The organism is Ruegeria sp. CE6 (assembly GCF_056537485.1).
In genome coordinates, this window is the sequence record NZ_JBQFRR010000003.1 from 1 (window position 1) to 55,066 (window position 55,066).

59 protein-coding genes (1 of these 59 cut by a window edge) are annotated in these 55,066 nt (G+C 56.7%); 34 read left to right on the forward strand and 25 right to left on the reverse strand.

The genetic code is table 11. The features are described 5' to 3' along the window. Positions 1-328 precede the first annotated feature (328 nt). Genes ACR0DK_RS13875 through ACR0DK_RS13895 form a run of 5 tightly spaced genes read right to left on the reverse strand, consistent with a single transcriptional unit; the run spans position 329 to position 3,211 of the window. Positions 329-1,384 (reverse strand): energy transducer TonB family protein, encoded by a 1,056-nt coding sequence (locus ACR0DK_RS13875; RefSeq protein ID WP_480736647.1) that lies wholly within the window; start codon positions 1,382-1,384, stop codon positions 329-331. Continuing rightward, positions 1,381-1,758 carry an ExbD/TolR family protein gene (locus ACR0DK_RS13880; protein WP_170597127.1) on the reverse strand — a complete coding sequence of 126 codons (378 nt, stop codon included), beginning with the start codon at positions 1,756-1,758 and terminating at the stop codon, positions 1,381-1,383. Before ACR0DK_RS13880 ends, ACR0DK_RS13875 begins: the two co-directional genes overlap by 4 nt. Before the next feature lie 4 nt (positions 1,759-1,762). Continuing rightward, a complete protein-coding gene (locus tag ACR0DK_RS13885) occupies positions 1,763-2,089 on the reverse strand; it encodes a biopolymer transporter ExbD (RefSeq protein WP_170515521.1) in 327 nt (108 codons plus the stop codon). A 31-nt stretch (positions 2,090-2,120) separates the two neighbouring features. Then, complete coding sequence (locus ACR0DK_RS13890) at positions 2,121-2,783, reverse strand: MotA/TolQ/ExbB proton channel family protein (protein ID WP_170567461.1); 663 nt, start codon at positions 2,781-2,783, stop codon at positions 2,121-2,123. Next, positions 2,780-3,211: a hypothetical protein gene (locus ACR0DK_RS13895; protein ID WP_170395121.1), complete on the reverse strand. Its 432-nt coding sequence runs from the start codon at positions 3,209-3,211 to the stop codon at positions 2,780-2,782. The genes ACR0DK_RS13890 and ACR0DK_RS13895 overlap by 4 nt, the downstream gene beginning before the upstream one ends. Before the next feature lie 272 nt (positions 3,212-3,483). Here ACR0DK_RS13895 and ACR0DK_RS13900 point away from each other — a divergent pair, with 272 nt between their 5' ends. Beyond that, a complete protein-coding gene (locus ACR0DK_RS13900; protein ID WP_480736653.1) occupies positions 3,484-4,590 on the forward strand; it encodes a saccharopine dehydrogenase family protein in 1,107 nt (368 codons plus the stop codon). 3 nt (positions 4,591-4,593) lie between these two features. Further along, entirely contained in the window at positions 4,594-6,105 is a 1,512-nt protein-coding gene (amaB, locus tag ACR0DK_RS13905; protein WP_480736655.1) for an L-piperidine-6-carboxylate dehydrogenase, read from the forward strand. Between the two features lie 38 nt (positions 6,106-6,143). Here the strand turns inward: amaB and ACR0DK_RS13910 are convergent, their stop codons facing one another. Further along, a complete protein-coding gene (locus ACR0DK_RS13910) occupies positions 6,144-7,721 on the reverse strand; it encodes a DUF5928 domain-containing protein (RefSeq protein WP_480736657.1) in 1,578 nt (525 codons plus the stop codon). Between the two features lie 140 nt (positions 7,722-7,861). Here ACR0DK_RS13910 and ACR0DK_RS13915 point away from each other — a divergent pair, with 140 nt between their 5' ends. Beyond that, a complete protein-coding gene (locus ACR0DK_RS13915) occupies positions 7,862-8,680 on the forward strand; it encodes a sulfotransferase family protein (protein WP_170423261.1) in 819 nt (272 codons plus the stop codon). 170 nt (positions 8,681-8,850) lie between these two features. Here ACR0DK_RS13915 and ilvD read toward each other — a convergent pair whose 3' ends face one another. Beyond that, complete coding sequence (gene ilvD, locus ACR0DK_RS13920; RefSeq protein WP_480736661.1) at positions 8,851-10,683, reverse strand: dihydroxy-acid dehydratase; 1,833 nt, start codon at positions 10,681-10,683, stop codon at positions 8,851-8,853. Between the two features lie 104 nt (positions 10,684-10,787). On the opposite strand from ilvD, the gene ACR0DK_RS13925 reads away from it, so the two are divergent. From ACR0DK_RS13925 to ACR0DK_RS13940, 4 genes are all read left to right on the forward strand, one after another. Further along, entirely contained in the window at positions 10,788-11,345 is a 558-nt protein-coding gene (locus tag ACR0DK_RS13925; RefSeq protein ID WP_480736663.1) for a helix-turn-helix domain-containing protein, read from the forward strand. A 14-nt stretch (positions 11,346-11,359) separates the two neighbouring features. Further along, positions 11,360-11,629 (forward strand): CBU_0592 family membrane protein, encoded by a 270-nt coding sequence (locus ACR0DK_RS13930; protein ID WP_170395139.1) that lies wholly within the window; start codon positions 11,360-11,362, stop codon positions 11,627-11,629. A 93-nt stretch (positions 11,630-11,722) separates the two neighbouring features. Next, entirely contained in the window at positions 11,723-12,577 is an 855-nt protein-coding gene (gene sseA / locus ACR0DK_RS13935) for a 3-mercaptopyruvate sulfurtransferase (RefSeq protein ID WP_170515509.1), read from the forward strand. Further along, on the forward strand, positions 12,577-13,761 hold the full coding sequence (locus ACR0DK_RS13940; protein WP_480736666.1) for an amino acid aminotransferase: 1,185 nt from the start codon (positions 12,577-12,579) through the stop codon (positions 13,759-13,761). Before sseA ends, ACR0DK_RS13940 begins: the two co-directional genes overlap by 1 nt. A 70-nt stretch (positions 13,762-13,831) precedes the next feature. Here the strand turns inward: ACR0DK_RS13940 and ACR0DK_RS13945 are convergent, their stop codons facing one another. Both ACR0DK_RS13945 and ACR0DK_RS13950 read right to left on the reverse strand, forming a co-directional pair. Beyond that, positions 13,832-15,154 carry an ammonium transporter gene (locus ACR0DK_RS13945; protein WP_170395150.1) on the reverse strand — a complete coding sequence of 441 codons (1,323 nt, stop codon included), beginning with the start codon at positions 15,152-15,154 and terminating at the stop codon, positions 13,832-13,834. A 33-nt stretch (positions 15,155-15,187) separates the two neighbouring features. Then, positions 15,188-15,526 carry a P-II family nitrogen regulator gene (locus tag ACR0DK_RS13950; RefSeq protein ID WP_039541190.1) on the reverse strand — a complete coding sequence of 113 codons (339 nt, stop codon included), beginning with the start codon at positions 15,524-15,526 and terminating at the stop codon, positions 15,188-15,190. A 257-nt stretch (positions 15,527-15,783) separates the two neighbouring features. Between ACR0DK_RS13950 and ACR0DK_RS13955 the strand changes: the two genes are divergently transcribed. Continuing rightward, entirely contained in the window at positions 15,784-17,970 is a 2,187-nt protein-coding gene (locus tag ACR0DK_RS13955) for a PBP1A family penicillin-binding protein (RefSeq protein ID WP_170515807.1), read from the forward strand. Between the two features lie 57 nt (positions 17,971-18,027). Here ACR0DK_RS13955 and leuB read toward each other — a convergent pair whose 3' ends face one another. Next, the gene (gene leuB / locus ACR0DK_RS13960; protein ID WP_170515495.1) at positions 18,028-19,131 is read right to left on the reverse strand and encodes a 3-isopropylmalate dehydrogenase; all 1,104 of its coding nucleotides are present in this window, start codon (positions 19,129-19,131) and stop codon (positions 18,028-18,030) included. 91 nt (positions 19,132-19,222) lie between these two features. Between leuB and ACR0DK_RS13965 the strand changes: the two genes are divergently transcribed. Continuing rightward, entirely contained in the window at positions 19,223-19,750 is a 528-nt protein-coding gene (locus ACR0DK_RS13965) for a redoxin domain-containing protein (protein WP_223117428.1), read from the forward strand. 6 nt (positions 19,751-19,756) lie between these two features. Here ACR0DK_RS13965 and ACR0DK_RS13970 read toward each other — a convergent pair whose 3' ends face one another. Next, positions 19,757-20,650 (reverse strand): LysR family transcriptional regulator, encoded by an 894-nt coding sequence (locus tag ACR0DK_RS13970; protein WP_170395159.1) that lies wholly within the window; start codon positions 20,648-20,650, stop codon positions 19,757-19,759. Between the two features lie 83 nt (positions 20,651-20,733). On the opposite strand from ACR0DK_RS13970, the gene ACR0DK_RS13975 reads away from it, so the two are divergent. Further along, positions 20,734-21,639, forward strand: a complete 906-nt coding sequence (locus ACR0DK_RS13975) for a sugar nucleotide-binding protein (protein WP_480736671.1) — start codon at positions 20,734-20,736, stop codon at positions 21,637-21,639. Between the two features lie 7 nt (positions 21,640-21,646). On the opposite strand, the gene ACR0DK_RS13980 is transcribed toward ACR0DK_RS13975, so the two are convergent. The 6 genes from ACR0DK_RS13980 to ACR0DK_RS14005 all read right to left on the reverse strand — a co-directional run bounded on the left by ACR0DK_RS13980 (position 21,647) and on the right by ACR0DK_RS14005 (position 26,611). Further along, positions 21,647-22,669 carry an endonuclease/exonuclease/phosphatase family protein gene (locus ACR0DK_RS13980; RefSeq protein WP_480736673.1) on the reverse strand — a complete coding sequence of 341 codons (1,023 nt, stop codon included), beginning with the start codon at positions 22,667-22,669 and terminating at the stop codon, positions 21,647-21,649. Further along, complete coding sequence (locus ACR0DK_RS13985; RefSeq protein WP_170395166.1) at positions 22,666-23,496, reverse strand: hypothetical protein; 831 nt, start codon at positions 23,494-23,496, stop codon at positions 22,666-22,668. The genes ACR0DK_RS13980 and ACR0DK_RS13985 overlap by 4 nt, the downstream gene beginning before the upstream one ends. 331 nt (positions 23,497-23,827) lie before the next feature. Continuing rightward, positions 23,828-24,433: a 3-isopropylmalate dehydratase small subunit gene (leuD, locus tag ACR0DK_RS13990; protein WP_170395169.1), complete on the reverse strand. Its 606-nt coding sequence runs from the start codon at positions 24,431-24,433 to the stop codon at positions 23,828-23,830. Between the two features lie 42 nt (positions 24,434-24,475). Further along, positions 24,476-25,030, reverse strand: coding sequence for an HdeD family acid-resistance protein (locus tag ACR0DK_RS13995; protein ID WP_170395171.1), 555 nt, complete (start codon positions 25,028-25,030; stop codon positions 24,476-24,478). Between the two features lie 38 nt (positions 25,031-25,068). Then, a complete protein-coding gene (gene leuC / locus ACR0DK_RS14000) occupies positions 25,069-26,472 on the reverse strand; it encodes a 3-isopropylmalate dehydratase large subunit (RefSeq protein WP_170395174.1) in 1,404 nt (467 codons plus the stop codon). Between the two features lie 43 nt (positions 26,473-26,515). Further along, positions 26,516-26,611 (reverse strand): isopropylmalate isomerase, encoded by a 96-nt coding sequence (locus tag ACR0DK_RS14005; protein ID WP_260023663.1) that lies wholly within the window; start codon positions 26,609-26,611, stop codon positions 26,516-26,518. Between the two features lie 123 nt (positions 26,612-26,734). On the opposite strand from ACR0DK_RS14005, the gene ACR0DK_RS14010 reads away from it, so the two are divergent. From ACR0DK_RS14010 to ACR0DK_RS14025, 4 genes are all read left to right on the forward strand, one after another. Then, positions 26,735-28,096, forward strand: a complete 1,362-nt coding sequence (locus ACR0DK_RS14010) for a mechanosensitive ion channel family protein (RefSeq protein ID WP_170395177.1) — start codon at positions 26,735-26,737, stop codon at positions 28,094-28,096. A gap of 164 nt (positions 28,097-28,260) precedes the next feature. Next, complete coding sequence (rsfS, locus tag ACR0DK_RS14015) at positions 28,261-28,620, forward strand: ribosome silencing factor (RefSeq protein WP_039541351.1); 360 nt, start codon at positions 28,261-28,263, stop codon at positions 28,618-28,620. Between the two features lie 44 nt (positions 28,621-28,664). Beyond that, positions 28,665-29,135, forward strand: coding sequence for a 23S rRNA (pseudouridine(1915)-N(3))-methyltransferase RlmH (gene rlmH, locus ACR0DK_RS14020; protein WP_170515789.1), 471 nt, complete (start codon positions 28,665-28,667; stop codon positions 29,133-29,135). A 1-nt stretch (position 29,136) separates the two neighbouring features. After that, positions 29,137-29,622, forward strand: a complete 486-nt coding sequence (locus ACR0DK_RS14025; RefSeq protein ID WP_223117431.1) for a flavodoxin family protein — start codon at positions 29,137-29,139, stop codon at positions 29,620-29,622. Positions 29,623-29,625: 3 nt separating this feature from the next. Here ACR0DK_RS14025 and ACR0DK_RS14030 read toward each other — a convergent pair whose 3' ends face one another. Together ACR0DK_RS14030 and ACR0DK_RS14035 are read right to left on the reverse strand one after the other, a co-directional pair. After that, on the reverse strand, positions 29,626-29,973 hold the full coding sequence (locus ACR0DK_RS14030) for a hypothetical protein (protein ID WP_223117432.1): 348 nt from the start codon (positions 29,971-29,973) through the stop codon (positions 29,626-29,628). A gap of 35 nt (positions 29,974-30,008) precedes the next feature. Continuing rightward, positions 30,009-30,719, reverse strand: a complete 711-nt coding sequence (locus ACR0DK_RS14035; RefSeq protein WP_480437407.1) for a DUF599 domain-containing protein — start codon at positions 30,717-30,719, stop codon at positions 30,009-30,011. Positions 30,720-30,799: 80 nt separating this feature from the next. Between ACR0DK_RS14035 and ACR0DK_RS14040 the strand changes: the two genes are divergently transcribed. The 14 genes from ACR0DK_RS14040 to ACR0DK_RS14105 all read left to right on the forward strand — a co-directional run bounded on the left by ACR0DK_RS14040 (position 30,800) and on the right by ACR0DK_RS14105 (position 45,400). Next, complete coding sequence (locus ACR0DK_RS14040; protein WP_170423285.1) at positions 30,800-32,239, forward strand: FAD-linked oxidase C-terminal domain-containing protein; 1,440 nt, start codon at positions 30,800-30,802, stop codon at positions 32,237-32,239. 50 nt (positions 32,240-32,289) lie between these two features. Beyond that, complete coding sequence (locus ACR0DK_RS14045) at positions 32,290-33,384, forward strand: FAD-binding protein (RefSeq protein WP_480736680.1); 1,095 nt, start codon at positions 32,290-32,292, stop codon at positions 33,382-33,384. Positions 33,385-33,387: 3 nt separating this feature from the next. Next, a complete protein-coding gene (gene glcF, locus ACR0DK_RS14050) occupies positions 33,388-34,701 on the forward strand; it encodes a glycolate oxidase subunit GlcF (protein WP_480736682.1) in 1,314 nt (437 codons plus the stop codon). A gap of 117 nt (positions 34,702-34,818) precedes the next feature. Continuing rightward, positions 34,819-35,604 (forward strand): trypsin-like serine peptidase, encoded by a 786-nt coding sequence (locus ACR0DK_RS14055; protein WP_170423291.1) that lies wholly within the window; start codon positions 34,819-34,821, stop codon positions 35,602-35,604. Continuing rightward, positions 35,604-36,419, forward strand: coding sequence for a trypsin-like serine protease (locus ACR0DK_RS14060; RefSeq protein ID WP_170396061.1), 816 nt, complete (start codon positions 35,604-35,606; stop codon positions 36,417-36,419). Before ACR0DK_RS14055 ends, ACR0DK_RS14060 begins: the two co-directional genes overlap by 1 nt. Positions 36,420-36,541: 122 nt before the next feature. Next, on the forward strand, positions 36,542-37,009 hold the full coding sequence (locus ACR0DK_RS14065; RefSeq protein WP_170395206.1) for an Hsp20 family protein: 468 nt from the start codon (positions 36,542-36,544) through the stop codon (positions 37,007-37,009). A 223-nt stretch (positions 37,010-37,232) separates the two neighbouring features. Next, a complete protein-coding gene (locus ACR0DK_RS14070; RefSeq protein WP_170515464.1) occupies positions 37,233-37,664 on the forward strand; it encodes a hypothetical protein in 432 nt (143 codons plus the stop codon). 209 nt (positions 37,665-37,873) lie between these two features. Then, positions 37,874-38,953 carry a hypothetical protein gene (locus ACR0DK_RS14075; RefSeq protein ID WP_480707558.1) on the forward strand — a complete coding sequence of 360 codons (1,080 nt, stop codon included), beginning with the start codon at positions 37,874-37,876 and terminating at the stop codon, positions 38,951-38,953. Between the two features lie 317 nt (positions 38,954-39,270). Next, positions 39,271-40,395 (forward strand): hypothetical protein, encoded by a 1,125-nt coding sequence (locus ACR0DK_RS14080; RefSeq protein WP_480736686.1) that lies wholly within the window; start codon positions 39,271-39,273, stop codon positions 40,393-40,395. Between the two features lie 55 nt (positions 40,396-40,450). Next, positions 40,451-42,382, forward strand: a complete 1,932-nt coding sequence (locus ACR0DK_RS14085) for an AAA family ATPase (protein ID WP_480736688.1) — start codon at positions 40,451-40,453, stop codon at positions 42,380-42,382. Positions 42,383-42,438: 56 nt separating this feature from the next. After that, the gene (locus ACR0DK_RS14090; protein WP_480736691.1) at positions 42,439-43,143 is read left to right on the forward strand and encodes a hypothetical protein; all 705 of its coding nucleotides are present in this window, start codon (positions 42,439-42,441) and stop codon (positions 43,141-43,143) included. Further along, the gene (locus ACR0DK_RS14095; RefSeq protein ID WP_480736693.1) at positions 43,140-44,477 is read left to right on the forward strand and encodes a DUF6638 family protein; all 1,338 of its coding nucleotides are present in this window, start codon (positions 43,140-43,142) and stop codon (positions 44,475-44,477) included. The genes ACR0DK_RS14090 and ACR0DK_RS14095 overlap by 4 nt, the downstream gene beginning before the upstream one ends. 1 nt (position 44,478) lies before the next feature. After that, on the forward strand, positions 44,479-44,745 hold the full coding sequence (locus tag ACR0DK_RS14100) for a hypothetical protein (protein ID WP_480736695.1): 267 nt from the start codon (positions 44,479-44,481) through the stop codon (positions 44,743-44,745). Positions 44,746-44,755: 10 nt separating this feature from the next. After that, the gene (locus tag ACR0DK_RS14105; protein ID WP_170395244.1) at positions 44,756-45,400 is read left to right on the forward strand and encodes a DUF1523 family protein; all 645 of its coding nucleotides are present in this window, start codon (positions 44,756-44,758) and stop codon (positions 45,398-45,400) included. Between the two features lie 38 nt (positions 45,401-45,438). Here the strand turns inward: ACR0DK_RS14105 and ACR0DK_RS14110 are convergent, their stop codons facing one another. The 6 genes from ACR0DK_RS14110 to ACR0DK_RS14135 form a co-directional block, all read right to left on the reverse strand. Further along, entirely contained in the window at positions 45,439-46,533 is a 1,095-nt protein-coding gene (locus ACR0DK_RS14110; protein ID WP_480736697.1) for a flagellar basal body P-ring protein FlgI, read from the reverse strand. After that, positions 46,530-47,537: a flagellin gene (locus ACR0DK_RS14115; RefSeq protein WP_480736699.1), complete on the reverse strand. Its 1,008-nt coding sequence runs from the start codon at positions 47,535-47,537 to the stop codon at positions 46,530-46,532. Before ACR0DK_RS14115 ends, ACR0DK_RS14110 begins: the two co-directional genes overlap by 4 nt. Before the next feature lie 2 nt (positions 47,538-47,539). Then, positions 47,540-48,991 (reverse strand): flagellar hook-associated protein FlgK, encoded by a 1,452-nt coding sequence (gene flgK / locus ACR0DK_RS14120; protein ID WP_480736702.1) that lies wholly within the window; start codon positions 48,989-48,991, stop codon positions 47,540-47,542. A 33-nt stretch (positions 48,992-49,024) separates the two neighbouring features. Then, complete coding sequence (locus ACR0DK_RS14125; protein ID WP_255611994.1) at positions 49,025-50,320, reverse strand: flagellar hook protein FlgE; 1,296 nt, start codon at positions 50,318-50,320, stop codon at positions 49,025-49,027. Positions 50,321-50,418: 98 nt separating this feature from the next. Beyond that, positions 50,419-51,258, reverse strand: a complete 840-nt coding sequence (locus tag ACR0DK_RS14130) for a flagellar motor protein MotB (RefSeq protein ID WP_480736704.1) — start codon at positions 51,256-51,258, stop codon at positions 50,419-50,421. Positions 51,259-51,341: 83 nt separating this feature from the next. Next, positions 51,342-52,667 (reverse strand): FliI/YscN family ATPase, encoded by a 1,326-nt coding sequence (locus ACR0DK_RS14135; RefSeq protein WP_480737092.1) that lies wholly within the window; start codon positions 52,665-52,667, stop codon positions 51,342-51,344. Between the two features lie 107 nt (positions 52,668-52,774). Here ACR0DK_RS14135 and ACR0DK_RS14140 point away from each other — a divergent pair, with 107 nt between their 5' ends. The 6 genes in view from ACR0DK_RS14140 to flgG are tightly spaced (at most 21 nt apart) and all read left to right on the forward strand, a layout consistent with a single transcriptional unit that may run on beyond the window. Further along, positions 52,775-53,161, forward strand: coding sequence for a FlgB family protein (locus ACR0DK_RS14140; protein WP_170567490.1), 387 nt, complete (start codon positions 52,775-52,777; stop codon positions 53,159-53,161). Between the two features lie 11 nt (positions 53,162-53,172). Continuing rightward, positions 53,173-53,559, forward strand: a complete 387-nt coding sequence (gene flgC / locus ACR0DK_RS14145; RefSeq protein ID WP_170395265.1) for a flagellar basal body rod protein FlgC — start codon at positions 53,173-53,175, stop codon at positions 53,557-53,559. 12 nt (positions 53,560-53,571) lie between these two features. Further along, complete coding sequence (gene fliE / locus ACR0DK_RS14150; protein ID WP_170408685.1) at positions 53,572-53,862, forward strand: flagellar hook-basal body complex protein FliE; 291 nt, start codon at positions 53,572-53,574, stop codon at positions 53,860-53,862. Positions 53,863-53,865: 3 nt separating this feature from the next. Continuing rightward, the gene (locus ACR0DK_RS14155) at positions 53,866-54,138 is read left to right on the forward strand and encodes a flagellar biosynthetic protein FliQ (RefSeq protein WP_170395271.1); all 273 of its coding nucleotides are present in this window, start codon (positions 53,866-53,868) and stop codon (positions 54,136-54,138) included. Continuing rightward, complete coding sequence (locus tag ACR0DK_RS14160; RefSeq protein ID WP_480736707.1) at positions 54,138-54,848, forward strand: flagellar hook-basal body complex protein; 711 nt, start codon at positions 54,138-54,140, stop codon at positions 54,846-54,848. The genes ACR0DK_RS14155 and ACR0DK_RS14160 overlap by 1 nt, the downstream gene beginning before the upstream one ends. 21 nt (positions 54,849-54,869) lie before the next feature. Beyond that, positions 54,870-55,066, forward strand: partial view of a flagellar basal-body rod protein FlgG gene (flgG, locus tag ACR0DK_RS14165; protein WP_170395277.1) — the beginning only. The gene runs 589 nt beyond the window's last position; 197 of the gene's 786 nt are visible here — the first part of the coding sequence; the start codon lies at positions 54,870-54,872; its stop codon lies beyond the right edge, outside the window.

Here is a 55,066-nt window from a genome sequence, read left to right on the forward strand (position 1 = left end):
TAACGATCAAACCTCGTCAGGCTCATAACATGAAGGCCGTAGGTTCAATTCCTAATGCTGAAAACAAAACACCGTGCAACATCAGATGTTTACGCACCGCCCTAGGGCGGTGTTCCTATTTGCGCCAACACTTCTAGAAGCACTGTGGAAGCAACGATAGGAAACTTCTTTTCGTAACTAGCCACTTACCCCCTCAGCTCTTTTTTGCCAATTTCTGCGCTTCGCCCATGGTGATCTTGCCGTTACGACCGATCGAAATCCTCTCGCTGGAGCGTGTTGAAGCATTCAGGGAACGATCAACTGGTTCGGCGAACTGCCGTCTTTGGTATCAACTATTCTGGTAATAAAACGATAGCCTGCGGCTTGACCCGCTTGGTGGGCGGGGAAATGGAGCGGCGCGGATGACTTGATCTCTGGCGGCGCGTTCGATTTCGGGTGAGCCAGAGCTATCGACGATATCAACCCACGCCAGTGATCCATCCGGACTGATTTCAAAGAATACCTGCGCAAACCCGCGGACCGGGACATAGACGACGGGCGTTTGATTGAGGTGGACCAGGACTTGTCCGGCATAGTTCGTGGTATCGGAGTTTCCAACGCCGCGACCCGAGGATTGATTTCGGCCACTGCTGGCTCGGAACGGGTCAGCCCCTTCCTTTTGATAAAGGCTAAGCGGCGACTCCAATGTTTGCGTAGGGTTGCGCAAGTTATCGAAGTTACTGAACCCATCAAGTGATTTTGGCGTATCCGTTGCGGGCCTTCTGTCCGGGAGGCGGGGGCGTTTGGAAACAGATACGGCCTGATCGGAAGGTGCGGCTTGTTCTTCTGGTGGCTCGTTTGTTGGCTCATCGACCGAACTTGGGATTTCTGGTTCGACTGCCGTACTCTCGAGTGGAGGGACCGGCTCTGTTGAGCCGTCTGTGGGCGGTAAAGCTGCCAAGCGCTCGGGTTCCGGGTCGACCGCTGGCGTTACGGCGGTATCTGCGTCTGTGGCTGGTTCCGGATTGGACGGGGCGACCGGTTCGGTCGGCACCTCTTCCTGTAGCTCTGATCGTGGGGCGACGGGCGCTCCGACATCGGGTGAAGATACCTGCTGAGGATTGGGGGAAGCGACGAGTGTATCGCTGATCGGGATGTCGGCAGTATCGGGCTTAACAGTGTCTTCAACCGGAGGCTCGGGGGCTTCAGCAGAGTCCGGCTGCACCGGGTCCGTCGTGTCTTCGGTGAATTCCTCGAATGTGTTGCCAAGCTCGATCAAACTGACCGATTCCTCATTGGCCCGCAGTTCTGGCAGACTGAAACCGTAGAAACTAATCCCAAAGATGTGCAGGACAAGCGAAAGCACACCCGCCAACGCAGCGATGGCTGCTGACTTCCGGATCATTTTAAAGCCTGCTGGGTCACGAGGTACACAGATGGCGCCCCATGCCGTCGAAGGGCACCGGTTACCTCCATCAATCGTTGGCCTGAAACATTGCGGTCTGGGACAATCCTGACGGGTCCGTCATCATGGCTGGCCATAAAAGCCTCAGGGTCGGTTTGCACCCCACGAAAACTGAGGATGCCATCAGCGTTCAAGACAAGCGCATCGGGAGGGTCGCGGCCTTCGAGTTCCGATGTGTCGACAAGCTGAAGCTCGGGATCAAGCGGTGGTGCCAGGGTGCCTGCAATCAGAAAGAAGATCAGCATCAGAAAGACGACGTTGATCAGAGGGATGGTCGAGTCTCGTTTGCGGCTTGGGCGACCAAAGCGGATCATCGGTCTACTCCAACACCGTGACGGTCAGGCCATCGCGGCCACGCAGCCTGGTCAGCAAATCCACAAGCCGTTGGGCGGACGTATCGGCATCAAGGCTCACCAGAGCCTGACCAGCCCCTATCTGCGCCGGCAGTTCATCCAGCGTCAGCGTTTCGCCATTCAAAGTCACGCGCTCCGCACCGATCTGAATGAAAATTCTCTCCACCGGCTCAGCCGAAGCTGATGCTCCTGAGGTTGCGCTGCTGATTTCGATTTCCGCGAACTTTGAGAAAGTTGAAGACAACATGAAAAACAGCAACAGCAAGAAGATGACATCGATGAGCGGGGTCATCGACATCGGGCGTCTTACAAAGGGCGCCGTGTTACGCATGTTCAGCGTTCAGAATCTCGGTCCTGCCTGAGGCGGCCTGGTTCGAGTTGTTCGGGACCAGAACCGTGCGCAGTGCTTTGTCCGCAAACACCCGTTCCCGGGCAGTTCGGCTTTCAAACCAAGACAAGACCATTGAAGTCGGCATTGCCACCGCAAGGCCAACGGCTGTTGTTACCAGAGCAACCCAGATGCCACCTGCCAACAATGACGGATCAACAGAAGACCCGGCAGACTGAAGGCTTTGGAATGCATTGATCATTCCCAAAACTGTTCCGAACAATCCAAGCAGGGGTGCAAGCTGGGCGACCGTATCCAAAAGCCGAAATCCGCGCTCCAGCCCGGCCAGGGCCAATCCAGCTTCGGCATCCAGTCGAGCGTCCAGATCAGGAGTGTCCGGCGCGTCCATGGCGGCTTCGACAAGCGGTGCAAGATAGCTGCTGCTCTGAGCGAGGCGCGCGCGTGCAGTGGCTCGATCTCCAGCATCCCAGGCCTGCAGCGCTTGTGACAGAACCTTGTGCCGCCCTACGCCACAGGCTGCGAACTGCCAAAGCTTGTAAAGAGTAACTGCTACGGTCAGGACCGACATGACAATAAGGATAGCCACAACGGGCCCGCCAAGGGTCAGGATCTCTCGAAGAGAAGAGAGAATATTCATCCAAGCAACTCCACTTCAATCCGGCTGCTGAGCGTTAGGGTCGATTGACAGATGTCGCTCTGGGAGCCTTTTACCACGCATGAACTCGCGCCATTGATCAATGCGCGCCCAACAGTCGTGCAAGACATCTCTGGCAGATCGAACTGACGGACACGTGGGCGATCCAAAGGTAAGTCGCGAAAATCAAAAAGCGAGAGGGTAACGACACTGCCTTCGGTGTCAAATATCACCGTCTCGAATACGGCTTCATCGATAGTGGTTCCGGATTGGTTGGTCACCAGAAAGGTCAATCTGCAGGCACTACCAACGTCTTCCAAGGCATTGAGCTCTAACGAAATCTCAGCGGCAGGTGCCTCAGCGGATTGGGCCAGAGCTGCAAAAGGAAGCAGGCATGCGAAACAGGTAAGCAGGACACGGAGAGATCTCATTGAAGGCACCTATATGCTTGGGCGAACCGCGATTGCCCGCGTTGTATAGCCGACAATGGTCCTCTCATACCTGATAGTACAATCAGTTCAAAGGAGCGCTGAAACGATTGTGAATTCGACCATGTTCGAAGTCATATTCGAGTAAACCATTTAGCAAAGTGACGTATAGTATGGCAAAATGACGGAAAATTACCTCATTTCGTCAAGATACGATCTGCAATCCGAACAAGTCGCCCTTCATAATCAAAAGAAACACAGAATGGAGGCGCGTTTTGAGCTGGAATATTTGCGTAGTCGGGGCGGGGAAGATCGGTCAGATGATCGCGACTTTGCTGAAAACCTCGGCACATTACACGGTGACTGTTGCCGATCACGATCTTGCGGCCCTGTCAGCATTCAAGAAGCGGGGCATTTCTACGCGGCAGATTGATGCCAGCGATAGCGCGGGCTTGGAGAAAGGCCTTAAAGGGTTTGATGCGGTGATCTCTGCCGCGCCGTTCTTTCTGACACCGGCGATTGCGAGCGCGGCCAAAACTGTTGGGGCGCATTACTTTGACCTGACCGAAGATGTCGCCGCCACCAACGCGGTGCGCGAGCTGGCGCAAAAAAGCGAGACAGCATTCATGCCGCAATGCGGGTTGGCCCCCGGGTTTGTCGGGACTGCGGGCGCTGCGCTGGCGGCGGAGTTCGATGAAATCGACAGCCTGCATATGCGGGTCGGGGCGTTACCGCTCTATCCGACCAACGCGTTGAAATATAACCTGACTTGGTCAACCGATGGGCTAATCAACGAATACTGCAACCCCTGCGATGCTATTGTGAATGGCGAGAGGGTCAAGACCGCCCCCCTCGAAGATTATGAGCTGATCGGCCATGACGGTGTCGAGTACGAATGCTTTAATACATCCGGCGGACTGGGCACCTTGCCCGAGACGCTAGACGGTAAGGCGAAGGCGGTATCCTATCGCTCGATCCGCTATCCGGGTCATCGGGACATTCTGCGCTTGTTGCTCAGTGACCTGGGACTGGAGCGTCGCCGCGATCTGCTGAAAGAGATTTTTGAAACGGCCTTGCCGCGTACGGATCAAGACGTCGTGTTGGTCTACTGCACGGCAAAGGGTATCGTTGACGGCACGTTGCGTGAGAAATCCCTGATCAACAAATCCTTTGCGCGCACCATCGATGGACAAGTCTGGAGTGCGATCCAAGTAACCACTGCGGCAGGCGTATTGGGTGTCGTCGATCTGATGCGGACAGGGGTTCTGCCCTCGAAAGGCTTTGTTCGGCAAGAGCAGGTAAAGCTTGCCGATTTCCTGAACACCGAATTTGGCCGGCTTTATCGCGCCGGTGACGTTACCGAACAAAACAAGGCGGCCTGAGATATGAAAGACATTGTAATGACTGCTGAAACCACGCTTGCGAATTTGGACCTGACTGCAGCGGAGCTTAGCGGCGGGTCGCTGCGGGTGACCTCTCCGATAGATGGCAGCCTGTTGGCCGAGGTTCACGAAACTCCGGTTTCCGAGATGGGGGCCATCTTTGCCCGCTCGAAAGCGGCGTTCAAGGAATGGCGCGTTGTGCCGGCTCCGCGCCGGGGTGAGTTGATCCGCCTGCTGGGCGAAGAGCTTCGGGCCGCCAAGGACGACCTTGGCGCGCTTGTCAGTTGGGAGGCGGGCAAGATCACCTCGGAAGGTCTGGGCGAAGTGCAGGAGATGATCGACATCTGCGATTTTGCTGTTGGTCTGTCGCGGCAGCTTTATGGTCTGACCATTGCTTCGGAACGTCCGGGTCACCGGATGATGGAAACGTGGCATCCGGCGGGGCCGGTCGGAGTGATCTCGGCCTTTAATTTCCCCGTGGCGGTATGGTCGTGGAATGCTGCGCTGGCGCTGGTTTGCGGCGATCCGGTGATCTGGAAACCGTCCGAGAAAACGCCTCTGACCGCGTTGGCTTGCCAGAAAATCTTTGAGCGGGCATTGGCCCGGTTTGGTGACGCCCCCGAGGGGCTTTTGCAGACCCTGATAGGTGGTGCCGATCTGGGTGAGGCGCTGGTTGCCAGCGAGGATGTGCCGATCATTTCAGCCACCGGCTCGACCCGGATGGGCCGGGCGGTGGCGCCGATTGTGGCGCAGCGCTTTGGCAAGTGTATTCTGGAACTCGGCGGCAATAACGCGATGATCGTTGGACCGTCGGCGGATCTGGAAATGGCGGTGCGCGCGATTGTATTCTCGGCTGTGGGAACGGCAGGGCAGCGCTGTACGACACTGCGGCGGTTGATTGTACACAACTCGATCCGCGAGGAACTGGTTGGGCGTCTGAAGAAAGCCTATGCAGGTCTGCCCATCGGTAATCCGTTGACCGAGGGTACGTTGATTGGGCCGTTGGTGGATGAAGCTTCGGGCAATGCGATGACCGCAGCGCTTGAATCAGCAAAGGCCGAGGGTGGTGCCGTGTTCGGAGGTCAGCGCGTGACCGAAGGTGTGCCGGGCGGTGTTTATATGCAACCGGCCATCGTTGAGATGCCTGGCCAGACCGCGACTGTGAAGGCCGAGACCTTTGCTCCGATCCTTTACGTCATGAGCTATGACGATTTTGCCGAGGCGATCGAGATCCAGAACGACGTGCCACAGGGTTTGTCGTCCTGCGTTTTTACACTGAACATGCGCGAAGCCGAGCAATTCCTGACAGCGGCCGGGTCGGATTGCGGGATTGCCAATGTGAACATCGGCCCGTCCGGGGCCGAGATCGGTGGCGCATTTGGTGGCGAGAAGGAAACCGGAGGCGGGCGCGAAAGCGGATCAGATGCCTGGAAAGCCTACATGCGCCGTCAGACCAACACGGTAAACTATTCGGCCGAGTTGCCATTGGCGCAAGGTGTCAAATTCGACATCTGAACTCGAATGTCCGGCGGCACCTGATCGTGCCGCCGGATTCAATCAGCGAACAGGTAATCCAGTTGCATGATCGCTTTGGCCTTATCGGCACTGATCCCCAGAAATTCCGCGATAATCACCTCATTCTCCGAACGTTCCGCCGCCTCACGCAAATGGAACAGCCCATCATTCTGGGTACTGCGGATCAATTCGGATTCGTAAGCCAGCGCATTGCGAAGGGTCGGTAGCAGACGTGCAAGAGAATCCTGTGAGCTGTTCTGGCCCGCAAGACCGACGCGATAGGCATGGCCGGTCAGATATTCATCTGAATAAGTACATTCGATTTCCAGAACTCGTGTTTGGGCCTGATCTGCACAGAAATCCTGAATGACGTCCAGATTGGCCGGATCTATGCAGAGTACCAGCCTGTCGCTTTGGAAATAATCGAACAACATACGTGCAACCGCCCGCCGATGGCGCGACCGCTTAATCAGGGTCGTCTCGATTCCACCCAAATCGGGCAATGGCGTATCCTGCTCATCATAGATGTATTCGATGCAGGGAATGGGGGTTTCGGATGCGATCTGGTCAACAAGCCGTTTGGCGACATGCCACTTCTTGCAAACAATCAAAAACGCCTGACGCTCGGGGCCTAACGTATTGCCGACCTCCCAAAAGCGCTGAGCGAAACGTCGTCCTACCCGACCGCGACCGGCAAGGAAGTGATACAGATTACGCCCTTCGTCCGAGATGTGGAACGTGACCCCTTCGCTGGCATAAAGCTGACCCAACCGTTCCTTCAACTCATGGGCCTCGGGGCTGATCTTGCGAGCGAACAGGTAGTTCTGCCCCAACAGCATGTCATAGTGATCATTGTAGAAGGTGACAGGCATGCCATAGTCGGAAAACATCAAAAATGTCAGTGTACGGTTTTCGATTTCCTGCTTCGGGACGAGGTGGCGAACAAGCGTCTGAAAGAACGTCTCGTCCGGAATCCAGGTGGTCGAGAAAAACCGGACCACATCGCGGCGTTGGCGCAGGAAGTCCAGAATCATCTCGACTGTGCGACGGCGCAGGCACCACCACTGGCTACCGATCTTGACCTGCAGGTCTGCAGGTATGCCGCGGGTCAGACCGAAACGCTTTTGCATTTCGTATGCGGCATAGAACAGGCGCGGCTGATTGCGTTCGTTGAAATAGTGACGATAGATCAGCCGGTCTTCTTTCATTCCGGTCTTAATCCAATTGCTTTCGAAGAAGTCATGGCTTTCGATGAAATCCATGTCGCGTTCATCAAGGAAGCTGTGCACATACTCGGCGGTTTTAATTGCCATGCAATCGCCGGACAGCATGTAAAAATGGGTGACCCTCGGGAACTGATCCACCGCCGCCTGTAATGCATGGAGCGTGGCCTGAACCAGTGACCATTCGCCCCATCCGCATTTGATCCGCTTCGTCGCAAATGCGACGCTGCGGTTATCTTTCAGGGCGTCGCGTATCTGCGCATAATCCGTATCGTTGGCGCGAGCGTCAAAATGGATCGCCATACAATCGCCGGCAGCCGTTAGCTGACTGGCCTGCGCAATGATCGCGTCAGGATCTTTGTGGCACAGCAAGATATAGGCAATCTTTGCCATTTGCGTCTCGTAATTCCCCGTTTCTGCCCAATTGCAACCGTGATACTGAGGATGAGCGATTGAATAAACAGAATATTTTTGGTTCTTTGGGTCAAAATGCCGGAGTATCAATGCGATAACTGGCTAAGGAGGCGCAGTAGATGGGTTTTCCAGGAACATGGATGACCGAAAGTCAAAGCATGGTCTACCGTGTTGTGCCGAAATGCGCCTGCTCGACGATCGGGCAAATCATGTATTTCTCGGATCATGGCAGCTTCTTTGATGGTGACATTCACGACGCCAAGGACGGAATGCACAAGTGGGCCTTTGGTGCCAGTCAGGATCCGATTGCCAGAAATGTTCAATCGCACCAGTCCTATACGTTTACCTGCGTGCGTAATCCCTACACACGCATTCTCAGTTCCTTTTTTGACAAGATCTGTGGCATTCAGCGCAACGGCAAACGCTATCGCGGCAATCTGGTGCCAACGCTGATCTACAATTATGGGATCGAGGTTGGCGGTGACGATGGCAAAGGCGAGTTCGATCAGATCGCCAGTTTCCGCCGGTTTCTGTTATTTGCACGTGACACGATCCGTTGGCGGCGGCCGATGGACCCCGACATTCACTGGTCGGCCATGTCTGGCCATGTCTCGACGCTGATCGCTAATGGCGGGCGATATGATCGGATTTTTTGGACCGAGAAGTTCAACGATGGGATGCAGGGGGTGTTGGACAATCTTGAAACTTCGCATCCCGTGACTCTGTCCGAAATCCCGCGCTTCAACGAATCCGAAGGCCATGGGCCAAAACGCGTGCATCCGGTCGAGGATTACTTTGACGATTTGTCGATGCATCTGGTCTACGAGATCTACAAACAGGATTTTGAACTGTTCAAGTATGATTTCGAAAATCCCGCCAACAAAATGCCGACGGGTGAGATCGATCTAGATGAGATTCACGCCAAGCTGGGTGATTAAGACGCTCGAAGTGTGAGGCTCCCGCCCATCGTCAATGTCTCTTGTGAGACATCTCCTCTGGTTGGGCCCGGCGCCGCGCAAAGCGCGGCGCCGGGCCCAAATTCCGAAAGTGGAATCGGCGCAGCCGATTCCATGTATCGGGTGCGGGAGTATTCGCTCACCCGCAGTGCTTAGACCTGACGGACGGCCCCTTTTGCGGCACTGGTCGTCAATTTGGCATAGGCTTTTAGCGCGGTGGACACTTTACGCTTACGTGGTGCAACGGGCTGCCAGCCCTTCTCGTCCTGCTCTTCGCGCCGCGCTGCCAGGTCTTCGTCGGAGACCGCCAGATGGATGCTGCGGTTGGGAATGTCGATTTCGATCGTGTCGCCGGTTTTCACCAAACCGATCTCACCACCTTCCGCTGCTTCGGGCGAGACGTGGCCGATTGATAAGCCCGAGGTGCCACCCGAGAAACGACCGTCAGTCAGCAGCGCGCAGGCTTTGCCCAGCCCCTTGGATTTCAGATACGAAGTCGGATACAGCATTTCTTGCATTCCCGGCCCACCACGCGGGCCTTCGTATCGGATCACCACCACGTCACCTTCCTTGACCTTGCCGGTCAGGATGTCATTGACAGCCTGGTCCTGGCTTTCGCAGACATAAGCTGAGCCCGTGAATTTCAGGATGTTCTCATCCACACCCGCAGTTTTCACGATACAGCCGTCGCGCGCAATGTTGCCGAATAATACCGCCAGACCGCCATCCTGGCTGAATGCATGCTCTTTCGAACGGATCACGCCGCCTTCGCGGTCAGTGTCCAGCTCCTTGTAGCGGTTCGACTGGCTGAAGGCTTGTGTAGTACGCACGCCGCCGGGCGCCGCTTTGAATAGGTCCTGAGCCTTCGGGTTGTTGGCGACTTTGATGTCCCAGTTGGCAATCGCTTCGCCCATGGTTCCGGAATGCACCGTGTGACAATCCTCGTGCAGCAAGCCCGCGCGGCTGAGTTCACCAAGGATCGAGAAAATGCCACCAGCGCGATGGACGTCTTCCATGTGCACGTTTTCGATGTTGGGCGCGACTTTGCACAAACAGGGCACTTGGCGGCTCAGGCGGTCCATGTCGGACATGGTGAAATGCACTTCACCTTCGTGCGCGATGGCCAGCAAATGAAGCACCGTATTGGTCGATCCACCCATTGCGATATCCAAGCTCATGGCATTTTCGAACGCGTCGAACGTGGCGATTTCACGCGGCAGGAAGCCTTTCTCGTCCAGATCATAGTGGCGCTTGGTGATCTCGACGATGCGGCGACCAGCTTCCAAGAACAACTCTTTACGGTCGGCATGTGTGGCCAGGGTCGAGCCATTGCCCGGCAGCGCCAGACCCAGTGCCTCGGCCAGACAATTCATCGAGTTCGCGGTGAACATGCCCGAGCATGAACCACAGGTTGGACAGGCGTTTTCCTCGATGTGTTGAACCTGTTCATCGGTGAACCGGTCGTCGGCCGCAGCAACCATCGCGTCGACAAGGTCGATCTTCTTGGTGTCCAGGTCGGCGATGTCGATCTTGCCCGCTTCCATCGGTCCGCCCGAGACAAAGATCGCCGGGATGTTCAGACGCATGGCCGCCATCAACATGCCGGGCGTGATCTTGTCGCAGTTCGAGATACAGACCATAGCGTCCGCGCAGTGGGCGTTAACCATGTATTCAACAGAATCCGCAATCACCTCACGCGAGGGCAGCGAATACAGCATCCCGTCATGGCCCATGGCGATGCCATCATCGACCGCGATGGTGTTGAACTCTTTGGCGACACCGCCAGCGGCTTCAACCTCACGCGCAACCATCTGTCCCAGGTCCTTCAGGTGGACGTGACCGGGTACAAACTGGGTGAACGAGTTGACGATGGCGATGATCGGTTTGCCGAAATCATCGTCGCCCATACCGGTGGCGCGCCACAAGCCGCGGGCGCCGGCCATGTTGCGGCCATGGGTGGAGGTTCTGGATCGGTACAATGGCATGATGCGGTATCCCTATTGCCCAAACTGCGATATTGGGTGTGTACGTTATAGCGCACGTATCATATGTACGTTATAACGCACAAGACAAATCGCAGGGCGCGGCTATGGAATCGGACGAACTAACGCTGAAACTAAGGGATGTGCGGGCGGCAACCGGGCTGAGCCTGTCAAAAGTCGCGGAACTCACCGGGGTCAGCAAAGCTATGCTGGGCCAGATTGAGCGTGGCGAATCAAGCCCGACCATCGCGACCCTGTGGAAGATCGCGAAGGGTTTCCAGCTCCCGCTGAGTGCTTTGATTGGTACTGCTGCAATGCGTGACACGACAGATGCCGATGTGTTCAGTACCGTGAGATTTCCAGGAAGTATTGAAGTCAAGATTGTCTTTCCTTTTGATCCCGCATTGGGGGCCGAAACATTTCATGTCGAGTTGTCACCCAATCAAAGCCACGAATCTCCGGCCCATGCAGCAGGCGTAACCGAAGAGGTTTTTGTTCTGAGCGGAGCTTTGGACGTGCTGCGAAATGGAAACTGGGTTCCGCTACAATCCGGTCAAGGGTTGCGATTTTCTGCGGATGTGCCGCATGGATACCGCGCTGGTGAACAGGGAGCTGCTTTTCTAAATATGCACCACTATTCGCAACCAGCGGAAGTTTCAGAATAGGAAAGCCCCATACAATGACCGCACTACTGGACAGTTTGACCGTCGTCGATGCCATCGGCTCATTCGGGGCTTTGATCGTTGTTGCGGCATATTTTGCGACCCAGATGCGAGTGATGAACTCGGAGGATCTGGCCTTTCCGCTGGTGAATCTTATCGGTTCGGTGCTGATCGTGTTCTCACTGCTGCAGAACTTCAATCTGGCGTCGATGCTGATCGAAGGCTTCTGGATCATCATCAGCGTTATTGGGATCATCCAGTATTATCGCCTGCGTCGTTTGCGATAAATCCAGTGTGGTCGGGACGCTAGCGCTATCCAGCCTTGAACCTGCATCCTGCCAAGTATAGGGAAAACTCAAGCTCGCTTAGGGGAGGCATAGATGCAGGACGATCCAAAAACCCTCGTTTCTACCGAATGGCTTGCCGCACATCTCAAGGATCCGGATCTAAGGATTCTGGATGGGTCGTGGTACCTGCCGCAGCAAGCGCGAGACGCCAAGGCAGAGTATGACTCTGCCCACATCCCTGGTGCGCGGTTCTTTGATATTGATGAGATATCCGACCATCGTTCTGACCTGCCGCATATGGCACCTCCGGTCGAGAAGTTCATGTCGCGCCTGCGCGCGATGGGCGTTGGCGATGGCCATCAGGTCGTGGTCTATGACGGCGCGGGGCTGATGTCGGCGGCGCGGGTCTGGTGGTTGTTCCGTCTGATGGGACAGGACAATATTGCCGTTCTGGATGGTGGATTGCCCAAATGGCAGTCCGAAGGGCGCGAGATCGAAGACCTGCCCCCCATTATTCGCGACCGTCATATGACGGTGCGGGTTCAGAACCACCTTGTCCGCGATGTGACGCAAGTTTCATCAGCCGCGAAGCTTGCGGATCACGAGATCATCGATGCCCGTTCGGCGGCCCGTTTCTTCGGGACCGAAGCCGAACCGCGCGAGGGGTTGCGCTCGGGTCATATCCCAGGCTCGCGCAACGTGCCTTTTGGAATGCTGTTGAACAAGAATGGCACGATGAAGTCGCCCGAAGACTGCCGCGCGGTTTTTGAAGATGCCGGCGTCGACTTATCGAAACCCGCGATCACATCCTGTGGCTCTGGTGTGACTGCCGCAATTCTCAGCCTTGCATTGGAACGCATGGGCAAGAAAGACCACGCGCTTTATGACGGCTCCTGGGCTGAATGGGGTGCCTTCCCAACCCTGCCCGTCGCAACCGGAGAGAACTGATGTTCGAGAACCTTAAACCGCAGCCAGCAGACAAGATTCTGGCATTGATGCAGATGTACCGCGACGACCCACGTGATCACAAGATCGATCTGGGCGTTGGCGTCTACAAGAATGCCGAGGGGGTCACTCCGGTGATGCGCGCGGTGAAAGCAGCTGAAAAGCGTATTCTCGAAGAGCAGGAGAGCAAGGCTTATACCGGTCTGGCTGGTGATCCAGCCTTTGCGGACGCGATGATCGACTTGATCCTCGGAAATTCTGTCCCGCGTGGCAACATTGCAGCCGTAGCCACCCCCGGTGGTACCGGAGCCTGCCGTCAGGCGTTTGAGATGATCCGTATGGCCAACCCCACCGCGCGTGTTTTCGTGTCGAACCCCACATGGCCGAACCATTTGTCGATCCTGAACTATCTAGGGATCGAGACAGTCCAATACCGTTATTTCGACGGAGAATCGCGTGGCGTCGATTTCGACGGTATGATCGAGGACCTGAAAACTGCCAATGCAGGCGACGTGGTTCTTCTGCACGGCTGTTGCCACAACCCAACGGGTGCCAACTTAAATATGGTGCAATGGCAAGAGGTCGTGAGCCTGATCAACGCGCGTGGCCTCGTCGCAATGATTGACATCGCCTATCAGGGCTTTGGCGACGGTCTGGAAGAAGATGCGCAGGCAACCCGTCTGGTCGCATCGTCAGTGAAGCGCTGCCTGATCGCGGCGTCTTGTTCGAAGAACTTCGGCGTCTACCGCGAACGCACCGGCCTGCTGATGGCGATCAGTGACGATCCGGCACAGACTGCACTGAACCAGTCTACGCTGGCATTTCTGAACCGCCAGAACTACTCATTCCCGCCTGATCACGGCGCGCGGGTGGTGACGACGATCCTGAATGACGATGCTCTGCGGGCAGATTGGGCGACCGAATTGGAAGATGTCCGCCTTTCCATGCTGGGCCTGCGTCAGCAACTGGCTGATGAGTTGCAGAGCCTTAGTGGATCGGATCGATTTGGATTTATCGCCCAGCATCGCGGCATGTTCTCGCGACTGGGGGCCGCGCCAGAACTGGTTGAAAAGCTGCGTGCCGATCACGGCATTTACATGGTCGGTGACAGCCGTCTGAACGTCGCTGGTTTGAACGCCAATACTGTGCCCATTTTGGCGCAGGCGATTGTCGATGTCGGCGTCTGAGCGATATCTTTGAATGAAGGAAAACCCGGGCGCGAACGCCCGGGTTTTTTTGTTTTTACTTGGTTGGCTATTAGCCTTTGGAGAATTCCGGATACGCTTCCATACCCAGTTCAGCCATGTCGAGACCGTTGATCTCGTCCTCTTCGCTAACACGGATACCTACGGTGGCCTTCAGGATCGACCAAAGGATAAGAGCAGCACCAAAGGTGAAGACACCATAAGCAATGATCCCGGTCAGCTGAGTGATCAGGCTGGCTTCGCCATAGAAGATCACGGCGATGGTGCCCCAGATGCCAGCGAACAGGTGGACTGGGATGGCGCCGACTACGTCGTCGATCTTGAACTTGTCCAGCATCGGAACCGCGAAGACCACGATGATACCGCCCACAGCACCGATCCACAGAGCGCCGAACAGGGTTGGGGCCAGCGGCTCAGCTGTGATCGACACCAGTCCCGCCAGCGCGCCGTTCAGCACCATGGTCAGGTCGGGCTTTTTGTACAGCAGCTGTGTCATGATAAGGGCGGCAACGGCACCGGATGCAGCAGCCATGTTGGTGTTGGCAAAGATGCGCGATACGTCCGAGACATCTCCTACAGTGCCCATCGCCAGCTGCGAACCACCGTTGAAGCCGAACCAACCCAGCCACAGGATAAAGGTACCCAGAGTGGCCAGAGCCAGGTTCGAACCAGGCATCGGGTGCACTTTACCGTCCTTGTACTTACCGATGCGCGGCCCAAGGATGAGAGCACCTGCCAGAGCCGCCCAGCCACCGACCGAGTGCACGATGGTCGAACCAGCGAAGTCCGAGAAGCCTGCTTCGGACAGCCAACCACCACCCCACTGCCACGAGCCCGAGATCGGGTACATGATGCCGGTTAGGACAACAACGAAGGCAAGAAAGGGCCACAATTTGATCCGTTCAGCCACCGCACCGGACACGATCGAGGCGGTCGCTGCGACAAAGACCAGTTGGAAGAAGAAATCCGAACCGATTGAGGCGTAGTCAAGCGCCGCAGCATCTGCACCGACACCCACTGGGTCAAGCACGGTGGTCGAGAAGAACGGGCCCAGCCAGCCAGAAATTGTCCAACCATCACCGGGGTACATCAGGTTGAAGCCGATCAGCCAGTACATGATCGCGGCGATTGAAAACAGCGCGATGTTTTTGGTCATCTGCATCGCGACGTTCTTGGACCGCACCAGCCCGCCTTCGAGCATGGCAAAGCCTGCAGCCATGAAGAACACCAGGAAACCGCCCATCAGGAACAGCAGCGTGGTGAAAATATATTGGGTGTGTTGCGCGGGCTCTCCGGTAGCGGCCTCTTGCGCAAGACCCATCTGCGGCAGTGCGACGATCGCAGCGGCAGGGATGAGAGATTTCATCAGGTTCATTGTTAGTCCTCGAGTGATTGTGAGTAAGCGCGCTTAAAGCGCCTCTTCGTTGGTTTCCCCGGTCCGCACGCGCAGGGCTTGCTCGACATCGAGGACGAAAATCTTGCCGTCGCCGATCTTGCCGGTCTTGGCGGTTGTGGTGATGGTTTCGACGATCTGGTCGGCCATGGTGGCGGGCACCACGATCTCAAGCTTGATCTTGGGAACGAAATTCACGGCGTATTCGGCACCGCGATAAATCTCGGTGTGACCCGATTGCGAGCCAAACCCTTTGATCTCAGTCACCATCATGCCGCGCACGCCTGCATTGGTCAGTGCTTCGCGCACCTCCTCAAGCTTGAACGGTTTGATTGTCGCAATGATCAGTTTCACGTCTTTCCCCTCTACTACTCCGGGCGGCCCGGCATTTTGCACCTGCAGAAAAATGCGCGACAGAGGTTCAGATGGAACGTTTTCGGAGGGTAAATGAGGGTAAAAAATCAGCAATTATGCACAATTTTTGCACAAAACACGCTATTTGGTGAAAATATAGGCAAACTTGTGAGGGGAAATACGGGTATTTCACACCTCTACATGGCCGTTCCGGCGGGGTATGGTGCCCCAAAAGCATAACCGGGCAGAGTTTGAGCATGACTGAGTCCAACCGTCGCAAATCGCGCCTTGTCGCGGATAAAAGGTACCCGTCCAAAGGCCGAAAGCCTGCGGCGACCAAGCGGGCAGCAAAACCTGCTGGTAAGAAGTCGACGGCCCGAAAAGCCGCTCCGCGCAAAACGGCGCGGAAGAAAACGCGGCGCAGTTCTGGTGGGAAGGGCGGTGGCATTTTCCGCCGGCTGTTCCGCTGGCTCTGGCGCATAATTTGGGGGATCACTTGGAGGGTCGGCGCAGTGGCGGGGTTGCTGTTGGCGCTGGCGGTGGGTGTTGTTTACACCTCATTGCCGGATGTCGATGCCCTGCTTGATGGGCGGGCACGTGGTTCGGTGACCTTGCTGGATCGCGACGGCAAGGTCTTTGCCTGGCGCGGCGATCAGTTTGGCGGCGTGATTACGGCGGATACAGTTTCGCCGCATCTCAAGAACGCCGTGATTGCAACCGAGGATAAACGGTTCTACCGCCATTTCGGCGTCAGCCCGCGCGGTGTCGCCAGCGCGGTACGCATCAACCTGAGCGAAGGACGTGGACCGCTGTCTGGTCACGGTGGTTCAACGATCACCCAGCAAACCGCGAAACTTCTATGCCTGGGTGTGCCTTATGAGCCCAGCGAATGGGAGTCTGAGGCTGCATATGAAGCCGATTGCCGTCAGGGTTCGCTATGGCGCAAGGCGAAAGAGGCAGTTTATGCCATTGCGATGGAGGTCAAATACTCCAAGGATGAAATTCTGACGATCTATCTGAACCGCGCCTTCCTCGGTGCGGGAGCCCGCGGCTTCGAGGCCGCCAGCCAGCGGTATTTTGGTATTTCGGCAGCCGAAGTGTCTCCGGCCGAGGCGGCAATGCTGGCAGGTCTATTGGTGGCCCCGACACGCTATGCGCCAACGAACAACCTGCAACGTTCACAAGATCGGGCACGTTTGGTGGTTGGGCTAATGGAGACTCAGGGCTATCTGAGCAGCGCGCAGGCCAGCGAGGCCCGCAGCCGTCCGGCGCAGTTATCCGAGGCCGCTGCCGCGCGTGCTGGTGGTTACTTTGCCGATTGGGTCATGGCCAGCGGGCCTGAGTTTTTCACACGTAACACAACCGAGGACGTGGTGATCCGAACCACACTGGATCAGCGCATTCAAACGTCGGCAGAAGAGGCGCTTAAATTCATCTTCCAGGAGAAAGTCCGCGAAGGGTCCAAAGCGCAGGCCGCTATTGTGGTGATGTCAGCGGATGGCGCGGTTCGAGGTATGGTCGGTGGGCGCAAGACCCGTGTTTCGGGGGCGTTCAACCGGGCTACGCAGGCTCTGCGTCAAACGGGTTCGTCGTTCAAACCGTTTGTCTATGCGACGGCCTTGGAGTTGGGATATTCACCGTTGGACACGGTGATGGATGAACCAACGTGCTGGAACATCGCAGGTTCAGGTCAGTGGTGTCCGAAGAACTACACCAATAAGTTCTATGGCCGGGTGACATTAGCAGATGCGTTGAAGAATTCGTTGAATATTCCCGCGGTCAAGGTGGCGGATATCTCGGGGCTGGATAACGTGCGCACGGTTGCCAGTGGTTTTGGCCTTTCAAGTGATCTGGCCGAGGGCCTCGCGCTGGCGCTCGGCGCATCGGAAAGCACGCTGATAGAGATGACGGGCGCTTACGCTGGCATCCTGAACGGCGGTTCAGCGGTGGAACCCTATGGTCTGACCGAGTTGAAGCTGCTTGGTGAGACCGATCCAGTTATGATCACGACAACCGGTATTGGTGAACGCGTCATCAACGACAAGGCCGCCAAACAACTGACCTGGATGATGGAGCGTGTGGTCTCTGAAGGTACAGGCGGACGGGCAAAGCTGCCGGGCTGGCAGGTGGCGGGCAAGACCGGCACGACCCAGGCCGCACGTGATGCGTGGTTTATCGGATTTACCGCGGACTACGTTACGGGCGTTTGGATGGGGTATGATGACAATACGCCGTTGTCAGGTGTCACAGGTGGAGGCTTGCCGGCGGAGATATGGAAAGAGACCATGCTGCGCGTGACAGAAGGGATGACGCCCACGCCGTTGCCCATGTTGGTGCCGGACCCACCGGTTAGAACCGCGCAGCCGCAGCAACAGCGCCGTAAGAATCAAACCGGTTTGGACCGTGCGATCAACAACCTGCTGAACAACATCTTCGGAAACTGACCAACAAAAAAAGGCGGTGCGCTGGGCACCGCCTTTGATGTCTGAATAATCGTAAGATCAGACGCTTTCGTCTAGCGCTGCCAGAATTGCATCACCCATTTCGCTGGTCGAAACCGGCTCAACCCCTTCTTCGGCCAGCAGGTCAGCTGTGCGAACGCCGTCGGCCAGAACCTTCTCGATCGCGGTTTCCAGACGATCCGCTTCGTCGCCCTGGTCAAAGCTGTAGCGCAGTGCCATGGCGAAGCTGAGGATACACGCAATTGGGTTGGCCTTGCCTTGACCTGTAATGTCCGGGGCCGAGCCATGAACGGGTTCATACATGGCCTTAGGGCGGCCATTCGCCATCGGTGCGCCCAGCGAGGCAGACGGCAGCATGCCCAAAGATCCGGTCAGCATCGCTGCGCAATCGGATAGTACATCGCCAAAGAGGTTGTCGGTGACGATCACGTCAAACTGTTTGGGCGCGCGCACAAGCTGCATCGCGCCGTTGTCTGCATACATGTGTGACAGCTCGACCTCGGGATATTCCTGGCCGACGCGGGTCACGACTTCGCGCCAAAGAATACCCGATTCCATCACATTGGCTTTTTCCATCGAGCACAGTTTCTTGTTCCGGCGCATCGCCAGCTCGAATGCCGAACGTGCGGCGCGTTCGATCTCGGATTCAGTGTAGCGCTGGGTGTTGATGCCAACGCGTTCATTGCCTTCCTCGAAAATACCGCGCGGCTCACCGAAATAGACGCCCGAAGTCAGCTCGCGCACGATCATGATGTCGAGGCCAGCGACCACATCCTTCTTCAGCGACGAGAAATCCGCCAGCGCGTCGAAGCACTGAGCTGGGCGCAGGTTGGAGTACAGGTCCATTTCCTTGCGCAAACGCAACAGGCCACGTTCGGGCTTCAGGCTGAAGTCCAGATCGTCATACTTAGGGCCGCCAACCGCACCCAGAAGAACCGCATCAACCTCTTGTGCTTTGGCCATGGTTTCGTCCGACAGGGGCTTCCCGTGCGCGTCATAGGCAGCGCCGCCGACCAGATCCTCGCTCACGTCAAATTGAAGACCGCGATTGGCGCCGAACCAATCGATGATTTTGCGCACTTCGGCCATAACTTCCGGGCCAATTCCGTCTCCGGGCAGGATGAGGAGCGAGGGGTTGGACATCGACAGTCTCCTTGCGTTTTGTCGCACAGGCCCTAGCGTTTGCGGCGCATCGGGTCAATGAGACGAACCCATCAAATCACGAGGAAACCACATGCTGACACCCGGAAATCCGGCCCCATCGCTAAAAATCGAAACAGTAAGCCATGGCACCTTTGATCTTGAGCGCGACACTGGTGAAAACGGAACGCTGGTGATTCAGTATCGTGGTCTGCATTGCCCGATCTGCGTTCGCCAAATGGGTGAGGTCGAGGCTGCGCTGGATGAATTCGCCGAGCTGGGGATTGAGGTGATCATGATCACCACGGATACCGACGAACGTGCGGCCGAGACGGTTGAGAAGGCCGGAGTGTCGAAGCTGCGCGTAGGATACGGCCTGTCCATGGCCGACGCGCGGGATGTCTGGGGTCTGAACATCTCGGTGGCTCGTGAAGGTAGCGCCGAGCCAGCGATGTTCGCTGAGCCGGGACATTTCTATATCAAACCTGATCAGACCCTCTATTACGTCTGGCAGCAGACAACGCCTTTTGCGCGACCGCCGATGTCGGACATCGTCGGCGGTTTGAAATTCACCTTGGCCAATAACTATCCTGCGCGCGGCACCTATACCGGCGCGCTGTAGGCGATTTTAAAGCCGGGCCTTCAACCCGTCGGCCAGCAAATCCCAGACTCTGCGAATGCGCGGGGTCTGTCGCATCGCCTGAGGGGCAGCCAGCCAGACCGGCAGCACCGGTATCTCGACATCAATATCTAGCACTTCGACCAGAGGATCGGACTGCGCGATGCTGAGTTGGCTGAAGCCCACCCCACACCCTGCGCGGATCAATTCCCAATAGGCAGTCTGGTTGTCGCATCGCGTGGCAAAGCTGTCCCGGCTGGCAGGCCAGCCCTTGTTCCGCATAGCGGTGATAATGTCTTCATTGGTGTCAAATCCCACAAGGTCGTGCTGCATCAGCTCTGTCGGCGTTGTTGGTCGCCCCGCACGATCCAGATAGCTTTGGGCGGCGCAGAAACACAGCGGAACCTCACCGATATGCTTTGCCACGATGTCGACCTGTTCGGGGCGATACATGCGCACGGCAATATCGGCTTCGCGGAACAGCAAGTTTTCGCTGGCATCCGAGGCGACCAGATCAAGCTGAATCGCCGGTTCTGCCTCACGGATTGCGGCAAGTATCGGCGGCAACAGGTGATGCGATACAAATACCGAAGCGGTGATCCTGACCGACCCTTCCAGCTGTTGCGCCTGACCCGCTGCCGTCAGCCCCAGGGCATTGACTGCGCTGTACATCTGCTGCGCCATTGGCAGCACTTGCTGCCCCACCTCGCTGAGCGTCAGTCCACGCGCGTGACGATCAAACAGCGAGACCCCCAATTCTTCTTCCAGCGCATGTACCTGACGTCCAAGCGTCGGCTGGCTGCGACCTAATTGCTTTGCGGCTGCGGATAGTGAGCCGGTTTCGGCAACCGCCAGAAAGCTTTGAACTAAGGACCAGTCGGATAGTTGGAGTGTTTTAGCCATTCAAAAACGAATACATAATCTGCGATTTTTCGCAATTTCCAAAACATCGTGAATGAATAGACTGATCCGGAACGGAGGGATCAATGCCACAAACGGTACTTATTCTCGGGGCCACCGGTCGATTTGGACGCAACGCTGCAAGAGCTTTTTCGGATGCGGGATGGATTGTGCAAAAGTTTGATCGACGCAGGGAGGAATTGCGCGCGGCGCTACATGGAGTAGACGTCATCGTGAACGCCTGGAACCCGCTTTACCCCGACTGGGCGGAGCAGGTGCCAGAGTTGCATCGTCAGGTAATCGCCGCTGCATCAGAGCGTGACTTGACGGTCATTGTCCCGGGGAACGTTTATGTTTTCGGTGCGGATACGCCCGGCCCCTGGTCGACCAGGACACCGCATCTTGCGCGAAATCCGTTGGGACGCATTCGGATCGAGATGGAAGAGGCTTATCGTGCCTCGTCGGTTCGGACCATCATGTTGCGGGCAGGTGATTTCATAGACACCACGGCCTCTGGCAATTGGTTCGATCAGATTCTCATCAAACACTTGCGGCGCGGGCGCTTTGTGTATCCCGGCAATCCGGATATCGAGCATGCTTGGGCCTATCTGCCCGATTTAACTCGCGCTGCTGTGGAGTTGGCAGAAATGCGCAGCCTGCTACCGCGTTTCTGCGATGTCCCCTATGCTGGATACACCTTGACCGGCAATGAAATGGCATTGGCGCTTTCGCAGGTTGCGGGGCGTGAACTCACCCTTAAACAGATGGCATGGTGGCCTTTGCATCTGGCCCGCCCGTTCTGGCGTATGGCGCCTCATTTGCTTGAGATGAGGTATCTATGGAATACTTCTCACCGGCTGGACGCACGCCTCTTTGATGCTCTGCTCCCGGAATTTGCGCAGACCGACCTAAATGACGCGTTGAGGAACGCCGTGTCTGAACCTGTGCAATATGAATCCCGCCAGCGATTCGGCACAGTCATACGGTCATGATCGAAGCCTATTCGTCGAATAGATCGACCCAGACAAGCCGGTGACGGCTTGCGGCGACGGCCGCGTCACGCGATGTGGGTTCCGGCCAGTAAATGCCCGCATCGTGCACACGCCAATCCGCCGAAGGTAGGACATAATCCACTCTCATCTCGCCAACGCCCTTCCACAAAACTGTTGAAGTTGACCCCGCAGGGTCAACAGGCATCGGATCCTGCAGTTGCGGATTGGCCAGAAGATTACGGATTGCCGTTTTGCGACCCTCGCCTTTGTAAGGATCCTGGTTCGCATCACCTGCGATGACAAAACGCCCCATAGGTTTCTCACCCAGATCACCGTTCAGCAAAAGCGACCAGAGCCGAATTTCATCCCGGTTGCGCAGTCCGTTCCGATCTTCAGGTCCATCAAAGACAGGCGGGCTGGCGTGAAACGTCATCAGGTTTAGGAGACCACTCGGGGTGTCGACCGGAACGACCCAATGCGATGTAGAAGACAGCCGCTGAACAGCCTGCGCTTGTGGTGATGGGAAGGGCTCTCCATCCTCGGCTGGCAACTGGGCATTCGGCAAGTCGCGCCACCGCAACTGGGTGAATGACCGCACTTGATCGGTAGCGATAGGATAGCGGGACAGCACTGCCAGCCCATTCTGGCCGGTGAACCGCCCCCAGCCTTGTGCATCGCCCGGGCCGCCCGTCTCGCCGTCCCCATCCAGATCCAACGCGGTTTCGATCCCGGAATTGGGTTGCTCGGCGTAACTGTATCGATAATCCAAGCCGTTGCTTTTCAGCGCCTCGACCAGCGCAGCAAGGGCAAGCCCGTCTAAATCCCAATCGATGCCTTGCAGCGCGACGATATCGGGACGGGTTGTCATCAGCACCTCGATCACCGCAGCGACCTGAGGGTCGTTCCGCCGAATATCACGCAGCAACAGGCCGGGACCCTCGCGACTGAGTTCTGTATTGAAACTTGCGATGCGCAATGTCTCTGCCTGTGCCGTAAACGGCAACAGCAACAGAACCAGCAGTCGGATCATGCGATCTGAGTTGACTCGGAGGTTGAGTATGCGCGGCGCTTCTCAACGATCAGGCCGGCAATGCGTAGTGTCGCCATGCCTCGCATGATCATGCTGGCAGGCAGGAATGCCCATGCGCAAAGGGTCCAGATCAATGTCTGCGGATTGCTGAGCGCGATCGGCGTGATGAAAGCAGCCATCAGTTTGATCAGGGCGGGAATCAGGAAAGGCAGCAAAGCCCCAATTGCGATGTTGAGCCGCCCGTCACGCTGCAGACGGGTGACCACATCACCACCCTTGGTTGGGTCAAACAGGGGCAGATTGGTCCAGACGTTGAACGCGCCGTTGCCTGTTGGCCATCCCCGAAGCTTCACTGCATAGGCAAAGCTGGCGATGGTAACCAAGGCCGCGACATAAGCGACGCTGGCGGAGATACGCACCAAATCTACGAGGGGCTGGCTGGCGTCGGCGGGCAGCATCAAAACCACAAGACGAACGGGGGAGTAGGGGAAATCCACCACATTCGCGACCATCAGGCCAACTGAATAAAACAGGCCAGTAAGTTCCGAGGGGGCATAGGCGTTTTTGCAGATCAGCGTCAGGAAGGTAACCATCGACATCAAACCGACAAAGCGCAGCCTGTTCACAGGTGGTGCGTCACGAAATTCGATAAAGCTTGGAAAGGCCGAGTTGTATTCCGAGAAAGTCAGGATAAACGCAAGGATCGCCAGAAAGACGACAATCTCAGTCCCATTCGACGTCGATGTAGGCAGGTACAACGCAGGGGTAAGCACCATAAGTGCTACCAATAATCCACGTATCGCCGCCCCCGTTGTGCGTGCAATCACAATCCGAACCCTTTTCCAAACCGGCGTAGTCGATTCTGTGCCGACTTATCGTCCAACTTGTGCTCACCGCTCGTTCGTTGGCGGCTACCTCATGGGTGCCAACTTTGCCGATAAGCGGTATTTCGCTCAAGCCAATGAGCAAATAACACGCAATTTCGGGCAAAATGATGGCGCAACTGGTGCGGGATTGCATCAATTTCGACGCAAATCCGACGTGTATCTCAAATTGATACCTATATGTTGTGGTGCACTGGGTTTTTGCCCCAAGAATGCGAACAGGGCCGCGCTTGCGACCCTGTTAGGTTGAGTATCAACAGATTCGTCCCCAGAATCATACCCAGGGGCGGGCCTGACTCGCATGATCTTCGAACTTGTCGATGTGATGGTCTTTTTCCATCGTCAGGCCAATATCGTCCAGACCGTTCAGCAGGCAGTGCTTGCGGTGTGGGTCAATGTCGAACTCGATGACCATACCATCCGAAGTGGTAATCTGCTGATCTTCCAGATGCACGGTCATGCGGGCGTTTTCACCCTTGTGCGCGTCATCCATAAGAATCGCGTGATGCTCTTCTTCGACTACGATTGGCAGGATGCCATTCTTGAAGCAGTTGTTGAAAAAGATGTCGGCGAAGCTGGTCGAGATCACCACCTTGATACCGAAATCCTTGATCGCCCATGGCGCATGTTCCCGCGACGAGCCGCAACCGAAATTGTCGCCAGCCACCAGAATCTCGGTGTTGCGATAAGCGGGTTTGTTCAGAACGAAATCTTCGTTCTCGCCGCCATGATCGTGATAGCGCATCTCATCAAACAGCACGACACCCAGGCCAGAGCGTTTGATGGTTTTCAGGTGCACTTTGGGAATGATCATATCGGTGTCGATATTGATCAGTGGCATTGGGGCGGCCACCCCGTGGACTTTTTCGAACTTTTCCATTTCTACACTCCTGCGGGGTAGGGCCGCGCCCGTACTCCGCGTTTAAGCTTCTTTCGCTTCTGTTGTTTCGTCCTTGGGTGCGTTCTTGACGAAGAACGCCATGAAGACCAATCCGAACCCGTTGAACAGCATCTCAATGCCCAGGAAGATCCCCAGTATGCTCAGCAGAGCAGCCGGTTCCTTGCCTACATAGGTCCAGATGATGCCGGCGAGGATGATCGACAAGATGCCCGAGATCATCGTGGGCCAGAAAAACTGCGTTCCTTTCATCTGGAACGACAGAATGACCCGCGCGATGCCGCCTGCCATGAACAGGATGAGCATCACAGTTGCCAGCGTCAGCGTGCCCTGCAGCGGGTGATCCAGAAAGGACCAGCCCAGAAACAGCATGACCGCACCCATGATGAGTGACAGGATCTTGTTGCCAGTGCCTTCAACCGTGAAGCCACCAACGATCTGCATTCCGCCCGCAATCAACAGCAACACACCGGTTACTACTGTTACGGCAACGGATGCTACGACCGGCGCGCCCAATACGAACACCCCGAATGCTATGGACAAAAGTCCAAGCAGTAGCCATTTGACCCAATCACTCATGTTAGTCTCTCCATCAAATATCTAGATATGAGAGACTCTTACATCAATTCACGGACGTCTGTCAGCCGTCCTGTGATTGCCGCAGCGGCAGCCATTGCGGGGCTCAGCAGATGGGTACGCCCACCTCGACCCTGACGGCCTTCGAAGTTGCGGTTCGAAGTCGCGGCACAGCGCTCGCCCGGTTGCAGCTGGTCGGGGTTCATCGCCAGACACATTGAACAGCCCGCGAGACGCCACTCGAAACCGGCATCTTTGAAGATCTCGGCCAAACCTTCTTCTTCGGCCTGTGCACGCACCAAACCCGAACCCGGTACGACCATGGCGCGCATGCCGTCCTTGATCTTCTTGCCTTTCAGGATTTCCGCCGCAGCGCGCAGGTCTTCGATCCGACCGTTGGTGCAAGAGCCGATGAAAACGGTGTCGATTTCAACATCGCTCAGCTTTTGACCGGCTTCCAAGCCCATATACTCGATCGAACGGCGGGCCGCGTCGACTTTACCGCCTTCGAAATCTTCGGGATGTGGTACGGATGCGGTGATCGGCAGCACATCTTCGGGACTGGTGCCCCAAGTGACGACTGGCGCGATATCTTCACCACGCAGCGTGATGACTTTATCGAAATGCGCATCTTCGTCGGTGTAAAGCGTCTTCCACCAGTCCATCGCGGCTTCCCACTGCGCGCCTTTGGGGGCATGCGGGCGGCCTTTGACATATTCAAAGGTGGTCTCATCCGGTGCGATCAGGCCAGCGCGGGCACCGCCTTCGATGGCCATGTTACAGACGGTCATGCGCCCTTCCATCGAAAGATCGCGGATCGCTTCGCCGCAATACTCGATGACATAACCTGTGCCGCCAGCAGTACCGGTCTCGCCGATCACAGCCAGAGTGATATCTTTGGCGGTCACACCTGGCTGCAGTTTGCCGGTGATTTCGACCTTCATATTCTTGGACTTCTTCTGGATCAGAGTCTGGGTGGCCAGAACGTGTTCAACCTCGGACGTGCCGATGCCGTGGGCCAGAGCGCCGAATGCACCATGAGTCGCCGTGTGGCTGTCGCCGCAAACAACGGTCATGCCGGGCAGGGTCCAGCCCTGTTCGGGGCCGACGATATGCACAATGCCCTGACGGACGTCGTGCACAGGGTAATAGTGAATGCCGAAATCTTTGGCGTTCTTGTCCAGTGCCTCGACCTGAATGCGTGATTCCGGGTTTTCGATACCATTCACACGGTCCGGCGTGGTCGGAACGTTGTGATCCGGCACGGCGATGGTTTTTTCTGGCGCGCGCACCTTGCGGCCCGCCATGCGCAGGCCTTCGAATGCCTGTGGGCTGGTCACTTCGTGCACCAGATGGCGGTCGATATACAGCAGGCAGGTGCCATCATCGGCCTCGTGGGCGACATGGGCATCCCAGATCTTGTCATAGAGTGTTTTGGGGGACATCGGTCCTCTCCCGTATGTAATGAGAAATAGCTGGCGAGTTGGCTTAGGCCGCCGATAGGCGGGCCAAGACCGTGCGGGCAGCCCCAAAGAACCGTTCACGCAGACGCGCGCGATCTTCCAGATTCTGTTCTTGGGCCACATTGAGTCTCATACGCACCAGATATAACGGGCATTCGTGTCAATCAAGGTTCAATCCCAACCGTCTCACTGCGGGCTTGCATCATCCAGCATCGCTGTCCAAGCTGACCTGCAGGAGAGGTGAATGAACCAGGATTTACTACCGGAGACGCTCTCGGAGCTTTACGCCAACATGACGGCGGCGTTTTCCTCGCAAATTGAAGGTCTGGTCGAGTTGATCGTCACCCCGGGATGGCGGCAGTATCAACTCATCATCATCCTGTTTCTCTGGGCAATCTCATTCTTGCTGAAACTGCTGACGCAGGGCCGATGGGAAACCTGGGCGAGGGCCCGGGTGGGATGGCCGAAATGGCGTCTGCGGATATTGATCCAACTGATGCGCCGTCTGACGCTGGTGTATTTTGTGTTGCTGTCTGGTGGGCTTTATCTGGTGATGCAACAGGTCACATGGCCGTCGCGGAGCTATATACTTGGTGTCTTCGCAACGCTGGCTGTCGCATGGCTGGCCATCGCGTTGGTTTCGCGATTGGTGAGAAACCGAACGCTGCGACAAATATTTAAATGGTCTATGTGGGTCTATGCCACGTTGATTGCGTTGAACCTGACGGATGATGTAGCCGGGTTCCTTGATGGCGTCGCCATTTCTATCGGTGATCTTCATATCTCGGCGCTGGGCATCATCAAGGCTGTACTGCTGATCGGCGTCCTGCTGACTTTGGCGCGTGTCGGCACACGCGCGGCTGAGCGCGGCCTTACGAACAATCAAGACATAACACCATCGATGCAGGTTCTTCTGGCCAAGGGTATTCAGGTGCTGCTCTACGGGGCGGTGTTCATGGCGGCGATCCGCACCCTCGGGTTTGATCTGACTGGCATAGCGTTGCTGTCCGGGGCCATTGGCGTCGGGATCGGGTTTGGCCTGCAAAAAGTGGTTTCGAACCTGATCTCGGGCATTATCATCCTGATGGACCGGTCGATCAAACCGGGCGACGTGATTTCACTGGGCGACACATTTGGTTGGATTAACGCGCTGGGCGCGCGCTATGTCTCGGTGGTTACGCGGGATGGTCGGGAATATCTGATTCCAAACGAAGATCTGATTACCAATCAGGTTGTAAACTGGTCGCATTCCGACCGTTTCGTGCGGTTGGATCTTGATTTCGGCACCAGCTACGACGACGACCCGCACAAAGTCCGCGCGACAGCGATCCGTGCCGTCAAGACGGTCGGTCGAGTGCTGAGTGGAGGCAAACATGAACCTGTCTGCCATATCACTGGTTTCGGTGACAGCAGCGTGGACTATGTGTTGCGCTTCTGGATCAGTGATCCGAACAAGGGTCTGACAAACATTCGAGGCAATGTCTTCCTGGCGCTGTGGGATGCGTTCAAGGTCGAAGACATCTCGCTTCCGTTCCCGCAGCGTGAAATCCGCGTATTGGGCGGCCTGGAGGCCGACGCCGAGGTGCAACATCTCGCCAAAGAGTGACTGGATGTGGGGCGCAGCGTCGGCCCTTTCATTGAAATGTTGCAATCCCCTTGTTACCTTATTAGTACCCCGGCGCCGGGGTTTGGCGGCGCGCAGCAAAGGAGGACTATGTCCTGTCTCTACATACACAGGCGGGTTTGCCCGCCGATGATGGGGCCGGTGTAATGGCCCACTCTCAGTCAATCAGCGACAAGCTGCTTGAACGTATCCTTTCCTCACTTTCCGATGACAAGGCCGAAGACGTCGTGCAGATCAACCTGCAAGGTAAGTCTTCTGTTGCGGATCACATGGTGATTGCCTCAGGTCGGTCGACCCGCCAGGTCTCGGCCATGGCGGAAAAGCTGACGGATCGCATCAAGCAGGAATTCGGTTTCACCTCGAAGGTCGAAGGCAAGGATGCCGGCGACTGGGTGCTGATCGATACGGGCGACGTGGTCGTTCATATCTTCCGCCCCGAAGTGCGTGAATTCTATCAGCTGGAAAAGATGTGGCTGCCTCAGGGCGGCAGCGCCTCGGCGAATTGAGGCGCTATCCCGGCCTGTATTGAGGGGTCGGAGGCGAGAGAGACATGCGTATCAGCATCGTTGCGGTCGGGCGATTGCGCGCCGGACCGGAGAAATCCCTGCTTGACGACTACCTGACCCGATTTGACAGGACCGGCCGCGCGCTGGGCCTTGGTCCTGCGAAGGTGATCGAGGTCGAAGACAAGAAAAACGCAGGCATGGGGGCCGAGGCGGCCCTGCTGCGCAAGGCGCTGCCCAAGGGTGTGGTGATCTGTACGCTAGATGAGCGCGGACGGGTGTTGTCCTCGCCTGAATTTGCAAAAAAGCTGGGTGGATGGCGCGACGCGGGCCGACAGGATCTGGCGCTGATCATCGGCGGAGCGGACGGAATAGACCCAAATCTGCGGGCGGAGGCTGATTTTTCCCTATCCTTTGGGTCAATGGTCTGGCCCCATATGTTGGTCCGTGTGATGCTGGCCGAGCAACTTTACCGGGCCGCGACCATCCTTTCAGGCGGCCCTTATCACCGGGTCTGACATGGCGCAGCTATTGATCGTCTACCATTCGCGCACCGGCGGCACCCGGCAAATGGCTGAAGCCGCAGCCGAAGCGGCGCGGGATGAAGCGAACACCATCCTGAAAGCCGCCGATCAGGCCGGGCCGAACGACTTGCTGGCCTCCGATGGCTATATCTTCTGCGCGCCCGAGAACCTGGCCGCGATTTCGGGTCTGATGAAAGAGTTTTTCGACCGCTGTTATTATCCTGTGCTGGGGAGGATCGAAGGTCGACCCTATGCGCAGATGGTCTGCGCCGGATCAGATGGCGAAAATGCCGCGCGCCAGATGGCTCGGATCGCAACGGGGTGGCGGTTGAAAGAGGTGCAACCGCCCCTGATCATCTGCACTCATGCGCAAACACCCAAAGCGATCTTGGCCGAAAAGATCATTCCTGAAGAACAACTTGAAAACTGTCGTGAGGTTGGAGCGGCCTTGGCCGCAGGTCTCAGCCTCGGGGTGTTCTGAGGGTCAGTTCAGATCGACCACGGTCGTGTCTTCGCTCCAACCACCGACATTGTCGCGCGCCTGAATTTGCACCTGCGTGGTCCCGTCCGGAATCACCACCCCGCCAAGTGAACGTGTAAAGGGCTGCTCATCGACATGAGGGTGATGCAGCACACGCATCCCCAGCTCGTTCCCCTGCATATCCAGAACACGCCAGCCATCGGCATAGTCATCCCATCCGGTGTCGGAGTGGCGGATCGTGACGTCGAACCGCCAGGTATCCCCATTTGATTGGGCTGAAACCTGTTCGACCATCGGAGGGTCGGCGAATGCGGGGCTGGCCAGTAAGGCGCTGAGAATCAGATATCGCATGGGGTCAAACTATGCGCTCGCGCATCGCATCGCGATCACGACTCTGTGTTTGGTGGCGCAGTCATGATTACGGTGCGTGAATGCGAGGCGAATTCGCGACGATAGAGCACACCGAATGTGGCGATTGAGCTTAGGATCAGGGCTACCGGTCCAAGTATCCATGCGATTGAAGCCAACGCAAAATATGTCGCCCGCAACGCGCGATTGAAACTACGAGCCGCCGTGATGCAGATATCAGCAGATTGTGTGGCGCGTGGATAGGCCTGTGGATCATCGGGATCATTTGGAACAGCGGCCATCAGAATTGCGCAATACCCAAACAGGCGATGCGACCAGACAAATTTCAGAAAAGCGTTCGACAGAAAAAGCAGAATAATCAGTATCTTGATTTCCCAAACCATGGCAGGCGCACGGCCGATGGCAAGATCTTCAGCAACCCCAGCAAGGCGTTCGGTATTGCCAAGCAATGCCAAGCCGCCGCCTATTGCAATCATGATTGTCGAAGCGAAGAACGTGCTGCCCTGGCGCATGGCCGAGATCACTTGTGCATCGAACACACGCGGCTGGCGCGTCACCATTTCACGCATCCAGACCTTGCGGAAATCATCCATCATCAATGAAACCGACGGTTTCTGAGAGGACGGATTTTCGATCCTCCATCCAATCCCTAGCCATGTCGCGAACAACAGCAAAACGGCAGCATAGTCCAGCGAGGAAAACAGTAATGTGCGGTCGATCCAGGTCATGCCGCGACACTATTGTTGGATTCGGTAACTTGCCAGTCGATAAAATTGGTAATATAATTTTACCAAATGGAGGATCAGCGATGGAAATGCCCAAGCCAAATCCGGATGTCTTAGCACGCAAGCAGGCATTGGTTGCGCGACTACAGCAAGTGCTGCCGAAGGATGCTGTTATCCATGAAGAGGCCGAGACAAGGGCTTATGAATGTGATGCGCTGACCGCCTATAAATGCCCGCCAATGCTGGCTGTACTGCCTTCGACCACGCAGCAGGTTTCCGATGTCTTGCGTATTTGCCATGAACTGGGTGTGCCGGTTGTACCGCGCGGCGCGGGCACGTCATTGGCCGGTGGCGCCCTGCCGACGGCAGATTGTGTGATTCTAGGCGTTGCACGGATGAACGAAGTTCTGGAAATCGATTACGACAACAGGTTTATCAAGGTGCAATCCGGCCGAACCAACCTGAGTGTAACCGGTGCCGTTGAAGAAGAGGATTTCTTTTACGCTCCCGATCCCTCATCCCAGCTTGCCTGCGCCATTGCCGGGAATATCGCGATGAATTCGGGCGGGGCGCATTGCCTGAAATACGGGGTGACGACCAACAATCTGATGGGTGTGACTATGGTCATGATGGATGGCAGCGTGGTCGAAATTGGAGGTGCCTATCTGGATGCAGGCGGGTTGGACCTGTTGGGTGTTATCTGCGGATCCGAAGGGCAATTGGGTGTCGTAACTGAAGCAACGTTGCGCATCCTGCGCAAACCTGAGGGTGCGCGGCCCGTTCTGATGGGCTTTGACGATAATGAAGTGGCCGGTCAATGCGTCTCTGACATAATCAAATCGGGCATATTGCCTGTCGCGATCGAGTTCATGGACCGCCTTTGTATTCGAGCCTGCGAGAATTTCGCCCAAGCGGGTTATCCTGATTGCGAGGCGTTGCTGATCGTCGAAGTTGAAGGATCAGAGGCAGAGATCGATAGTCAGTTGTCGAAGATTATCGAGATCGCCAAGCGGCATAATCCGGTTGAGCTGCGAGAAAGCCAATCGGCTGATGAAAGCGCCCGTATTTGGCTGGGGCGGAAATCGGCCTTTGGCGCGATGGGGCAAATCAACGATTATATGTGTCTGGATGGGACGATCCCGGTCTCATCGCTACCCTTCGTCCTGCGCCGGATCGGGGAGCTGAGCAAAGATTATGGCCTGCCAGTCGGCAATGTGTTCCATGCCGGTGACGGCAACATGCACCCCTTGATCCTGTTTGACGCCAACAAACCCGGCGATCTTGAGAAATGTGAAGCGTTCGGGGCGGACATCCTGAAGCTTTGCGTTGATGCGGGGGGCTGCCTGACTGGTGAGCATGGGGTCGGCATCGAAAAGCGTGATCTGATGACACACCAATATGAACCACAGGATCTTGAGGCGCAGATGGCGGTGAAAGATGTGTTTGACCCGAATTGGCTGTTGAACCCAGCCAAGGTGTTTCCGCTAAAGGCGTCTGCCACGCGCAGGATGGCCGCGGAATAGATGAGCCTTCCCCATCAATACCCAGAGTATTTGCGAAAAGATGAAGTGCCATGACACCTGAAACCGAGGCTGAACTTGCGGACATCGTTGTCGGCCTGGATGGCCCAGTGCGTATTGCCGGAGGCGGCACGCGCGGCCTTGATGGGCCCGAGCCTGTGCTGAACCTGTCGGGACTGCACGGAATTACACAGTATGAGCCGGGCGCATTGACTCTGGTCGCGCATGCCGGGACTCCAGTGACTGAGATCGAAGCGGCTTTGGAGGCCGAGGGCCAGCAACTGGCGTTCGAGCCGATGGATCATCGCGGTTTGCTGGGCACCACGGGGGAACCGACAATCGGCGGTGTTGTCGCGGCCAACATCTCGGGGCCGCGTCGAATTCAGGCTGGCGCGTGCCGGGATTTCCTGTTGGGCGTACGTTATGTCGACGGGTTGGGGCAGGTGATCAAGAATGGCGGGCGGGTGATGAAGAATGTCACCGGTTACGATCTGGTCAAGCTCATGGCGGGTTCCTGGGGCACGCTAGGGGTGCTGTCCGAGGTCTCACTGAAAGTGCTGCCTAGACCTGAGGTCGAGACCACTCTGGCAGTCGGGGCCGCTGATGTAGGAACCGCAGTTGATCTCATGTCCACTGCCCTGAAATCCCCCTTCGAGGTGAGCAGCGCAGCCTATGATCCACTGGATGGTCAGGCGCTGTTGCGGATTGAAGGATTTGCCGACTCTGTTGCCTATCGGGTAGGTCGATTGCGCGAAATCCTTGGGGGCGAATGCACCGAGTTAGAGAATTCGAGCAACCACTGGGTCGATCTGCGCGATCTGCGTGCGTTTCAGGATCTGGAAGGTGATGTCTGGCGCTTATCGGTGAAACCCGGCGATGCAGCCAGCCTTGCAGAACGGATCGACGCGGATCGAACCTTATTTGACTGGGGCGGGGGCTTGATCTGGGTATTGGTGCCAAAGGGCACCGATCTGCGTGCACGACTGGGTCACTTTGAAGGACATGCAACGCTGGTACGCGCAGAGGCTGACACCATCGTTGAATTTGGGCGATTCCAACCGGAGAGCACGCAGATTCAGGCTCTAACAAAGGCAATTCGGAAGAGATTTGACCCTCGGAACGTGTTCAATCCGGGTCTGATGGGGTAGGCGATGCAGACGAAATTTACCGAAAAGCAGTTGCAAGACCCAGCGATTCAGCGATCCAACGAGATACTCCGAAATTGTGTTCACTGTGGTTTCTGTACAGCAACCTGCCCGACTTATCAGGTGCTAGGCGATGAGTTGGACAGCCCTCGCGGGCGCATCTATCTGATCAAGGACATGTTGGAGAATGAGCGTGTTCCGGACGAAAAGACTGTCAAGCATATCGATCGCTGCCTATCTTGCCTCGCCTGCATGACCACGTGCCCCTCGGGCGTGCATTACATGCACCTCGTGGACCACGCACGGGAATATATCGAAGACAACTACAAGCGCCCGTTCTCGGATCGGGCTCTGCGCTGGATATTGGCCAGAATCCTGCCTTATCCGTCACGCTTTCGCTGGGCTCTAATCGGGGCAAAGCTGGGTCGTCCGTTCCGGTTTCTGATGCCGGATGCCCGGCTGAAGGCGATGCTGGACATGGCGCCGAGATATATTCCACCGGTTAGTCGCAATGATGACCCTCAGAGCTTTGCAGCAAAAGGCGTTAAGAAGAAACGCGTCGCCCTAATGACGGGCTGTGCGCAAAAAGCGCTCAACACTGACATCAACGACGCGACGATTCGCCTGCTGACCCGATTGGGCTGCGATGTCGTTGTCGTCGAAGGTGCCAGCTGTTGTGGCGCGTTGACCCATCACATGGGTAAAACCGGTGAAAGCCATGCGTCTGCTGCAGCCAATATCCGGGCCTGGACACGCGAAATGGATGGTGATGGTCTGGACGCGATCGTGATCAACACCTCGGGGTGTGGGACCACGGTTAAAGATTATGGGCACATGTTCCGCAGTGATCCGCTGGCGGCGGATGCGGGGCGTGTATCCGCCCTGGCGATGGATATCAGTGAGCTTTTGGTGCAGCTGGAGATGCCGGACAGCGACAAGAAAGAACTGGTTGTTGCCTACCACGCGGCGTGTTCATTGCAGCATGGGCAAAAGGTTACCTCTTATCCCAAGAACCTGCTGAAATCTGCTGGATTCACAGTGTTAGAGCCTAAAGATAGTCATTTGTGCTGTGGCAGTGCAGGAACCTACAACCTGATGCAGCCTGAGATTTCGGGTCAGTTGAAACAACGAAAAGTGCGCACGCTTGAGGCCAGGAATCCTGATGTTATCGCGGCAGGTAACATCGGATGCATGATGCAGATCGGCTCTGGGACTGACACGCCCGTTGTCCACACAGTCGAGCTGCTGGACTGGGCCACCGGAGGGCCGGAACCGCGCGCATTGCGCGACGGCATGGCTGGGGTACCCCAACTGCGCTGATCGATTGCTGCACCCGCGCATCAGGTCCGGTTGAATTTCATCCAAGGGGCAATTGCCCTATTTTCGCCGCACCAACGGCATACGAATCTTGGTCGGACCTCATGACCGGAGACCCGCGTGCGCAACTGGATCACGGCTATTGTCTTCAGCTTGCTGCCCTTGGCAGGACAGGCGCAGGATACTGGGCTTAGGAGCCTGGAAACCACCGATGCTGGGCGCGAGTGGATGGCAGTTGGTCGGCTGGATATCGACGGCACCGGGTTTTGTACCGGATCGCTGATATCTCCGACTCTGGTACTGACGGCTGCGCATTGTCTGTACGACAAAACCACGAAACAGCGAATTAATCCGGCCCGGATCGAGTTTCTGGCCGGTTGGCGCCTCGGTTCCGCCTCGGCTTATCGCCCGGCGCGTCGAACAGTGGTTCACCCCGACTATGTGTATGAAGGCAATGTTTCTGCAACGCGGGTGCGTCATGATATTGCGCTGATCGAGCTGTGGCAGCCGATCCGCAACACCTCGGTCATTCCTTTCGAAACCGGACGTCGTCCTGCCCGCGGTCAAGAGGTGGGGGTTGTCTCGTACGCGCATGACCGCGCCGAAGCGCCAGCACTGCAGGAAGTCTGTTCCGTCATTGGGCGACAGGCTGGAATTCTGGTTATGTCCTGCAACGTGGATTTTGGGGCATCCGGCGCGCCGATCTTTTCGTTTGACGGCGAGCGGCCACGCATTGTGTCGGTCGTTGCAGCGAAGGCCGAATTGCAGGGTCAACGCGTTGCGCTGGGCACCGCCTTGGATGAATCGCTGGAATTGTTGCGGGCCGAGCTTTCGCAGGGGCGGGGTATGAACGCCACATTGGACAACAACACCAAAAACCTCGGAGCAAAGTTCCTTAAGCCATGATGCGTGTTTTTCTAAGTATCACCTTGCTTGTTTCTATTCTCGTAACTGCCGCGCAGGCCCAGACCAGCAGCAAGCGCCGACTGACGGATCGCGATGATCTGTATGGGTGGGAGGCGGTCGGACGTCTGGATATCGGCGAACAGGGCTTTTGCACCGGTACTTTGATCGCAAAGGACATCGTGCTGACAGCGGCGCATTGCGCTGTGAGCAAGGCCACCGGAAAACCCTATGCCCCCGGTGAATTGACCTTTCGCGCCGGTTTGAGCGACGGTCAGGCGCTTGCGGATCGCAAGGTCATCCAGATTGCGACCCATCCCGATTTTGTTGCCAATGCGCCGGTATCGGCGTCACGTGTTCGAATTGATGTGGCTCTAATGCGGCTGGAAGAGCCGATTCCCTATTCGATTGCTGATCCGTTCGCCCTGCACAGCGGCCGCGTCAGCGACAGCGAAATCAGCGTCGCCTCGTATGGTCGCGGTCGGGCCGAGGCGATCACGCGCCAACGCTCTTGCCGCATCCTGCAACGCGGGCAGGGGCTGATCAGCTTTGATTGCGATATTACATTCGGTTCGTCGGGCTCCGCTATTTTAGCAAAAAAAGGCCCGCGTTGGCAGATCCTGTCGGTTGTTTCGGCGGGCGCATCGGATGGTCAACGCAAGATCGGCTACGGGATGGAGCTGTCGGGGATTGTCTCGGAACTCAAGGCGATATTGCGTCGTGACGCGCCCCGACCCACGGCAACAATCCGCAGATTGCAGCCGGGTTCAGCCAAGTCCAGTTCGGGTGCTAAATTCCTCAGCGCGGGCGGGTCTTGAACCCGGTCCTTTTACTTCCCATCTGAGTTTTACCGGATCGCCAAAGCTGGGGTCCGGCATAAATCACCGCCCGTCCATTTCGGAGGGCAATTTTGTGAATCGCTCAAAGATGAGGATACGACATGCGTACATTTGACTTCGCACCACTTCACCGCGCAACCATCGGTTTCGACCAGATTGCAGACATGATGGACCGGGTTTTGACCAATGACGTGGCTCAGCCCAGCTATCCCCCTTACAATATCGAAAAGACCGATGCTGATACCTACCGCATTTCGGTCGCTGTTGCCGGGTTTTCCGAGGCCGATCTGTCGGTTGAGGTAAAGGAAAATTCTCTGGTGGTTTCCGGCAAGAAAGCTTCGGACGAAAAAGAGCGCAGCTACCTGCACCGTGGCATCGCCACCCGCGCGTTCGAGCGCCGCTTTGCTCTGGCCGACCACGTTCGTGTCACCGGCGCGAGCCATGAAAACGGCATGCTGAACATCGATCTGAAGCGCGAAGTGCCAGAAGCGCTGAAACCGCGCCGGATCGAAATTTCGTCTGGCAAGGCCATTGAAAAGGACGTGGTTGACGCCAAAGCCGTGAACTGAGGCTGTTGATCACTTAGCGACAGTCCCGCCTCTCTGGGTTGTCGCACCACACGCCCCGCGTTCCTCCAGGCGCGGGGCGAAGTTGTATCCATCGCAACACGGACATGGTGGGCAACACGTTTTCACGAAAATCTGGCAATAGTTTAGGTCGTCAGGCTAGTCTCTTCTGGAACACTTCAATGAACTGAATTTCGTTCAGTGCCTTCAGAGGGAGACGAAATAGATGCGAATGAAATCCGTTTTTGCCGCTATGGTCTGTGCCGTTGTTGCATCGACCACACTGACCGCGACACCAACCCGTGCCAACGATACAGGAGCGCTTATCGCTGGGGTCGCGTTGGGTGTGCTGGGAGCGTCGATCGCCAAACACCATCACAAGCACGGATCAAAATACCAGAAGCATCCGCACGTTTCGCCCGAGGAGAATGCGATCGGGCTTTGTATGCATCGGACCCACACCGCCATGAGCAATCAGGGCTACTATGCCGTCGATTTTGAGCGGACGCTTTCCTATACGACGAATTCTGATGGCATCGATCTGATTGATTTGGAGGTCGCGCGCTCAAAGGACAGCAATGATGCGCGGAGCCACATAAAAGCCCATTGCGCTATTCAAGATGATTCTGTGGTTAATTTCCGGTATTCGAACTACTGAGCTTGCCATCGGCAGCTTCAACTTAAGAAATCCAAGAGCTTCTATTTTCCCTTCTGAAAACCAGCGGGCAATGTGTCTCGGCCTTGTCTCTGCTTCTATCTTTTTAGCGTCGAGTTTGTCACAGTCTTGGTGATTTGGAGACCTAAGGGGATGTAAATTTCCATAACATTCCCTATGTCATTGGATGATAAGAAGAATAGGGATAGCAGATGTCGAACCAGCAATTCGAAGCATTGATTCAAGAGACGCAACAGAAAGTCCGCGAAAGCCAGTCGCAGATTGAAGGCTTGACCTCACGGATCGAAGCGGCGCGTGCCAAGATCGGAACCGCAGAGGCAGATATCGACATTGAAAATGCCACTTTGGAAGATGTGCACGCCCATACCGAGGTGATGAACGCCAACATCGCTGAGCTGATCATGGGGCTCGACGACGTGACCAACGCGTTTTCCAAGGATTTCGACGAAATGCGTTCGAAAACCGGGTGGGAGTCGTTCGTCGGCATCTTCGCCAAGGCCAAATCCGAGTCCATGCGGCAGGAACGCATGCGCACCGCCAATATCGACGACAAGCTACAGGACCTGATCGCTAAATCGGATGTGATCGTCAAACTGCTTGAAGGACAGTTGGCCGTGCTGGAAGAACAGCGCGTCAAGGTCGAGGACAACCTGACCGTCACGCTGGACGACCGCGAGGCGACCGTGGCCGAACTGGAGGCTTTGCGGGCAGAGATTCAGGGCATGGACCCGGCGATCATCACGCTGGAAAACAAGATCAGCGTCGAACAGGATGCCGCCGCGCGGACTCAGTTGGAAACCGAACTGGCTGACCTGAATAAGCAATACAACGCCAAGGTTCAGGAAGAGCAGGTCAAGCTGGCCAAATCCCAGACGCTGGAACGCTATATCGAAAAGGGTAAAACCTGGGTCGATTCACTCCAGAACCAGGCGGCGACGCAGATGGTGCTGATCAACAAGCTGCAGACAGATACGCAACAGCGCGTGGTGCTGTATGATGCCCTGACCAAATCGCTGAAAACCGCGCAGCAGCAGGACGTGGCCCACCGCATCAACGAGATCGGCGTGCAAACTGACCAAGAGGCGCAGACGGCGATGGCCGCCATCGGCACCGCGACCAACCAGAAAATGGCCGACATGCTTGAGGCGCATGAGGACCACATGGTCTTTGCCCGCGACGTGCTGGAGAAAAAGGCCAAGGCGGATGAGCGGTTCGCGCGGCGCTTTGCCTCGATTGTCGAGAAGCATGATAAGAATTTGTATGGTGGTTAAGTGCGTTTCGCTCACCAACAATTTCTATTACTAGCAGTTAGTCTTGGTCCCTTGGAGGTGCCGAGATTCTTGGAAAAAATTGGTTTTATAGATCAGAAGCCGACTTATCCTAAAGTGCTACAGGCATTGCTTATTGCAGTAATTGCGGCTTGCTTAATGCGACTTCTGTGTTGGTTGAGTTGGGGCAGCGAAAGGGGGCGGCGTTTTCAGTACTCGGTTGGGATCAACCCTCAAGTAGTACTGCATAGAGTCGGTTCGCCTCTCTTTAGATGGTGGTTTCATATCGACAAAAACGGGAAGGACTTGGACGCCCCAAGATGACCGATACCAACCCCACCCAAGACCATGTCGGCCTGACCGACACCTTCGCCTCACGCCGCTATTTCCGCAAATTCGAAGTCATCACCGTCCACCTCCTGCGCGTGGCCGCGACGATGGAGGCGGAGGGCGCAATCAGCAAGCAAGAGGTGCGGATCGTGTCGCGCTACCTCTCGGGGCTGCTCTACACCTTCCGCGCGCTTTCCATGAAGTATCTGCTGGTCGGTCGCGATACGGGACGGTTTTTTGGCAGCCTTGCGATGGACAAGCGTGACAGCGGGTTTCCGGTGGCGGCTGAGCTGCTGACCATGGCCAATGACGCGCAGCAGGCGCAGGTGCATCTGGCGAATATGCCGTCCGAGGATGACCTAAAAACTGACATGGTGCGGACGATCATTGGGGATCAGGAAATCCCCACCAAGCTGCAATTCGCGCTGTCACAAAGGCTCTACTATGAGGAATTGCTGAAAGGTCAGCTGTTCTGGGCCCGCAACGATCCCGAATGCCACTGGATCGGGAATGAGGGCGAACGGCGCAAGTTCATGATCCACTGGGCGGTCTATGACAGCCAGATCAACCTGCCGGTGATCTATCTGATGCAGCTGGAGGATAGCGGCAAAACCGCCCTTCCCAAAGACCAACGCCGCTGGCCCGAAGTGCAGGCGCATCTGATGGCGCAGTCTCTGGGCGGGTTGAAACTGGTGACCATAGCCAAAGGGTTCGATCAGGATTTCGACGACCTGCACCCCAAACACCTGCGCCGCATCCATGTGGGGCCAATGTATTCCTCGGCCTATACCGAACAATCCGGCCCCCTGCGGCAGGTGCTGGAGGATGCGCAATCTCCGCAAGGTCAGGATTGGGCGCTGGCCTGGACCACGGAAGAGCTGGAAAGCGAAGATGTGATCGAAGAACGCGCCGGTTGGTTTTCCACCGTCGAACGTGAGGTCTTTGCTCTCGACCCATTCGGCGCGCAAGGGGCCGAAACCGGGGCCACACGCACCCAACGGTCGATCATCTTGCCCCAGCGTCCGTTTCAGGTGCTGGCCGAGCGTAACCCTCCAGGGTTTGCCGATGTGCGCAAGTTCGTGGTCAGCAAGTCAGGGCAGGTGTTGAGGTATTAGTTTCGCCTTCGGCGAGAGTATTTTTGAAAAAGATGAATCAAGGGCGGTTTTTAAGATGAGTTTGACGTCAGATCAGATGGAATTGCGCGAGGCGGATATTCGCAAGCATTACCCGGCAGCGACCGCCTTGCTGAATGGGTTCGAACACGCGCCGCGGATTGCCAAGGCGGTGGAGACGTCGACGGAACGGTCGCCGGGGGTGTCGACCGGACGGAGGTTTCGGTCCACCACGCCGGGTTTGGTGACACGGCGCACAGTGCGCGCAGACGGGGTGCATTTGGTCGAACGGATCGAGGCCTCGGATGATGGCGATGCGCTGGTCTCGCCACCGCAGGCCACAACGCAGCAGGCAATCCGCCGTGCGGTTGCCATCGCTCTGGCGGTGAGCGAGGCCTACGCCGAACAGACACCGTTGGCAGACTTGAAACGCGCGAACCTTGCGGGCGATTTGCCCGCCGCGCGGAAGACCGAATTCTCGGAACTGCTGACTGCCGAGGCTCTGATCACCTCGCACACCTTCGGCAATGCGCTGGCGTACTTGATGTCCTCGCATCTGGGAGAGACCACTGTCGATATTGGTGAGATCGAAGAGGTCCTGACCGACAACGGCCAACTCGCCTTGCACGGCGCGCTGTGGGAGTTGGACCAGACCATTGCCAAACACGCCCCCGATGATGCCCACCTGATCGCGGCCACCAGCGCCTATGCCGAGCAATTGATGGAGAAAGCCGCCCTGCGCGCGCAATCGGCCGGCCATCTAGCCCCGTTCCAGAATGCCGCGTGGCATATCGAGGCCGATGACCTGACGATCCGAGGGTTTGAACCGGCCTCCAAGGCCAAATCCACCACTCTGACCATGACGTTCAAGAAACCGAACGAGGTGGTGGGCAACCATATCGCCAAGTATCAGGCCATGAAGCTGGCCAAGATGGTCATGGCCTATGACTTCGACCGCCGCCTGAACCCGTTCGCCGAGCTTGGCGGGTTCATCTTCACCTTCATGGGTGACGGTAAACCGGGCACCGGTAAAACCACGCTGATCCAGATGATGGCCGGGCTGATCAACGACTATTGCCAGAACGCGGGCTATCCGTTCCGCTACCAGAACCTGAGCACCGACAACATCGACAGCTATCAGGGCAAATCCGGCCAGAACGCGAAGGCCTTCATCAACACGATCATCGACCCCTCGGTCATCGGTTTCGGCACGATCGACGATATCGACCAGCTTGCGGGCAAACGCGGCGATCGGCAGTCGTCAGCCGGACAGTTGGAAATCACGGCCGTGCTGATGGAGAGCTTTGCAGGCGCCAACACTGTCGTGCGCGGCAACTGCACCTTTGGCATGTTCTCGAACTACCCAGAGAATGTGGACGACGCTCTGCGCCAGCGGGCGGGCGCGCGGTTCCTGGTGGACGGGCCGCAAACGCGTGAGGACTACATCGACATCCTGCACCTGCTGATGGGCCGCAACCACGACATTCCGCTGGGTGAACACGAAGCCTATGCCGCGCAGGAAATCAAAAAGGCCGTCGCCGCCAGTTTCGAAAGCCACTCCCGCCCGCATGAGGACGCCTTGCTGCAGGTCTATGACCGGGTCTCCGGCGAGATTGGCCAGATGGACACGATCGCCAAGCTGGGCACTTACCTCAAGGCGATCCAGCAGGTGGATGAGCGGTTTACCGGCCGTGCGATCAAGAACATCACCGATGCGGTCAAGGTCCGCGCGATGGATTTCGAACTGCCCGACGAGTGGATGGAAAACCCCGACTTGTTCCTGTTCCGCGACTACGACACAAAGAAGGTCATGATCGAGGACCTGCGCCAGTCGATCACGGTTGAGATGGTGATCCAAGAGATCAACCGATATGCCGACAGCGAGTTCCGCTATGCCGACAAGAGCGACGAGGTCGCCATCGAAGACGCCGTCCGAGAGATGGGCCGGATGGAAGAGGCCAAGCGGCGGTATTTGGAGGGGAAAGGGTGAGCGAAGGTCCATTACATTTCAATGAATTTCGACTAACAAAATCCGACCTTAGTTGGATGACCAGAGAAGAGGTGGCCGTTCTTGGTACTCTTTCTTTTATCTGTAACGAACTAAATGTTTTTTCGCGATTCCTGAGACTCACTGAGCAGCAGGTTGACGACATTGGCCCGGTAAAGTTTGCGGCTGATTTGCAATACCATGTGGTTCTTAGAACCTTAACTTCAAAGGCATTTGAGGCTCATGATTTCCTCGAACAAGTAAGTAAGAAAGCTAAATCGACAGATTCTGAGATTTTTGGTTTATTTCAAAATAAAGAGAAAGAAATCAAAGAATTAAAGCTGTCTGACGGTCACTCTAAGAATCAAAACATAAGAAACGAAATAAGCTTTCACTACAAATTAAAAACAGCCAAAAAGAATGCCGATAAGCTACCGGAAGACGCGGATGCGTCAGTATACCTAACCCCTCTAGACTGTAATTCGTATAGCGTTTTGGGAGAACAACTGATGTTCGTGGAGCGCTTGAAGCGATTTTCTGATGGGGACAAGAAATTCGAAGATCCAGAAAAGCTTGGGAAGAGTTGGTTAGAGTGGTCTTCACAAGTCGTTTTTCTGATCATGAAACTACAATCGGAATTGATTGGTTTCGTACTGAACAAAGTGGGAAAGGTGGCGAGAGAGACAAGTTACTTCGTAGAACCTAAATTCATTGTAGTTGATAGCGACGCGGTGATGCCTGTATTTTTTCGGAGCGACGAATGATCCGCCTCATCGAAAAAGGCCTGATGTTCGGCAATCTCGTACACATCTCCAGCCCGGCTCTGGTCGAGCGGTATAACCGCGCGCTGCAGCATCTGGCGGGCAAGACCACGGCTCTGACGGATTTTCATGTCGATATCTCGGGCTATTCGCCGGAGGTGGGGATTGAGCTGGAGGACGAGCTTTACCTCAACCCCAACGGGGTCAACCGGCAGTTCATCTTGCTGACGACCGAGCAGAAACGCGCGCCTCTGTTGAACGTCAAATTCTCGACCTCGCGCGATATTCTGCGCGAATTCATCGAGATGAACGAGGCACAGTTGTTTGCCTTGACCGCCACCGATGCGGTGGCCGGAGAGCTGGTGAACTCGGTCATCAAACTCACCACGCCCCGCGATCTGCTGAACCTGCGCAAGATCGAGATCGAGGCAGACACCGCAGGCGGCACTCTGCGCAAAGCGCAACAACTGGCGGGCATGGTCGAACGCTTCAAAACCGAAGAGGACGCTTGGTTCGACGATGTGCTGATCGCCAAGATGATCGAAACCGCCAAAGAAACTGGCGACGTAACGCGCAATCCGGTGCGCCTGCGCCATACCGCTTTCGAGCAGCGCAACTTCTGGACGGCACACTTTGGCGGGCTCTACCTGTTCCCGGATATGGATCACCCGGCGGCGATTTGCATGGGCGAAAAGCCCGACGATATGCCGATCAAATACATTTTTGACCCGTCGCAGCGAAACCAGATTGCCAAGTTTCTCGACTACAACGATCTGGTTGAATCTATCGTTAAGGCGCGCGGCGTGGATGCTGCCGCGATCCTGCAACAGAAAATGGACTTTCTGACCATTGCTGCGGCTGCTGACGCAGATGTTGATCTGAGCGGGTTGGATCGCAGCGATATGCGACGACTGGCCCGCAACCACGCGGATCGCCTGCCCGAGGCGTACCACGGCCTCGCACAATTGCTGCGCTGGGCGACCGATGGCGGGCGCTGGCCACGCATCACCTCGGATCATCCCGCTTATTTCTACACATTTCGCGCAGCCGATACGCCGAGCCGCGATCTGGTGAATATGCTGTTGACCGAATTGGCTCCGCTAGATCCGCGGCAGATGTTCATCTGCCACAAGGAATTGTTTTATAGTACTTACAGGACCTGGCCCGAGACCAAGAAAGCCTATGTTGCCGACTTCCTTGCCCGCGAGTATCAGGTGGACAAGGCTGGTGCGCGGGCGGCTCTATTTGGTCATGAACCGGATATGTCAGGCAATGATCGGGTCAGCGAAACAGTGATCGCACGAGTCGGCCCTTGGGGCGCGGTCAGGAGAGATTAAGATGTTCGGAGCGATGCGCCTGTTTCTGATCCTGCTGGTGATCCAGATGATTGCCTATTTCGCGCTGTCCTTTTATTCGCGAGGAGTTAGGCGGCGAAAGTTGGAGACGTGGTGGGACGAAAAGGGCAAAACCGGTAACAAAGAAGCGTTTGTTGCGCGAGGTTTGCACGTCTACGACAACTCATTCCGGCGCAAACTGATTTTGGGTGTCTATATTGTACCTTGGGTGGCGATTGGCGCGCTGATCTACATCGTGAATTACATGTGAGGGTTAAGGCATGGCCTATGTGAAATGGGCGTTCATTATCATCTTCTGGGGCACGATCGCCGTGATCTTGCAGTATTCCCTACCGCAGCACGATGTGGTGCGGATCGTCAACACCTACGAGGAACGTCAGGACCTGACGGACTGGACGCGAATCTTCTGGTCCGAGCCTGAAGATCAATCCACCAGCCTGTCAAACCGCGATGTACAGTTCATTCAGGCCGTACGCGCCAACGGGAAGCCGATTGTCTATCGCAACGAAGACACCGGTTGGGGCTGGCCGCCTTATTTCAAGTTCGACACTGCGAACCTTTACACCGAGGCCAACGATGCCAAGTCGACCAAAGATAACCCCGATTGGGTGGTCGTAACGCACTACGGCTGGCGGAATGAATTCATGTCGATTTTTCCCAACGCAATTTTCATCCGGCATGTCGAGGGGCCGGATGTCCGCATCATCCCGTGGTTCAATATCGTCTTCCTGACTGTGTTTGCTGCGCTGGTTTGGGCCATCTGGGTTCGATGGCGGCGGTTTCGGCAAAAGAAGATCGATCCTGTTTTGGAGAACATGGAAGATGGTCTTTACGCCGCTGGTGATGCAATAGATGAAAAGCGCAAGGGCTTTCGCCGCTGGCTGGACAGTTGGAAATCCAAGTAAAACCGTACACCAAAAGGCGCACGCTGTGGTCTGACTGCTCATCTCACGATGAACTCAGCATGAAGCGCCCCGGCAGCTTTGATGGTTTTCAGGATGTCGATCATATCGCGTGGCGACACGCCCAAGGCGTTCAACCCGGCGACCACTTCGGACAAGGTGGTTGCCTCGGGGATTTCTGCAAGCCCCGTTCCTTCTTCCTCTTCGATCCCAGCGTAGGTGCGCGGAACAACGACTGTTTCGCCTCGCGCAAACGGATTTGGCTGAACAGCAATCGGGGCTTCCTCGACCGTGAGGGTCAAGTTGCCCTGCGATACCGCGACGCGTGAAATCCTGACGTCCCGACCCATAACAATTGTGCCGGATCTCTGATCCACCACGACGCGGGCCTTGCTTTCGGGTTCGACCAGTATGTTTTCAATACGTCCAATCGCATGCGCGGTTGATACGGCCCGCGTCGCCTCAATGCTCAACTCCACAGTGCCGGAATCGCGCATTAGTGCGACGGCGCGGTTGAATTCCTTATTGATGGCGGCCTCAATGCGGCTTGCGGTCGTGAAATCCGGTTCTCTCAGCGCCAGTCTGAATTGAGTCAAATCAGCAAGCTGAAAATCGATCTCGCGCTCTACACGCGCGCCCGAGGGTATGACGCCCGATGTCGGCACCCCGCTTACAACCGACGCTGCTTCGCCTTCAACCGCAGCGCCTCCGGCTAGCACTGTCCCTTGCGCCACGGCATAAATCTGACCATCTGCTGCATTCAGGGGTGTCATGATCAATGTCCCCCCAAGAAGTCCTTTGGAATCTCCGATGGCAGAGACGGTGACGTCAATCTGACCGCCGACGCGCGCGAAGGGTGGTAGGGTGGCGGTGACCAAAACGGCGGCGACGTTTTTGGGGCGAAAATCTTCGCCATTCACGTTTACGCCCAGCCGTTCGAGAATGTTGGACATAATCTCTTCGGTGAACGGAGAATTGCGCAAGCCGTCGCCGGTGCCATTCAGGCCAACCACAAGGCCGTAGCCAACCAGATCATTGCCGCGGACACCGTCGAAATCCACCAGATCTTTCAGGCGTATGGCCCCCGCATTGGCAATGCAGGGTAAGGTTATCAAAAGGAATACGAGTATCTTCATCTCAGGAAATTCACCAGTGACAGGTTGGCGTTGCGAACGGTCACGGAATACAGACTCTCCAGTTGGAACTGCACGGTCTGCAACTGTGCCGCAGTCTCATAGGGATCTGCAGCGATCAACGCATTGCGCGCATGCTCAGCGCTGGTCTTTGCGGCGGCGTTGCGCGTTGCGGCTTGCTCCACACGCGCCTCAGCCGCGCCGACCTGGGCGCGCAAATTGACCGTCGCATCCTGTGTATTGGCCAACTCAACACCAAGCTGCGTGAACAATGCGGTTCGTAGATCAGGTGTCCATCCAAGCGCATCATCTGTGGCCAGAGCCGCAACCGCAACATCGCGCAAAGCGTCCTTGAGCGCGGGGTCTGTCGCAGTGATCGGAAGAGTGATCCGCTCGTTCTCGGAAATCTGCATCGGAGCCAAGGTGTCTGTGCCACCTTGATACATCACCGCATCAAATTCGGCGGGGTCGTTGAACCAATCCTCAGCGGCCTGTTGGATATCTGTTAGGGAGGTCAGCCCTGTCAATTCGGCCTGCAGCGCTGTCAATAATGTTTCAGCGGAGGGCAGAGGTGAGACGTCAGTCGACGTTCCGGAATACAGGCTGCGCCCTCCCGCCCGCGTATTCAGGGCTGAGATCATTGTGTCGAGCTCATTTCGTGCCTGAACCGATGCTTGTTCATGTGTCACGGTCTGGTTCGCCGTGCCGAATGATAGCAGCGACGCTGACATCTCGGCGACCGAGCCGCTTAGCGTTGTCAGGCTCACTTGCATTGCGTCCGTGAATAGCCGCGCCTCGGCGGTGGCGATGGAAAGCGCGTCCAACCGTTCCAGGCTGCGATCTAGATCCAGTAGGTGCGAGTAATCACCACCCAGACGGCCCGAGACATCCTGCACCTTGCCGGTGGACATCTCATACGACAGTGTTTCGATTTGTGATTTGATCTCGGCGCTGCGAGTTCTGAGGGTAAGGCCGCGGGCCAGATCCCCGATCGAATTCAGTGTCATGTTCATAACCTCAACAGGGTATCCATCAGTTCATCCACGACAGCGACGATGCGTGCGTTTGCGGCATAGGCTTGCTCGATCTGCATCAAGCGCTGCAGTTCCGCGTCACTGTCAACACCTTGCTCCGCGACGACTTTTTGCATCTCCAGCTGCGCGTTTGCTGCAAAACTGCTGCGCTGGTCAGCTGTGTGTGCGTTTGCCCCGGCTTTGGAAAGCAACGCCTCGGCGATCTCCGCCGCGCGCATCGTGCCTGTCCCAAACCCCACGCTGGGGGCCGGGCGCGAGTCGGTCAGAACGGCCCCAAAAGCTTGCAACTGGCTGGCATCACCCGGCGCACCGGGGGTCAATGCCCCCAGACCCGCGCGTAATCTCCAGCTGTCACCCCCTGCATCCGGGTCGACCACAACATTTAGTGAGATGCGCGACGCAAGACCGGTTTCAGAAACCGGATCAAAGCGGCTGCCGTTATCCGTGAAGACGCCCGGATCGGTCGCGGCAGCGGTCGGGTCCAACCCGGTGGTTTCAAAGCGCTCGATCAGGTCGCGGGCGACGGCGTCCAGATCGGCTTGCGCTTCGACGGTCAGTTCGTCGCGGACCGAGAACTGGGCCATCAATGCGCCGCCTCGGATTTGGGCGAACTCTCCGCTCACGCGAACGGGTCGGCCGTTGATTTCGAGCCCGGACAACAACCCGTTGCCAACGGTCATATGCGGCATGGTATCGCCTGTGGTCGAGAACGAAAACTCGGCCGCGGTTCCTTCCAGCAGGATCAACCCGCCATCGGAATAGAGGGAAATCTGATCATTATCGCGCGCGATCGCGTTGACAGGCACCAACTCGTTGACTTGATCGACCAGAATCTGACGATGATCCAACAGCGCGCCAATATCACCGCCCGAATTGCGGACGGCGGGGATACGAGCATTCAGTTTCTCGATGTCTTTCAGAGTCTGATTCAGCGTATCGACCTGTTTGCCTATCGTGCGATCCGCATCGGATCGCATTTGCCGCACCCCTTCGGACGCTGTATTGAGCGCTGTGCTCAATGTACCGCCTGCACGGGCAGCCTGATCCAGCCGTTGGGCTGAGCCGGGCAGGCTTGCAGCTGTAATCAGAATGCTTTCGAATTGGGCCAGTCTGGCCGAGATCGAAGTGGCATCGTCGGCTGCCCCCAACAGTTTCTCGTAACCTGAATGAAATTGCGCCACGGTTTTGGCTGCCATCAGGTCTGCATCGGTCGCACGGCGGTTTGCGATCTGTACCGGATCCTGGTGTCGGGTGATACCAACGACACGAACGCCATTACCGGAAACTGTGCTGGTCGCCAGTTCAAGCGATCTGCGGGCATATCCCGGGGTCAACGCGTTGGCGATGTTTCCTGAAACCACCGCCGCACCACGGCTGGCTGCGCTTAGTCCGCCCAGAGCGTTGTTCAGTGCTGTCGACATATTCATCGGACGCATCCCTTTCGTTGATCAATCATCATATCAGCGTTTGATATTGGTGGTTTCCTGCAGCATCTCATCCACAGTCTGAATGACCTTGGCGCTTGAGGAGTAGGCCCGCTGGGTCTGGATCATTGAGGTCAACTCGGTGGCGACATCGGTGGTCGATTCCTCGCGTGCAAAAGAAACAAGATCTCCTGTCGGACCTTCACCCGCGTTCCATAAGAAAAAGGTGCCGCTGTCGCGCGAGGGGGCATAGGTCTGACTGTCCAACGCCGTCAGACCGTTTGGATTCGGCACATCGGCCAGTGGAATCTGGAACATCCGGCGGCTGACCCCAGTATCATAGAAAGCATAGACATAGCCGTTCTCATCAACCTGTACGCTTGTCATCGTGCCAACGGCCGAACCATCGCGTGTGATCGAAACCGGGGCAAAGGTATCGGAAAGCTGTGTAATGCCGTCCGCATCGCCGATCTGGCCGATGTTGATCTCCATCGGTCCGCCGGCGACGTTGACGACAACGCTGCCGTTTGCCGGGTCATAGGCACCGCCGGTCACGGCGGTGACGCTGGCTAGTGTACCACCGGCTGTACGGCTATCGGTGAAGGTCAGGGTATATTCTCCGATGACAGCGCCGCCCGAGGCCGAATCGCGCAAGGTCATGGTCCATTCATTGCTGCTGCCGGTTGCAGGAACGGTGGGGACCAATTCGATATCGACGCTTTCAGACTTGCCCAAATTGTCAAAATATTCGACCGACAAGGGCTGCGTGTCACCCGGAGCACCGGCGTCGGTCGCTGTTGCAGGCAGGTTCATCCGCAGGTTCATGGATGTTGTGGGGGCGCCCGAAAGCTGATTGACGCTTAGCTGAATGGGTTCCAGAGCGGCGGGCGTATCCCTCGGGACGCTGGGGATCGAGCCATCTGGATTGGCACGCCAGCCAAGAAGTACAAGGCCGGATTGTGTGACCAGATACCCCTCCTCATTGGTGCGGAATGAGCCTGTCGTGGTCAGCAGCATCTCATTTGAACCTGACGCGATCTGCGAACTAGGACGGACAGGCAGCATGCCTCTACCGCGCACGGCCAGATCGGTTGAATTGTTGGTGGTTACCAACGATCCGCGCTGATCTATCAGGCGTTGGCTGGTGGTTCTGACCCCGCCTGCCGAATAGCTGCCGCCCTGACCAGACGTGACCATGGAGTGAAAGTCGGTCTCGACCCTTTTATAGCCAAATGTCGATGAATTGGCGATGTTGTCGGAGATCGTGGCCAGCCTGTTGGCGTTGGCCTTCAACGCTGCCACACCGGCATTCAGCGAAGAGGATATGGTCATCGGTACGCCCTTTTGTTGCGTCATTCGTTGATGCAACACGTACCGCACTGGCCCTTAACAGCCGGCTAACAGCTAAAATGCTGTCTATCCTTTACCCCTTAAGGGTTGCGTAAAAAGATGATCTCAATCCGATTATTGCGTATCGCCATGGGGTTTTTATCCGAAAGCTCTCGGTCCGCGTGCCCAGTCACGCGGTCCAACCGCTGTGGCTGGATGCCTTTGTTCTGCAGCAGTTGGCGGGTGCTTTGCGCCCGCGCGGTCGACAGATCCCAGACCGGGTTATTCGCCAACACGACGGGCACAGACCGCACATGCCCTTCGACCGCGATTGCGTTTGTCACCAGATCAGAAGACCGCGCTACCAAAAGTGTCAGCGCGCGCATCATTTGGGTTGGCGTGTCTGTCCCCGATTCGAACAACGGTTGATCCTCAGTGGCGAACAGCTCGACCACCAGCCCTTCGTCGGTGACGCGGGTCACGATGTGCTTGCGCATCTTATCGGACACCAGGCTTTCCCCAGCGCGCCCCAGCAACTGCGCCTCGAGCGACGAGAAATCTTCGAACGCACCCTTACCGCCGCCTTTCGCATCCACGCCGGTTGATCCGCGCGCCTGTTTCGCCTCGGTGGGGTTCCGATTGCTGGCACCTGATCCATCCATAACCATGGTTTTTTCCGAAAACATGTTGTCACCGCCGAAGGCACCATCGCCACCGCCCGAGACCGGATTGACCGGTATCGTGGGCGAAAAATAATCCGCCAGACCCTTGCGTTGCGTCTCGGTCGTTGCATTCAGCAGCCACATCAACATGAAGAACGCCATCATGGCAGTGACAAAGTCCGCATACGCGACCTTCCACGCACCACCGTGGTGAGCATCGCCACCCGATACACGTTTCTTCTTGATGATGATTGGCGCCGCATTGGATTGCGCACCCATCTCCACCACCTTCTATTCACCCGCCTACTGGCCTAGCAGGGCAGGTGTTAAGGTGGGCTTAACACTTAAAACTGTTCTGAATTCTAAGACTGCGACACCGGGTTTACACCAGCGCGCCTTAAAATCAGAGATAATCGATTAAAGCTGTTTTCGATACCATCGGGATCGGCCTTCGCAAAAAAGCTATCTAGCTCTTCGTGGACCCGGACGGCGCGATCCAACAAAGGATCTGTTCCTTCGGCATAGAGACCGGCTTTGATCATCACCTCAGATTGCTCATAACTGCCGACCAGCTTGCGGGTTTCTGTAATCAACTGGTTCTCATCTGCGGTCGCCGCACCTGGTAGGCTGCGTGATACGGATCGGCTGAGGTCAATGGCCGGGAAGCGCCCGCGTTCGGCGATGTCTCGGCTCAGCACGACATGTCCGTCCAAGACGCCGCGCAGAATGTCCGCAATGGGCTCGTCCATGTCAGAACCCGCGACAAGAACACTGAAGACTGCGGTGATGTCACCTTGATCGGCAGTTCCGGGACCCGCCCGTTCGCACAGGTTTGCAATCAGCGGCGTGACCGATGGCGGGTAACCACGTAGCGATGGGGCCTCACCCATTGCGGCGGCAATCTCGCGGTGCGCTTCGGCAAAGCGGGTAACTGAATCGGCCAGAAACAGAACGTTTAACCCTTGATCCCGCAGGTATTCCGCCACCGACATGGCCGACCATGCGCACCGTCTGCGTATCAGGGCCGATTGATCCGAGGTTGCGGCCACGACGACCGATCGTTTCAGACCTTCGGCACCCAGGGCGTTCTCGACAAACTCATTCACTTCGCGCCCGCGTTCGCCCACCAATGCAACGACCACAGCATCTGCCTGGACGGAGCGGGCAAGCGTCGCCAGAAGTGTTGATTTGCCAACGCCTGAACCAGCGAACAGGCCGATTCGCTGACCTTGGACAATGGGCAGCATCGTGTTGAGGATCGCCAACCCGGTTTCCATACGACCGCCCAGCGGCTTGCGCGATACCGCGGTTGGCGGGGCCTGCATAAGGTCACGTTCAAGCGTGCCAGGCAGCAGGGGCTTGCCGTCCAGAGGTTTGCCAAACGGATCGATCACCTGCCCAAGCCAATGCATTCCGGGCGCAAAGGCAGGCATCTGGTCGAGAGAGACCTGATCCCCCAGGCTTACGCCATCGGGTGCGGAGGCTGGCAGCATATGGATCGCGCCTGATTCGACATGCAGGACCTCGCCCGGCAGGTCCGGGCCTTTTTGTCGGCGCAGCGTCAGATGATCCCCGATCCGGGCTTGGGCGGTCAGACCATCGATTTCAACCACGCCGCGCGCAACACCGGTCACACGCCCGATATGGTGTACCGCCGACATCCTATCGAATTCGCATTTCAGACGCATCGGATCGAGATCGGCCATCGCAGGTCCTCCAAATAGATTTGTTGAAAACGGTTTCTAAAGGAATCGGGGTTAAGCCTTGATTGAAATTGATCGAGGGAGAAGCCCCGATGTTCAATGACCTGAACGTCTTTAAGACTGCGTACGCAATGGCAACCCATGCCGGACAACGGCAAGCGGTTGTCGCGCGCAACATGGCCAACGCGGATACGCCGGGATACAAGCCCCGCGATATTGAAGCCTTCCAGACAGCGTTTGAAAACACGAGCCGAGAGGTCGCGATGACCGCGACTCGGACGGGTCATCTGAATGGTGATGTGCGCGCTCAGCCTTGGGCTGAATTCACGGTCGCGGCTTCGAGCGATCCGAATGGCAATGGTGTTTCATTGGAAGAAGAGATGCTGAAAGCTGTCGAGGTCAAGCGACAACATGACCGGGCATTAGCGATCTACAAGTCTTCAATCGGTGTGCTGCGCACGAGTCTGGGCCGGGCATAGGGGGTTTCACGATGAGCGATTTTTCCTACTCGTTGGACGCGTCGGCCAGCGCACTGCGTGCACAAGCAGCGCGGTTGCGTCATGTGTCCGAGAACATCTCGAACGCCGATACGCCGGGATACCGGCGTAAGACAGTCCCGTTTGAGACAGTCGAACGGGACGGAAAAGAGATGGTTCAGGCGGGGCGCGTCAAACTCGATCGTCGCGACCTGAGCCGAATTTATGATCCTGGCCACCCTATGGCTGATGAGACTGGCCATTACAGAGGATCAAACGTCGATCTGATGATCGAAATAGCAGACGCCCGAGAGGCGCAGCGCAGCTATGAAGCCAACCTCAAGATGTTCGACCAGACCCGGCAGATGTCATCGAGTCTGATGGATCTACTCCGTAAATAAAGGAATACCAGAATGGATGTTCGCTCACTTACCGCCGCGCAGAATTATACGGGGGCGCGCCCTGCAACGCAGGCCGCCCCCGAACATCAGGGGACAGCGCAAGGGCTGCGATCCTCGTTTCAGGATTTCGTGGCGACGCTGAAACAAAGCGAGCAAGTCACGCAATCTTCGATGGTTGGGCAGGCCGACCCGCACGCTTTGGTTCAGGCGCTGGCGCAGACAGAGCTGGCAGTGGAAACGGCTGTGATTGTTCGGAACAAAGTCGTTGAAGCCTATCAGGAAATCTTGCGGATGCCGGTCTGAACGATGCTGAGCGAAGGTCTGTTCTACGACATCGTGCGCCAGGCGCTTTGGGTTGCAGTCATCACGTCGGTTCCGATCCTGGCGGTGGCGCTGATCTCGGGCCTTACAGTTGGTTTGTTTCAGGCCTTGACCTCGGTTCAGGAGATGACCCTGACCTTCGTGCCTAAGCTGATTGCAATCGTGGTCGTGTTCTGGATGTCGATGGGCTTCATGACCCAGACCCTTGTTACGTTTTTTACCGGGACATTGGTCCCGCTTATTGCCGGAGGTCGCTAATGGACACCGCTTATGTCACCTTGTCCCGCCAATCCGGTCTCATGGATGAGATGCGAATGGTGGCCAACAATATCGCCAATGCCAACACGACCGGGTATCGTCAGCAGGGGCTGGTGTTCTCCGAATTCGTCCGGGATATGCCGGGCAATCCTTCACTATCGCTCAGCCGTGCGCAGGTTCGAAACACTTCTCTGCAACAAGGTGTGCTGACCGAGACAGGCGGGGCCTTCGACTTTGCCATCGAAGGGGACGGGTTCTTTATGATCGAAACGCCCGCTGGGAACCGCCTGACGCGTTCCGGCAGTTTCTCACCCAATGCTGAGGGCGATCTGGTGACGATGGACGGGCACCGGGTTCTGGACAGTAATGGCGCGTCGGTCTTTGTCCCGCCCGACGCCGCAACGATCGATGTTGGCAGCGACGGCACGATGAGCGTCGATGGACAACTTCTGAGCCAGATCGGTGTCTACAACGTCGCCGATCCCGAAAACCTGGTGCGCGAAGGAAGCACACATTTCCGTGCAGGCGGGCAGGTGGACCCGGTGGACAAGCCGGTCGTGCTGCATCGGTTCCTCGAAGGATCGAATGTCAATGCCATTGGTCAGGTGACCCGGATGATTGAAATTCAGCGGGCCTACGAGCTCGGGCAGAGTTTTCTTGAGGCCGAAGACGAACGGGTTCGCGGGGCGCTTAAGGCATTGATGCGCTGATTACCGGAAGGAGAATACGACATGCGAGCATTGAAGATCGCGGCTACGGGCATGACCGCACAGCAGATGCGGGTTGAGACAATTTCAAACAACCTCGCGAATATGAATACAACCGGCTACAACACCCGCCGGGCCGAGTTTGCCGATCTGCACTATCAACAGATGGCGCGCGCCGGGGCGGTCAATGCCTCGGATGGAACGGTCCTTCCGACAGGTAT

What these genes read in the sequence shown, in the direction of transcription:
- ACR0DK_RS13875 (WP_480736647.1), bottom strand. Translation starts at nt 1,384, where the DNA reads ATGATCCGGAAGTCAGCAGCCATCGCTGCGTTGGCGGGTGTGCTTTCG.
- ACR0DK_RS13880 (WP_170597127.1), bottom strand. Translation starts at nt 1,758, where the DNA reads ATGATCCGCTTTGGTCGCCCAAGCCGCAAACGAGACTCGACCATCCCT.
- ACR0DK_RS13885 (WP_170515521.1), bottom strand. Translation starts at nt 2,089, where the DNA reads ATGACCCCGCTCATCGATGTCATCTTCTTGCTGTTGCTGTTTTTCATG.
- ACR0DK_RS13890 (WP_170567461.1), bottom strand. Translation starts at nt 2,783, where the DNA reads ATGAATATTCTCTCTTCTCTTCGAGAGATCCTGACCCTTGGCGGGCCC.
- ACR0DK_RS13895 (WP_170395121.1), bottom strand. Translation starts at nt 3,211, where the DNA reads ATGAGATCTCTCCGTGTCCTGCTTACCTGTTTCGCATGCCTGCTTCCT.
- amaB (WP_480736655.1), top strand. Translation starts at nt 4,594, where the DNA reads ATGAAAGACATTGTAATGACTGCTGAAACCACGCTTGCGAATTTGGAC.
- ACR0DK_RS13910 (WP_480736657.1), bottom strand. Translation starts at nt 7,721, where the DNA reads ATGGCAAAGATTGCCTATATCTTGCTGTGCCACAAAGATCCTGACGCG.
- ACR0DK_RS13915 (WP_170423261.1), top strand. Translation starts at nt 7,862, where the DNA reads ATGGGTTTTCCAGGAACATGGATGACCGAAAGTCAAAGCATGGTCTAC.
- ilvD (WP_480736661.1), bottom strand. Translation starts at nt 10,683, where the DNA reads ATGCCATTGTACCGATCCAGAACCTCCACCCATGGCCGCAACATGGCC.
- ACR0DK_RS13925 (WP_480736663.1), top strand. Translation starts at nt 10,788, where the DNA reads ATGGAATCGGACGAACTAACGCTGAAACTAAGGGATGTGCGGGCGGCA.
- ACR0DK_RS13930 (WP_170395139.1), top strand. Translation starts at nt 11,360, where the DNA reads ATGACCGCACTACTGGACAGTTTGACCGTCGTCGATGCCATCGGCTCA.
- sseA (WP_170515509.1), top strand. Translation starts at nt 11,723, where the DNA reads ATGCAGGACGATCCAAAAACCCTCGTTTCTACCGAATGGCTTGCCGCA.
- ACR0DK_RS13940 (WP_480736666.1), top strand. Translation starts at nt 12,577, where the DNA reads ATGTTCGAGAACCTTAAACCGCAGCCAGCAGACAAGATTCTGGCATTG.
- ACR0DK_RS13945 (WP_170395150.1), bottom strand. Translation starts at nt 15,154, where the DNA reads ATGAACCTGATGAAATCTCTCATCCCTGCCGCTGCGATCGTCGCACTG.
- ACR0DK_RS13955 (WP_170515807.1), top strand. Translation starts at nt 15,784, where the DNA reads ATGACTGAGTCCAACCGTCGCAAATCGCGCCTTGTCGCGGATAAAAGG.
- leuB (WP_170515495.1), bottom strand. Translation starts at nt 19,131, where the DNA reads ATGTCCAACCCCTCGCTCCTCATCCTGCCCGGAGACGGAATTGGCCCG.
- ACR0DK_RS13965 (WP_223117428.1), top strand. Translation starts at nt 19,223, where the DNA reads ATGCTGACACCCGGAAATCCGGCCCCATCGCTAAAAATCGAAACAGTA.
- ACR0DK_RS13970 (WP_170395159.1), bottom strand. Translation starts at nt 20,650, where the DNA reads ATGGCTAAAACACTCCAACTATCCGACTGGTCCTTAGTTCAAAGCTTT.
- ACR0DK_RS13975 (WP_480736671.1), top strand. Translation starts at nt 20,734, where the DNA reads ATGCCACAAACGGTACTTATTCTCGGGGCCACCGGTCGATTTGGACGC.
- ACR0DK_RS13980 (WP_480736673.1), bottom strand. Translation starts at nt 22,669, where the DNA reads ATGATCCGACTGCTGGTTCTGTTGCTGTTGCCGTTTACGGCACAGGCA.
- leuD (WP_170395169.1), bottom strand. Translation starts at nt 24,433, where the DNA reads ATGGAAAAGTTCGAAAAAGTCCACGGGGTGGCCGCCCCAATGCCACTG.
- ACR0DK_RS13995 (WP_170395171.1), bottom strand. Translation starts at nt 25,030, where the DNA reads ATGAGTGATTGGGTCAAATGGCTACTGCTTGGACTTTTGTCCATAGCA.
- leuC (WP_170395174.1), bottom strand. Translation starts at nt 26,472, where the DNA reads ATGTCCCCCAAAACACTCTATGACAAGATCTGGGATGCCCATGTCGCC.
- ACR0DK_RS14010 (WP_170395177.1), top strand. Translation starts at nt 26,735, where the DNA reads ATGAACCAGGATTTACTACCGGAGACGCTCTCGGAGCTTTACGCCAAC.
- rsfS (WP_039541351.1), top strand. Translation starts at nt 28,261, where the DNA reads ATGGCCCACTCTCAGTCAATCAGCGACAAGCTGCTTGAACGTATCCTT.
- rlmH (WP_170515789.1), top strand. Translation starts at nt 28,665, where the DNA reads ATGCGTATCAGCATCGTTGCGGTCGGGCGATTGCGCGCCGGACCGGAG.
- ACR0DK_RS14025 (WP_223117431.1), top strand. Translation starts at nt 29,137, where the DNA reads ATGGCGCAGCTATTGATCGTCTACCATTCGCGCACCGGCGGCACCCGG.
- ACR0DK_RS14030 (WP_223117432.1), bottom strand. Translation starts at nt 29,973, where the DNA reads ATGCGATATCTGATTCTCAGCGCCTTACTGGCCAGCCCCGCATTCGCC.
- ACR0DK_RS14035 (WP_480437407.1), bottom strand. Translation starts at nt 30,719, where the DNA reads ATGACCTGGATCGACCGCACATTACTGTTTTCCTCGCTGGACTATGCT.
- ACR0DK_RS14040 (WP_170423285.1), top strand. Translation starts at nt 30,800, where the DNA reads ATGGAAATGCCCAAGCCAAATCCGGATGTCTTAGCACGCAAGCAGGCA.
- ACR0DK_RS14045 (WP_480736680.1), top strand. Translation starts at nt 32,290, where the DNA reads ATGACACCTGAAACCGAGGCTGAACTTGCGGACATCGTTGTCGGCCTG.
- glcF (WP_480736682.1), top strand. Translation starts at nt 33,388, where the DNA reads ATGCAGACGAAATTTACCGAAAAGCAGTTGCAAGACCCAGCGATTCAG.
- ACR0DK_RS14060 (WP_170396061.1), top strand. Translation starts at nt 35,604, where the DNA reads ATGCGTGTTTTTCTAAGTATCACCTTGCTTGTTTCTATTCTCGTAACT.
- ACR0DK_RS14065 (WP_170395206.1), top strand. Translation starts at nt 36,542, where the DNA reads ATGCGTACATTTGACTTCGCACCACTTCACCGCGCAACCATCGGTTTC.
- ACR0DK_RS14070 (WP_170515464.1), top strand. Translation starts at nt 37,233, where the DNA reads ATGCGAATGAAATCCGTTTTTGCCGCTATGGTCTGTGCCGTTGTTGCA.
- ACR0DK_RS14075 (WP_480707558.1), top strand. Translation starts at nt 37,874, where the DNA reads ATGTCGAACCAGCAATTCGAAGCATTGATTCAAGAGACGCAACAGAAA.
- ACR0DK_RS14080 (WP_480736686.1), top strand. Translation starts at nt 39,271, where the DNA reads ATGACCGATACCAACCCCACCCAAGACCATGTCGGCCTGACCGACACC.
- ACR0DK_RS14085 (WP_480736688.1), top strand. Translation starts at nt 40,451, where the DNA reads ATGAGTTTGACGTCAGATCAGATGGAATTGCGCGAGGCGGATATTCGC.
- ACR0DK_RS14090 (WP_480736691.1), top strand. Translation starts at nt 42,439, where the DNA reads ATGACCAGAGAAGAGGTGGCCGTTCTTGGTACTCTTTCTTTTATCTGT.
- ACR0DK_RS14095 (WP_480736693.1), top strand. Translation starts at nt 43,140, where the DNA reads ATGATCCGCCTCATCGAAAAAGGCCTGATGTTCGGCAATCTCGTACAC.
- ACR0DK_RS14100 (WP_480736695.1), top strand. Translation starts at nt 44,479, where the DNA reads ATGTTCGGAGCGATGCGCCTGTTTCTGATCCTGCTGGTGATCCAGATG.
- ACR0DK_RS14105 (WP_170395244.1), top strand. Translation starts at nt 44,756, where the DNA reads ATGGCCTATGTGAAATGGGCGTTCATTATCATCTTCTGGGGCACGATC.
- ACR0DK_RS14110 (WP_480736697.1), bottom strand. Translation starts at nt 46,533, where the DNA reads ATGAAGATACTCGTATTCCTTTTGATAACCTTACCCTGCATTGCCAAT.
- ACR0DK_RS14115 (WP_480736699.1), bottom strand. Translation starts at nt 47,537, where the DNA reads ATGACACTGAATTCGATCGGGGATCTGGCCCGCGGCCTTACCCTCAGA.
- flgK (WP_480736702.1), bottom strand. Translation starts at nt 48,991, where the DNA reads ATGAATATGTCGACAGCACTGAACAACGCTCTGGGCGGACTAAGCGCA.
- ACR0DK_RS14125 (WP_255611994.1), bottom strand. Translation starts at nt 50,320, where the DNA reads ATGACCATATCCTCTTCGCTGAATGCCGGTGTGGCAGCGTTGAAGGCC.
- ACR0DK_RS14130 (WP_480736704.1), bottom strand. Translation starts at nt 51,258, where the DNA reads ATGGGTGCGCAATCCAATGCGGCGCCAATCATCATCAAGAAGAAACGT.
- ACR0DK_RS14135 (WP_480737092.1), bottom strand. Translation starts at nt 52,667, where the DNA reads ATGCGTCTGAAATGCGAATTCGATAGGATGTCGGCGGTACACCATATC.
- ACR0DK_RS14140 (WP_170567490.1), top strand. Translation starts at nt 52,775, where the DNA reads ATGTTCAATGACCTGAACGTCTTTAAGACTGCGTACGCAATGGCAACC.
- flgC (WP_170395265.1), top strand. Translation starts at nt 53,173, where the DNA reads ATGAGCGATTTTTCCTACTCGTTGGACGCGTCGGCCAGCGCACTGCGT.
- fliE (WP_170408685.1), top strand. Translation starts at nt 53,572, where the DNA reads ATGGATGTTCGCTCACTTACCGCCGCGCAGAATTATACGGGGGCGCGC.
- ACR0DK_RS14155 (WP_170395271.1), top strand. Translation starts at nt 53,866, where the DNA reads ATGCTGAGCGAAGGTCTGTTCTACGACATCGTGCGCCAGGCGCTTTGG.
- ACR0DK_RS14160 (WP_480736707.1), top strand. Translation starts at nt 54,138, where the DNA reads ATGGACACCGCTTATGTCACCTTGTCCCGCCAATCCGGTCTCATGGAT.